Genomic DNA, 55,578 nt, shown 5'->3' with positions numbered 1-55,578 from the left:
CGGGGATGCTGCCCGCCTTCTTTCCCCCGCTGCCCGTAAACGGGACGGAATTGGCGCTCTGGGCAATGTCCTGCTGCACCTGTGCTTCTACATCAACCGTATCCGCGTTGTCAATATATCGCGCCGTGCCGTCCTCATCGATAACTGCCATGTCCTTTTCATATGCCTGCTGCATTTCCACGGACATGATTCCCCACTTGCCGATCAGCTGCCGGATCAGTGTCTTTTTTGCCATTGCGTCAAAGTCTGTCGTCCATTTACTGTTTTTATAACCTTTATCAAGGTCGGTGCGGTATGCCTGCGAATATTTGCGCGCGTGCGATTCAACCGCCTCCTTCGGGCTGAATAACTCCTTGCGGAAACCGTTCATCAATTCAAACATCGCATAATAGCCAACGGTTGACGCTCCCTCGCGTTTTGCAGGATCCATGATAGGGAAAAGCTCCATTTCCTCTGTAATAGGATTGTATTTACATTCTCCCTCTTTGATCTCCGATACTACGATTTTGCGGTACTGCCCGGAGCGGATTGCCAGCTGGATATAGCCCTTGTACCCAATCTGGAATTGTGCTTCTTTCGCGACTACCTGCCATTTTCCATTGACCTTTTCCTTTTTATCGTAAGGCACCATATAAAACTGTCCGAGCTGCGGGCTTGGCGCAAGCTGGAGCGCCTCCCCCTGCAGAGCCGCAGACAGGATACTGCCATTTGTGCAGGCCGCCAGTGCCGGATTGATCTGCACTGCCGATACCACACTGGAAATAAATCTGGTTACATTTTTTTCACCGATCACACCAGCGATGTTTGCACGGACCGCATCACTGCCAAGATAAGTAGCAATGCCTACTTTGGGCTGCCCATTTGATAATGCTGTATTGCCTGTTGTTGCTACTGCTGTATTTACTGCCATGTTTCTTCCTCCTTGAGTCTTTCTTTTATTTCATCAATGCACCTTTGACCAATATTTCTGACGGAACGCAACTCCTCATCGCTCATTTTCCGAAGCTCCTCGACCGTGCGAACTCCATGCCGCCTCAAACAGTTATATGTCCGTACTGACAAATCCAGATCATCAAGCATTCTTCCGTTTGGAAACTCCTCCATCAGAGTACAATCGCTCCTCCGATAACTCATATCCAGCGGGTTTCCGGTAATCTCATTATGTTCTTCCGGGATATCACAGCATATCGACGTATCGCTCATCACTCACGCCACCTCCTCAATCTTCAGTTCCAGATCATCCGTCCTGCAAAGTACGATCAGCTGGCTCTCGCTCTCTGGGATCCGCCAGGAATCAATGCTCTCCCCGTAGTCCAGGAATACCGGGCAGCAGATGCCGGAAGCCCGCTGCGCCGCCATCGCAATATCAAGTCTTGCAAGGATCTCCAGACCGGTATTGGTATCGTCGCCATAGTCTTTATTCTCGATAACAGGCCTGCAGTAATCCTTTTTATAGGAACCGTTCTTTGCCCGGCTGAACAGATCCCATCTAACAAACTGGAAATGCGCATTGATCTTATCAACCAGAAAAGTATTTTTCCGCTCATCCAGCTGGTTCAGCAGATCCATCACCTTTTCGCAGTCTGCTTTCTTCTGCTCCAGCGTCAGACGGCTGGCTTCCAGGTCAGCGATGCGCTGCTCAAATTCTGCATTTTTTATGACTGCCTGCAGTTTGTCTTTCACCTCATCCAGTTCATGCTGCGCGGTTTCCAGCTGCCCGCGGAGCGCCATCCGGTAATCAGCGCCAGTATTCTCAGCCTTCAGAGCCGCTTCCTTCGTCCGGATCTCCAGGCAGAGTGCCTCATACTCCTGGTTGCCAGACATATCCGGCGTAACCGGCAGGTCATCGAGCCGTTTCATCGCAGCAGATTTTTCGGAGTTGTATCTGATCTTGTCAGACTTTGCCTGTTCGATGGTTGACTGCAATTCTGCAATCTTTTCCGTATTGGCTCTGATCTCTCCTACCAGTTTCTTTCCTGCTTCATTTATAGCTGTCTTGGAATCCTCCTTGTCTCTGTAAAATTTTTCCCTGTCGACTTCTTTTTTTCTGTAAAATTCCTCTCTGTCGGCTTTACTTCTTGCAATTTTCTCAGCCTTCAGATTTTCCGGCAGTGGCTGCCCACAGGTCGGGCATAGCAGATCGGCCTCCGTAATACCGATAAACTCATCCTGTTCCCCAGGGAATGTCTTTCTGGCCTCTTCCTTCCATCGTTCAGCCAGCTTCCCTTTCTGTTCCTCTTTCTGCCGGTTTTCCTGCTCCAGTGCGGCAATCCGGCGCTCTGCATCCCCGTGGATCCTTACTGCTTCCTGGAAGCCATTTTCCGCCGCATCTATCTCGCCCTGGATCTGCGACCTTGCGGCCAGCAGCTTGTCCGCTTCCAGGCGTTCCATATCTGATTTCTTAAACTGCAGCTCCATGATGCCATCCGATTTTTTCTGCCACTCGGTCCTCGCTTTTTCGGAATCGTCAAGCTGTTCCCTAATGGAGCGAATCTGTTCCTGGAGGGCATTCTTCTGCAGCTCCAGCTCTGCCGTGTCCACATCCACCAGATAACGTTTGTTTTCGGCAATCGCCATCGGAATGCCGTTCTGCTCTTTAGTGATCCTGGTAATGCTGGCTTTATTCATTGCCGTCAGCTCTTCAACAGTATATTTTTCCAGCAATGGTACAAGCTCCGCCAGTTCCCCGAATTTCCGGGCAACATCCAGATCTGAAACATCTTCCACCAAGCCAAACAGAAATTCCCGCATCTCCTTCGGTTTCTGCGCCAGGAACGCGTTGACGTTGGAGCACAACTTGAATACATCCATGTCAAACCCGAAATACTCGTTAAAATCGCGCAGTGTCTTGGGCGCGTCGTTGATAAAATATGTATTATCATCCGTGAAAGAACCGTCTTTTTTAAATGTCCGTTTCTGCTGCTTTCTGGCGGTCACCTCAGTTCCGTCAATATCCAGCGTCCCCTCCACTGTCACCAGCACATCATTGACCGGCTGGCGATTGATCTTCCGGCGTACATTCGGATTGCTGGACAGGTTATAGTCAATGTTCCAGAGCAGCCACATGTATGCCGCTGCAAGTGTGGATTTTCCCAGTCCGTTAGCTCCGGATACCCTGGTATGATCAAAGAAGTTAAATTCTGCTTCCTTAAATCCCTTAAAATTCTCCATCCTCAGTTTTTTCAGTTTAATCTTCCTCATTATGCACACCTCCTGATAAGATCTCTTCTTTCACCGCTTCTCCGATTTCCCCGGCAATCATCGCAGCTTCCGCTGCTTTTCCGTCAGCGAGCGTGAGTGCTGTATATTCAAGCAGGTTTGCAATTCCGTTAAAGATACTCCTGGCATTTCCAGTAACCAAAAAGTTTATTCCAGGATCCCCCGCCTCATGCGCTATACTCACCCGGAATGTCTCGAGGTCTTCCGCACTGATGAGGAAATTTTCATGCTCTCTGCCAGCAGAAGCTTTTTCATCTGCAGCGAAGTTTCTCTGTTCCGCCGGCTTGTCCCCGTTTTCCCTGCCGGAACCGGATGCATTTTCCCTGTCCTCATTTTTTCCGCTAGAACCGGATGCGTTCTCTGCTCCCGCGCCTTCTCCTACTCCAGACATTTCCTTGATGATCTTATCCGCGCATTCCTCTGCCACTTTCTCCGGGTCGGCGCCCTCACAAATCTTTACTACTCCCATTGAAATTTCTTCAAAAATACTTTTCATGACTGTCCTTTCCGTGCTATAATGCACTTGTAATATTTTGTTTTCTGCCCTGGTGATTCTCCTAAAACCCCGGGGCATTTTCCATGTTCCTGCCACCATGGGATGCTCTTCCGGCAATTCCAATGTTCTCCCCGCCGTCAGACGGCCTTTTAACAATCTGACCTGTCTGCTTGTCAATGATATGTACTTCCCGCTGTTCAAGTACGCCCTTGTCAATGATGTGCAGGTATCCATTGTCCTCATACCGCACCATCCACTTTTCCGGATCCAGACCGGCGTCCGCAATAAGCTTTTTCTGTGCCAGTGTTGGTTTCTTCGGCTGCTTCACGCTCTCACCTCCTCTGTTAATGGTTCCTTTCCGATGCGGATTTCTTCCGGCAGGAGATTGTATATACTCTCATCATCATCCGTATATATATATTCCTCTTCTCCATCGCTGTACGTCCAGTGATGGTAGCTGTGCATCCTGTCTGTAATACATGCAAAGCTGGTGCCTTCTCCTCCTGCATTTATGCTTATATGGATCCCTCTCGCCTGCGCTTCCCGACTTACAGCAAGCTCCATGTTCCGCAACCATACGGCAAAATCTCTGTCTGTCATGTTTCCTGTCCTCCTTATTTTTCTTACAGTGTAAATATCTGTAACTTTCTTTCCGGCTTTTCCCGGTGTTTTCTTATACGCACGCTCCCGAAGCGTTCTTCCGTCAACGCCATAAATCCCGATGCAGTGACGGAGAATGCCAGTACCCCTACAAACAGCAGGGAGCAGATCTCCATGCCGGAACAGATGCCGAGCAGAAATGATGTCCCGCCACCCAGAAGCAGCCCGGTCGTGATCGCAGCATAGCTGCGTAAATACTGTATGTATTTCATCGTGTTCCATCCTCCCACAGATCCAGATCCTCAAGAATCTGCTTAATCATCGTCCCGAAAATATATGTCATTGCATTCTCCCGGAGCTTTACAGCGCGCTCTCTGACGCTGCGTACCCTTTTGGCTTCTACCAGCATCACCTCTGTCGGACCGAATCCGGCACCGTCTGTTGCGTCAAGCCCCGCATACATTCTTTTCTGCATTAGCTCGTTCTCCTTTCACCATCTTTAGGCGTTTTTTTCTTTTGAAATGCGTGCAGCCTCAAACCCAATCGTTGATGCAGCTCTCTTTATTACCTTCTCAACAATATCCATTACAATTTCCGGCGGTATATCTTTCTGATCCACCCATTCGCCATTGATCTTTATGTAACTGACTATATTAGGCTTACGCATATTACCGCCCCCTTCCTTACATGGTATTCGCAAATACTTGTACCTGTTTCTTTGGAATACCCGGTCTTTAACCTGTCTCATAGTTCTAATTTTCCAGATTTTATTCACTTGACAATTAAACATACGGCAAGTGAAAGTATTCCTACAATCGCCCATGCAGCAAGCCATTCCAGCAGACATCCTTCAAGCGCCATTCCGATAGTTGATGCAGCGAACGCTATCGTAAGAATCAGAATGCCCACCGCTTTCTGTATCCTGCGCTTTCTGCGTAATGCCTTTCCGTACCTCTCCCTTTCTTCTCTTGCTCTCACGAACTCCTCATAATGTTTATCCATTGATTCATGCTCCTATCTAATTACATCGGCAGTTTCATCTGCTCATAATCCGGAATCTTTACGAAGTCATCCGGCAACCGAATCCCAAACTGCTCCGATACCATTTTGAAGGCTTCACATATCTTCCACGGTGCCGAACCCTGTTTCTCCATACGCCTGTCCATTTCCTTATTGAAGGAAGCGACCTCACCGAGGGATGTGGCTTTGGTTTCGTATATTTTCTGCTGCTCGGTGTGTTCCATCTCATAGAAACGCTTCACATACCTCGCCGTAAACAGAACACCCTTTTCACCAGTAGACTTATTAGCAAGGAAATCGCAACCAAGCTTTGTGACTGCGTAGCATTTGTTTTCTTTTCCGCTGGCGTCTTTGTAGGTTGATGGGATGAAGTAATCACTCACGGACATTTGTCCTTCAGTCATTATCTGGATATAACCCTTTCTGTCTTTACGCCCCTCCAGTTTCTTTAATAAATCACTGTGAGGAACTTCCATCATCTCTGCCACCTCCAATGTGGTAATTGTTGTTTTTCTTAAATCATTCAATTTACATCATCCTTTCTTTGTGGTAAAATTTTCATAAAAACAAAGGAGTATTTTATGATACACAGCGCATATAAATTGCTAAAATCTTTAATAAGCCTCGTCGAAACCGATGAAGACGAGATATGGATTGATTACGAAAACAAACGGTTTGAACGCGTACATGATGATACTAAGCCGGATTTTGGCTGTTCTTTTCCGCCGAAGGAACCTTCCGTAAAAGGTCTCCTTGATTATCTTCAAGAAAATGGCTACATCATTATGGAGGGTTATAATGAATACTGCACCCTTACATATAAAGCTCTGTATTATAAGCAAATAGTTCGCAATGAAAGATTGCGCTATTTCCTGTGCTCAGTTTTTGTACCGATTATTTTGTCTGTAATTACCAGCATCTTGACTACAACATTTTTGCCAGAATTATTATCAAGTTTGTTACAAAAGCTGCAATGACACTCACTACTGCTGGAACTATATATTCAGAAGTGCTTCCTTCTCTTACTGCTCTGTATTCTTCGTGTATCGGTTTCGACTCTTTATGAATTTTAAATTCCGGCTTTTTATCTGCTGCATAATCTATCTCCTTCGTGCAATGACAGTTTCCACCATTCTTGTAGCACGCCTTCGAATCCTTACACTCTTCCTTTTTACCGTTACAGTAAAATTTTCCAGACATCTCTCTCACCTCGCTTTCTTATTTGTCCGCAAAATCCATTGACTTTTCCTCGGTGTTCTCCTATCCTTTAGATACGGGCCCTACCAAGCCGAGTACGAAAGAAAGGAGAAAGCCAAGATGAAACTAAATCCAGACTGCATCCGCGGTATTCTTCTCACAGTCGAAGATAAATGTGATTTTGATACGCCGTGGGAATACGAAAAGGACAACTTTGAATCAGAATTTCTTGCAGAATATACTCATAAAGAAATTCTTTATCACATCAAACAGGCTGATGAATCCGGTCTTATTCAAAACGTCCATTATTATGAAGGCGGTGACGATGTTTTAATTTGTGATCTTACTCCAGCTGGTCACGAATTTCTTGCTAATATCAGGAATGACTCTGTATGGAAAAAAGTCATTTCTAAAGCATCCGGCGCATCTCTCCCTATTCTTCTGGAAGTTGCAAAAGATGCGGCTTTGAAGCATTTTCTTAGCTAGCCGGGTATTCAACCAACAGTTTTATTGAGAGTTCTGCCTTATTTCCATATGGTGAACTCTCTATTTTGTAACTCTCCACATGGTGTAGTTTCTTATCATCTAGCCAAATTTCGTATCCCCCAGATTGCGTTGGTTCTATTCTCAGTTTCATAGGTTTTTTAATTGCCATCACTCACACTCCTTTCTCTTCCGGCAACCTGGGTTCAAGAAACGTTCTTTCATTTGACTTTACACGTGACGCTCTTACTCCATGCGTAAAATTGCTATCCTGCGCTCTCTTCTCTCATTGCTTTCTCGATCTCACATCTGCTTTTCAAAATGTCTAAATTCGCCTTTGCAATCACTAGGCTTTGCGGATCGTGCTTCGCCAGCAACTCCGCAGTTTCTACCATTTCGGCAATTTCATTTTTTTCTTTTTCTGACATTGTCTCACTCCCTTTCTGGTGGTATAATTAAGAAAATTTGGAGGGTTTGTCATGGATAAAATCGATAGTAATTCCATCAAAATACTTGCATTTCTGTATGATGCTGATTCAAAAACCGTACGCGAAATAATGAATAAATTTCAGTTACACGCGGAATCGAAACGAGATTACATATACACTTTGCTTGAATATTTTGTGGACGAAGGATATCTCGGTATTATTACCGACCAAAACCGTTATGTTTTAAGACATAATGTGCGTTCCTATGCCCATGAATGCGCCTTGAATAACCGCGAATCGATTCTTCCGACATACTCCGTGTATCTCCTTCCTGCTGGTAGGGCTATCGTGGAAAACAACAGAAGAAATAAATGGTATTTTCTTGCCCCATTGGCAATATCAATTATTTCAGCCGTAATATCTGTCGGTTCCCTGCTGTATCAAGTTTTTGATAATGCTCCTATTTTAGTAGAGCTAATGTCCCGATAAGTATCGGCGTATAAATCACAATTGTTACACAGACAATCTTTGCCTTACACAAAAATGCTTCCCGCGCCAGATTTACCTTTACTATTGACCTTTCTCTGTTTTCTTCAATCACATCCGCTTCCTGTATAAAATGTCTTCTGCAGCTCTGGTATATATTGTTTTTCCAAGAGATTTTTCCATTTCCCATTTCGAAAACGGTCTGTCCTTCATACCAGACAGGGTCTCGAAGCGCCCCTGTCTGGAAAGTCGGCTGATAAGCATCAATGCTATTTTCTTCATTCATTTTTTCACCTCCTCTCCTCTTTCGTCTGCGTATCTTTCTTTTCTGCGGCTTTGCTTTCAGCTACTCCCAGAAAATATCCTTTATCAAATTCGGACATCTTTTAATTTCTACATTTTTTTGCCTCGCTCTTGCCTTTTGCTATTCTCCGTCTTATACTGTAGTTACCAGACTGCCATCTGGAATACTGTAGAAAGGAAAATATCGCAATGGACAAAGAAAAGATTCTTCATGACCTTTCTATCGCATACTTGCTGTACCAAAACATTACTACTGATGCCATGCCATTAACGCTCGAACAGTTTTATCAAGAATATGATAAATTGACATTCGAATTTAAACCGATTATTGACCACTACAATCAGTAGGAAATTTGAAAACAGTAAAGGGTTTGTGATGCTCAAATCTTTTGCTGTTTTCCTTTATGGAATGTTCTAACATTTTAGGAAGCATTTCAGCCTCTCCCTGCGTAAATTCTCGCTCTTCCATTCCATTAAGAATCTCCTGAATATACTGGTTTACTCTCGTCATTCTCTCACCTCTTCTCTTCCCACGTTTGCCCTTATCCCCTTTGCGAAATTCTATACTTTGCATTAATTTTCTTAAAAGAGTCTAGATATTGTGATTCTTGCAATATTTTTATTGATTTTCTAAATCAATTTCTTTATACTGTTTATTATCATTTAGCTCGCAGAAAGGAGACTATCATGAACAAAAATCTATTAAAGCTTCTAATTGATTGCACTGACAAAAACGGTAATCTTGACATATCCAGAGTTAAAGCTTCATATCATGGAGACCTTGCTTCCGGATTGAGAGAACTCAGTCACGAAGGATATATCACACTTCTGGATTCCGACGACGCAATCGGTGAAATCGAAATAGAACAAAAGAGTTACCGCTTATTTAAATAGCTAATGATTCCATACAGCATCATACATATTGCGGTAAAAACTGCGGCTGTTATCACGACAATGACAGCCGCCTCTCTTATCTCTTCCAAGATGTCTATTTCAGCCCATCTGATTTGATTTGAAACCGCCTTATGCCAAAATCTCTGACTATCCGAGAAATATTTGTTCTCAACTGTTCTCTTTTTCCATCCATCAGATGGGTCTGCAAATATCCCCGTCACTAGTTTTACTGCTTTTTCACTTGCCTTTTGCTTGCCCACACTCTCTCACACTCCTTTCACTTCTGGCACGCATGATTTTGGCTTGAAAAAGTCAAGCGGTAAGTCCAAGGATTCGCATATTCTCATATACTCATTTGCCTCAATTTTTCTTTTGTTATTCAAAATAAGGTTGAGCACGCTTGTCGGAATCCCTGATTTCTCTGCCAGAAAATTCTGCTTAATTCCCTTTTCTTCCAAATATGCCTTTATATCACTTCCCTGCATTTCTGTTTTCCCCTCCTTCCAAAACAGATTTTCTGTATATTTAGACTATAAAACAGAGTTTCTGTTTTGTCAATATAAAATTCAAAATTCCTGTATTTTTTATTGCGTTTTCAAAATTTCTGTGCTATTCTGTATGCAAGAATGGAGGTGCAGAATGAACGAAGAATCTATTAAAAAGACTATTTCTACAAATATAACCAGATACAGGGAACTTTCTGGAATGACGCAGAAAGAACTTGCTCAAAAACTCAACGTAACCCCCTCACGTATTTCCAACTGGGAGCAAGGTGCCAATTGCCCAACCATTGATATTCTATTTAAGGTATGCGAAGTTCTTGGAGTTTCTATTAACGATATTTACGGTGTGTATCCCGAAGCAAAAATACGAATGTCTTATGACGAAATTGAACACATAAAAAAATACCGTGTCCTCGACCAACACGGCAAAGAAATGGTAGATTTTACTTTACAAAAAGAATGGGAGCGTTCTACGAAAATTGTTTCATTTGAGACACCGGTATTAAACGCTGCGAGTGAACGCCCGGACGCTACCATCGAAGATAAATTACAAACAAACAGTATCATGCAAGATGATTCAGAGTGGGAGTGATTTCATTGACCTACGAAGATCTACTTTTGGAAGCCGATTCCGAGAAGCTGATTGTCCGTGAGAAAAACATTCCCGGATACAACGGAAGAATATATAAAAACAGAATTGCGATTAATAAAGATATCAAAACCTCAACCGAAAAAGCCTGTGTCCTCGCAGAGGAGCTGGGACACTATTATACTACTGCCGGTGATATTCTTGACCAGTCGGATGCCGGTAACCGCAAACAGGAATTCCGCGCAAGGCTACATGGTTATAACAGAATGGTAGGTTTAATGGGAATCATCAGATCGTATGAGCATGGCTGCCGAAATCTCTATGAGACAGCAGAATATTTGGAGGTGACAGAAGCATTCCTGCAAGAAGCCCTGTCAGCATACCGAAGCAAATACGGCATATATAAAGAGCTGGACAACTATGTTATTTTCTTCGAGCCACAGCTTGCCGTGCTGAAGAAGTTTGAGGATTGAATTGGTCTGGCTGCTTTATATCAAAAGAAAAGAGGGAAGTTATGAATACACGAATTGTTTATTGTGATGAAACTGGTGATGATGGTCTTAATACCAATTCCAGTAATGCATTTATTTTAACCAGCATGAGCATGCCGACAGAATCCTGGCAAACGAATTATGAACTGTTCAAAAAATTTCGTAAACAGTTAAAATCTGAATACGGTTTTCATGTAAGTGAAGAAATGCATACAAAACAATTTTTAACAGATAAAAATCCTTATCGTTCCTATTGCTGGACGCGGGAACAGAAAATTGAAATCTTGAAAAAGTTTACATTAGCAATTTCTACCTTGGATATTTCCGTAATTAACGTTATCATTGACAAAACTAAAATCAAAGTTGGCGAATACTCCATATTAGAAAACGCACTTACATACAATATTCAACGCATAGAAAACGACAGTAACGGCGACTGGAATTTCATAATTATTACAGACAAAGGTCGCATCAGCCCTATGAGAAAAACTGCAAGAGCTATTAGAGCATACAATCCGATACAGTCTCAATTTGGCGGATATATTAATAAACCGATTAAATATCTTATCGAAGATATTATGGAAAAAGATTCAAAAGAATCATACTTCATTCAAATATGTGACTTTATCTCTTTTTTCGTACACCTTTACTACAAGACACGATATCAAAATGAAGCACTCCCAAATCGTGTTGGCAAGTTAATTGATAATAAATTTGTCGGAAATGTAATGGCTACTTTCTCTGCCAATGGCATTTTAAATCTTAAAGCCAGCTCGCAAAAATATGGCTTAGTTATATATCCAAAATAGAAAACACCACCTACGACGCATCCGCGCTTTCAGTGGTTCATATATATTATCGCACGCAAATGCGTGTTTGTCAATATTAACCCAGCAAAAACCGCCCGGTATTGGCGTACCGAACGGCTTTACATAGATTCTATACGGGCTGCCAGAGCCATTGTGTATATCATCCCTCAACAAGAAGATTATACCACAATCCTCCGGCACCTGTACAGGTGTATTTTTTGTACTCTTTTTTCATATTTTTTACAGGAGGATGATTTTATGTTGAACAAAAAGACATCCGGTTTGGTTTATGCTGCCTGTTATATACGCGTCTCTACGGGCAAACAGGAAGAATTGTCGCCCGATGCGCAGCGCCGGCTACTACTGGACTACGCCAAATCTCATAATATGTTTGTTTCTCCGGAATATATTTTCACGGAAAATGGCATATCCGGACGCAAAGCAGATAAGCGTCCCGAATTTCAGCGCATGATCGGGTTGGCCAAATCGGAGGAGCACCCGTTTTCTGCTATTCTCGTCTGGAAATTCAGCCGTTTTGCGCGTAATCAGGAAGAATCTATCGTTTACAAATCAATGCTGAAAAAACAGCATAATATTGACGTCATAAGCATTACCGAGCCGTTGATCGAAGGACCCTTCGGCAGTCTGATCGAGCGTATTATTGAGTGGATGGATGAGTACTACTCTATCAATCTGTCCGGGGAAGTTGTACGCGGCATGACGGAAAAAGCAATGCGCGGCGGCTACCAGTCGACTCCCTGCCTTGGATATCGTTCCCCTGGCTACGGACTTCCATTCGAGATTGTCCCGGACGAAGCGCAGATTGTTTCATACATCTTCGACCAGTATGTCAACCATCACCGTGACACGACTTCTATTGCCCGCAGCCTAAATGAACACGGGCAGCTCACAAAGCGCGGCTCATCTTTTGAGAAACGAAATGTCACCTATATTCTGAGGAATCGCTTTTACATAGGCAAACTTATCTGGAAAGATATCGAGCGCGACGGAGTGCATGAAACATTTATCGCCAACGATATTTTCCAGAAAGCAAATGAACGTCTTGACGCCGAATTCTCTCCTCTGAGACGCCGTAATGTGTCCACCTGCCGTCATTGGCTTTCCGGTCTGGTAAAATGCTCCACATGCGGATCTTCGCTCGGCTATAACCATGCGAAATATCCCTTTTTTCAGTGCTGGAAATACGCAAAAGGAATCCATTCCGACAGCTCCGGCATCTCTGAGAAACTATTGGTTTCCGGAGTACTGGAATATTTTGAAAAGCTGTTGAACGGCGCGGAGTTTCAATTCGCCCGATATGCCCCAGCCCCTTCGGAATTTGACGACAGCGTGCTATACCGCAAGGAACTGGAAAAACTGACAGTCCGGGAGCAGCGTGTAAAAGAAGCCTATGAAGCAGGCATTGATTCTTTGGAGGAATACAAAGAAAACAGACAGCGCCTCGCTGCTGAGCGCAAACGGCTGACTGCCCTTCTGGAGCCTGTCCCAGCGCCAGATCACGATACCGATCATGACCGCCAGACCATGCTGGAACGCATACAGACCGTTTATGATATTCTCCGAAATGAGGATGTTGATTATGAAACAAAGGGTGTTTTTATCCGCTCCGTAGTTGAAAAAATTGTCTGGGATAAGAAAAATAATACTTTATCATTCCATCTCTATATGCCTTAAAGCCGCATAAATACAAGCTTTTTCTGGTGTCTATATGTTACTGCAATATGGTCCTCCATACTGGCTCATGATAAACTGCGCCAGCTTTGCATTCGGTGTGGTAATATTAACCGGATACTGCAATCTTTTTTCATAATTCCACATTTAACGGCATCCCCCTTTCGTCATCGGCTCCCATGGCCACGGCTGCATTACCCATTCCCACCGGCAGCTCTCGGTGTCGTTCGTGCAGTCGATCGTCAGCGGTGCAAAGCGTCTCGCATAAACAGCCATCGCCTCCCTGCGTGTTGCGATCATCTCGCGGCTGTATGCGAGCGCTGCGCAGTCGTCCGGGTGCGTATCCAGATAAAGCAGGATATCGTCCACTGCGAAGCTTACCTCATTGATACAGTTTAAAAGCTGCATCTGGCTCATCGTCTCAAAGGGCATCCGACGGCTCTCCATCCGGTAATCCCTGGGGCTGCCTGCCGCCTGGCGATTCTCCGGTGACGACGGGCATGATATCCGGCATCCTTCTCCTGCCTGCCGCGGCATCGGCATCGGCTGCTGGCATTCCCGCGTACAGCTTCGCTGCACCGGCGATGGATTATTGCGCATCATATAGTTGCTCATCAGCGTCCACCTCTCCTTCCGCAGAATGGTTTACACAGCTCCGGGAAAATGGTGCCGGTCTGCAGCGCCCTGCAGAGCGGAAACGTATCACAAAACGCCGGCTGCCACGGCACGTACGCCATCGCGAGCGGCATACCCGCAAGCGCGTCTTTGCAGCGCGGCATATTGGATGATTCGCGTGTTTGACAATTCATATAGACTCCTAATAGCTTCATTCTCTATTAGTTTATGTGATGCGTCAAAAAACGTGTGCCCTCCGCTTGCAGGCGCACGGATTTTATGATATTCTTTTTTTAGATATCAGGAAAAAGCCGGGCTTTTCGCTGTGCCTGCACATCAGCGTACGAAATCCCGATGTAAAAAACAGACAAAGGAGCATACCCATGGATACTCTTGAAAAACGCGTCCAAACCGCCCTGTTTGGGATGCAGGATTTGGAATACAAGGCTTTTCAAAGCCGTCTGATGCCGACCATCGATCCCGACCGGATTATCGGCATCCGCACCCCGCAGCTTCGCAAATTTGCAAAGGAATTTATAAAAACCGGGGATGCGGCGGCATTTCTGGAAATTCTGCCGCACACCTACTACGAGGAAAACAACCTGCACGGCTTTCTGATCGAGAGCATGAAGGATTTCGACCAGACGATCACTGCGCTGGATGCCTTTCTTCCCTATGTAGATAACTGGGCAACCTGCGACCTCATAGCCCCGAAAATATTTAAAAAATATCCGCAGGAGCTTTTTGAAAAAATCAAACAGTGGATCGCCTCCGGTCAGACATACACTATCCGTTTCGGTATCGGGACGCTGATGCGCTTTTATCTGGACGAACAGTTTCAGTCCGAATACCCTGCTCTGGTTGCAGCCGTCCGCTCCGAAGAATATTACGTAAACATGATGATCGCCTGGTACTTCGCCACGGCACTCGCCAAGCAGTACGACGCAATCCTTCCCTATTTTCAGCAGCGGATGCTGGATCCCTGGACGCACAATAAAGCGATCCAGAAAGCGATCGAGAGCTACCGCATCACAGAAGAGCAGAAGGTGTACCTGCGAACACTGAAAGTCAAAAGCCACGCAGGAATAAAATAACCATACAAAGGAGGAACACCCCATGATTTTTTCATCCATCTACACAGCAACCGAGAGTCTCTGCTACCCGAAGGGCATTCAGAAGGCGCTGGATTTTCTGAAGGACCATGATTTCACCGCAATGGAGCCGGGGCGCTTTGAAATCCAGGGCGACGACATTTTCGCTACCCTCATGGACGCAACCACAAAGCCGAAGGAAGAGGTCCGTCCCGAATCCCATAAGGAGTACATTGACGTGCAATATGTCGTTTCCGGTACCGAAAAACTTGGCTTTGTAAATGACACCGGAAAATATCAGCCAATCGAGCACCCGGAAGGCTCTGACGTCTACTTCTACGGCGAGGTAAATAAAGAAAGCTTTGTCATCTCTACACCCGGATGCTTCAGCATCTTCTTCCCGGAAGATATCCACCGCCCCTGTGTCTGTGAGGGACAACCGGAGGAAATCCGCAAGGTTGTTGTAAAAATCCGCGTTACCGCGCTGTAAATTCATCCCATTCTCACATAATGCCCGTTTTCCCTGTCCAGGACAGCGGGCATTTCCTTTATCAGGCTGCTCAAAAAAAGAAATCCGGCTCTCACCGGATCTCTTTTTATGAATTACGGAATCTGCTTAAAAATTCTCTCGTCCTTTCGCTTGTCGGATTCTCAAAGATCTCCGTCGGTGTTCCCTGCTCCTCGATCACACCGTCGGTCATAAAGATCACATTCTTCGACACATCCTTTGCGAACGCCATCTCATGTGTGACGATGATCATCGTCAAGCCCTCTTTTACAAGCTGGCGCATTACCTGCAGCACCTCTCCGACCATCTGCGGATCGAGTGCCGACGTCGGCTCGTCAAACAAAAGCACCTCCGGCTCCATCGCAAGCGCTCTCGCGATCGCCACACGCTGCTTCTGCCCTCCGGAGAGCTGGCGTGGCTTCGCGTTGATATACTCCGCCATTCCCACCTTCTCCAGGTAAAAGATCGCCTTCCGGCGCGCCTCCTCCTTACTCTTTTTCAGGACACGCGTCTGTCCGACCATGCAGTTTCCGAGCACCGTCTTATTGTTGAACAAATTAAAATTCTGGAACACCATGCCGACCTTCGCGCGGTACGCTTCTACATTTACCCCGCGGTCAGTGATATCCTTCCCGTGGTAAAGGATAGCGCCCGTACTGGGGATCTCCAGCATATTAATGCAGCGCAGCAGCGTTGATTTTCCCGAACCGGACGGTCCGATAATGCTGGTAACGTCCTGCGGATGCACGGAAAAATCAATGTCGCGCAGAACCGAGTGGCTGCCAAATTCCTTACCAAGGTGATTTACCTGTATAATCGCTTCACTCATCGCCTGTCCCCCTCTTTTTAAAAGGATACATACCGCTCGTCTGAGTGAGCGTATCCAGATTTGCAAGGTCATAATTGTCCGGTCCGTCCATCTTGTGCTCCGCCCAGCGCAGAATGCGTGAGCAGGTAAACGTCAGCACAAAATAAATGACCATCGCAATCGTGAATGCCTCAAAATAAGTATAGAAGGTTCCCGCAACGCCCTTCGCCGCAAAAAACAGCTCCACCGTGCCAATGATCGAAAGCACGCAGGTATCCTTGATATTGATGATCAGGTTGTTGCCGATCTGCGGCATGATATTGCGCAGCGCCTGCGGCAGGATCACGCTTGTCATCGTCTGAAAATGCGTCATGCCAATCGCCTTCGCGCCCTCCGTCTGCCCCGGATCGATCGAGAGAATACCGCCGCGGACAGTCTCCGCCATATATGCGCCCGTATTGATTGAAACAATAAAGTAAGCGGCAAACCACATCGACATATTGATATGAAAGAGCGACTGCGAGCCATAGTAAATGAACATCGCCTGCACCATCATCGGGGTGCCGCGGAAAATTTCCACGTAGGCGCTCAAAATCACTTTAACAGCCTTCAGAAAAATTCTTTTGGGAAGCGCATCCCGCTTCGTAATCGGAATCGTCTGTACAACGCCCACCGCAAAGCCGATGATACAGCCGATGAACGTGCCGACAAGCGCGATCGCCATCGTCACCCCGGCGCCCCTCAGGAAAGAACCGCCGTAACGCTCCAGTAAAAACAGGATTCTGCCAAAAAAGTCAGCAGGTAAACTGGTCATAATTATCTCCTATCTGTCTTACTGCGCAAGCGGCTGCACCGCGATCGCTTCATCCATCATCTCTGTGAAATCATCCGCCGTCATCTCGCTCAGCACGCTGTCGATCGCTTCCTTCAGCTCCGTGTTGCCCTTCTGCATGGAAATACCGATGTTGATCTCTTCATCGGATACCTCAAAGTCATCGTCCGTGCCCGCAAAATCCAGCATCGTGAAATCCGGATATGCCACGCACGCCGCCATGCCGGTCGGCTGGTCAGTTACTACAATATCACATGCTCCGCTGTTCAGTGCAACCAGCATCTGCGGAACAGATTCGTGCGCCGGAAGGATGTTTGCCTCCTCGATCTGCGGCAGGCACAGGTCATACCAGATCGTATTGATCTGAGAGGTGCAGGTAGCGCCCTTTAAATCCGCAACGCCCTTCGCCTGCGCGTAAGCGTTATCACTCCTTACCAGTGTGACGATCGTCGCAAAATAATACGGCTCGGAAAAATCTACCGACTGCAGACGCTCGGAGGTGATCGACTGTCCCGCGATCACACAGTCAACCGTGCCTGCCTGCACTGCCGGTACCAGGGAATCCCAGTCCAGCTTTACGATCTCCAGATCGTAACCAAGCTCCTCGCAGATATGCTTTGCCATCATAACATCATAGCCATAAGCGTAGTCCGGGCTGCCGGAAATCGGCACCGCGCCGTTGGAATCATCGGACTGCGTCCAGTTGTACGGAGCATAACCGCACTCCATCGCAACCTTGAGCACCTTTTTCTCCTCCGCACCTGCTCCCGTCATCATTCCAAGCGCCAGCGACAGGGACATCGCTGCGCCAAACAGTGTTCTGCATACATTTTTCATCTTCATAATCATCCGCCTCTCTCTTTCCATTTTGTCAAGGAAAAGCGCCAACCGGCACGCCCTCGTGCTTTTTCGCGCTTTATGATTGCTATTATACAAATATCGCCTGGAAAAATCAATGTGCAATCGCCCTTTGCTTAACAGAAAAAAATGGAGTTTATGATGTAAAATCCAAATTATCCGAAGCGCAAAGGGCGTCCTGCCCTGCAATGTTTAGGCGACAGATAAGCACCCTCCTTCAGCGAATATCCCGGTAAAAGCTTCATCACCTACAGGACCTGTCACCGGCAGCTCCCTTCGGGTGCATGGCAGCCGCAAACAAAACGCTATGCATCCGGCAAACCTTCTGCATAGCGTTTTGTTTATAGATATTTGTTTTTGAGGCTTTTTGATGCCCGCGCTTATTTGTTGTAGTTTACGATCTTGCCGAAATCCGGTTTCAGCGCAGCGCCGCCTACCAGACCGCCGTCGATATCCGGCTGTGCAAACAGCTCCGGAGCGGTTGCCGCATTTACAGATCCGCCGTACTGGATGCGGATCGCTTCTGCGGTTGCCTCATCGTAAATTTCAGCGATGCAGTCGCGGATGCCCTTGCAGACTTCCTGAGCCTGCTCGGTAGTTGCAGTCTTACCGGTTCCGATCGCCCAGATCGGCTCGTAAGCGATAACGGCTGTCTTAGCCTGCTCTGCGGTTACGTTTAAGAAGCCAACCTTCACCTGCTGACGGATCCAGTCCATCGTGATGCCCTGCTCTCTCTGCTCCAGAGACTCGCCGCAGCACATGATCGGCGTGATGCCATGCTCGAATGCTTTCAGCATTTTCTTGTTTACAGTCTCGGAGGTCTCTGCGAAATACTCACGTCTCTCAGAGTGACCAAGAACAACGTATTTTACGCCGACATCTGTCAGCATGTTCGGGGAAATCTCGCCCGTATAAGCGCCTTTTTCCTCGAAATACATATTCTCCGCGCCAACCTGGATGTTGGAACCCTTTGCAGCTTCCATAACCGGGATGATGTCGATTGCCGGAACACAGAAAACAACGTCAACCTCGTCGTTTGCTACCAGCGGCTTTAAGGTATTTACAAGTGCTACTGCTTCGCTCGGAGTCATGTTCATTTTCCAGTTTCCGGCGATGATTTTCTTTCTTGCCATGATCGTATTCTCTCCTTAGATAAAATATTCTATATGCCAGACGGGTATGTTCCCTGCAGAAGTTCTGTTCGCTAAATTCGTCTTTCGCCTGCGGCTCAGACTCATTAATCTCACAGAACCGCCTCGCACTAAGTTCAAACTTCGCTTACAGCTCGTTTTCACTAAGTTGCTTTCGGCGTCGTTAAGGTTCGGGAACGGCCTCGCGCTAAGCTGCTTTCGGCCTACTTATCGTCTGCTGCTGCTACGCCCGGAAGCTCTTTTCCTTCGAGGAATTCGAGGGAAGCGCCGCCGCCTGTGGAAATGTGGCTCATCTTGTCGCCGAAGCCAAGCTGGTTGACTGCCGCTGCGGAATCTCCGCCGCCGATGATGGTGGTTGCGTCTGTCTCAGCAAGGGATTTTGCAACTGCGATGGTTCCTTTTGCAAGGATCGGGTTCTCGAATACGCCCATCGGTCCGTTCCATACAACGGTCTTTGCGGATTTTACAGCGTCTGCATAAAGCTCTGCTGTCTTTGTTCCGATATCAAGTCCCATCATATCAGCCGGGATTGCATTGGAGTCTACAACGGATACCTCGATCTCTGCATCGATCGGGTTCGGGAATTCTTTTGCAATGGTGGTATCAACCGGAAGAAGCAGCTTCTTGCCGAGCTTCTCTGCCTTTTCCATCATTTCCCTGCAGTAGTCAAGCTTCTCGTCGTCTACCAGAGAGGTTCCAACCTCGTATCCTTTTGCTTTGAGGAAGGTGTAAGCCATGCCGCCGCCGATGATGAGGGTGTCGCATTTTTCAAGCAGGTTGGAGATAACGTTCAGCTTGTCTGCAACCTTTGCGCCGCCGAGGATCGCTACGAACGGTCTTACCGGGTTTTCTACTGCGTTTCCAAGGAAGTTGATCTCCTTCTGCATCAGATAGCCGACAACATTCTCGCCGCCCTTTTCGGTGATGAATTTGGTTACGCCTGCAACAGAAGCGTGTGCTCTGTGGGAAGAGCCGAATGCGTCGCATACGTAAAGGTCTGCCAGGTCAGCCAGCTCCTTGCTGAATTCCTCGCCGTTCTTTGTCTCTTCTTTTCCGCGGAAACGGGTATTCTGCAGAAGAACCACATCGCCGTCCTTCATCTCGGAAACTGCCTTTGTTGCAGCCTCGCCGGTTACGTTGTAATCAGAAACAAATACAACCTCTTTGCCAAGCTTCTCGGAAAGTCTCTTTGCCACCGGAGCCAGGGATTCTCCCTCATTCGGACCGTTCTTTACCTTGCCAAGGTGAGAGCAGAGGATAACCTTGCCGCCGTCGTTGATCAGCTTCTGGATAGTAGGCAGCGCCGCAACAATACGTGTTTCGTCTGTGATCTCGCCATTTTTCAGCGGTACGTTGAAATCGCATCTAACCAGGACGCGTTTGCCCTTTGCGTTGATATCATCAACAGATTTCTTATTTAATCCCATGATTTAAAAACCTCCATTATTATAGAAACCATTTTTGTTTCATTATGAAACGAGGTCCGGTCCTAAGACCGGACCTCTGATAGGTCTTGATAAAATGCTCTTATGCCAGCTCGCTGAAGTATTTGATCGTGCGAACCATCTGGCTTACGTAAGAGTTCTCGTTGTCATACCAGGAAACAACCTGTACCTGGGATGTGCCGTCTGCCAGATTTACTACCATAGTCTGGGTAGCATCGAACAGAGAACCGAATCTCATACCAACGATATCGCTGGATACGATCTCATCTGTGTTGTAACCGAAGGACTCGGTAGCTGCTGCCTTCATAGCTGCGTTGATACCCTCAACGGTAGCCTGTCCCTTAACAACTGCGTTCAGGATCGTGGTGGAACCTGTCGGGGTCGGAACACGCTGAGCAGCGCCGATGAGCTTGCCATTCAGTTCCGGAATAACCAGACCGATAGCCTTTGCAGCGCCTGTGCTGTTCGGAACGATATTTACCGCACCTGCACGGCTTCTTCTGAGGTCGCCTTTTCTCTGCGGACCATCCAGGATCATCTGGTCGCCTGTGTAAGCGTGGATTGTGCACATGATACCGGATTCGATCGGCATATAGTCATTCAGAGCCTTTGCCATCGGAGCCAGGCAGTTTGTTGTGCAGGAAGCTGCGGAGATAACAGTATCTTCCGCTTTCAGTGTCTCGTGGTTTACATTGTAAACGATAGTCGGAAGGTCGTTTCCAGCCGGAGCAGAAATAACAACCTTGCGAGCGCCAGCTTTGATGTGAGCTTCAGCTTTTGCCTTGGAGGTATAGAAGCCTGTGCACTCCAGAACAACGTCTACTCCAAGCTCGCCCCACGGAAGCTGGGATGCGTCAGCCATAGCGTAGATTTTGATTTCTGTGCCATCAACTGTGATGGAATCTTCACCAGCAGAAACCTTGTCAGCCAGTTCATATTTACCCTGAGAAGAATCATACTTCAGAAGGTGAGCCAGCATCTTCGGGCTTGTCAAATCGTTGATAGCCACTACTTCATAACCTTCAGCACCAAACATCTGTCTGAATGCCAGACGACCGATACGGCCAAAACCATTGATTGCTACTTTTACTGCCATAATCGCAATTCCTCCTAAAAATATAAATGTAATATTTTTGCCTGCGCATACGCACAGAATGTTACCGTTTCCAATGTTTGTTAAAGAAACGTCAACCTTATTAACATTCTACCCAATTTGTCCCAAAAATTCAAGACATATTTTTCATAAACTTAAAAACATATTTTTCATAAACTTAAAAAATATGGTTTTCTTTCGCGGAAAACGGCGTAATAACGGAAGCCGCACTCCAGGAGCAGTTCGCGCACGCGCCCAAACTCCCCGGTGATCCATTCCGGAGCATGCGCGTCCGAGCCGATGGTAACGATCTCGCCGCCCAGCCGCCGGTACGCCTTTACGATATCCATACATGGATTCGGTGCGCACAGTCCTTGCTTATACCCGGCAGAATTGATCTCCAGCCCGACGCCGTGCTCAATAAGCGCTTTTAGTGCTGCATCCAGCACATCCCGGTATTTCTCATAAGAATATTCGCGGTTTTTGTTCGGGCCATAACGCACCACATAATCGAGGTGCCCATACGTATCTACATTGGAGAACGCCGCCAGATTTTTGGGAATCGTCTCGAAATATGTCCGGTATGCCTCTTCCTCCGTGCGCCCCTCATAAAAATCAGCAAAATACGGGTCCTTACCCTCTACCGTGTGGGAGGATCCGATGATAAAATCGAAATCCCAGGCATGAGAATATTCATTCAAAAAATCCGCATACTGCGCCTCCAGCCCCAGCTCGATGCCGAACAGAAGCTCGATCTTTCCGCGGTATTTTTCCTTCAGCTTTAGGAAGCCCTCCCGGTATGCGGCGGTATCCACTTCAAAGGAAACGCCGTTATCCAGCATTCCGTGATCCATATGCTCCGTAAAGCACATCGCGGTCAGCCCAAGCTGCAGCCCTTTTTCTATCATGCTCTCCATCGGCGCTTCCGAATCCGCCGAAAAGCTGCTGTGCAGATGACAATCTGTCAAAATACTCATAAGATGGTTCCCCCTCCAAGCACATTTTCTCCGTCGTAAAAAACAACTGCCTGCCCCGGCGTCGCCGCCCGCTGCGGTTCGTCAAACACGCATTCGATCGTGTCCGCGCCCGTCATGCGGATGACTGCGGGAGCGCCCTTATGATTGTAGCGGATCTTCGCCGTCACGCGCCGCTCCCCGTCGATGCCCGGAACCGCCATAAAATTCAGCCTGTTGGCAGTCAGATGCCGCTTAAACAGCTCCTCATTTTCGCCGACCACCACCTCGTTCGTGTCCGGACGGATTTCCGTCACGAACACGCGGTGCCCCATCGGAAGCTGCAGGCCGCGCCGTTGTCCGATCGTATAATGTGTGATGCCGCGGTGCTGTCCGAGCACCCTGCCGTCCGCCGTCACAAAATTTCCGGCGGGCAGCTTCCTGCCGGTATAATCCTCGATAAAAGCGGCGTAATCGTCGTCCGGCACAAAACAGATTTCCTGGCTGTCCGGCTTGTTTGCCACGCGCAGCCCGATCCTTTCCGCGATCGCACGGATTTCTTCTTTTGTGTACTCTCCTACCGGCATCAGGGTATGCGTAAGCTGCTCCTGCGTGAGATTATAAAGCGCGTAGGTCTGATCCTTCGCGGCGGTTGCCGAACGGCAGATGGTGTACCTTCCGTTCGGAAGCTGCCGGATGCGCGCGTAATGTCCGGTCGCGATGTAGTCCGCACCGATCGACAGACTTCTCTGCAGAAGCGCCTCCCACTTCACATAACGGTTGCAGGCGATGCAGGGATTCGGTGTCCGACCGCACAGATATTCCTCTGCGAAGTAATCCATCACCTTTTCCTTAAATTCTGCCTTGAAATTCATCACATAGTAGGGAATTTCCAGCGTCTGCGCCACGCGCCGCGCATCTTCCACGGCGCTTAGCCCGCAGCAGCCGCCATTCTCCTCCTGCGTCTGCTCTTCCTCATCCTGCCAGATCTGCATTGTCACGCCAACCACGTCGTAGCCCTGCTCCTTCAAAAGCCACGCTGCCACCGACGAATCGACGCCGCCCGACATTCCCACAACCACCTTTTTCTTCATATATAATATCCTGCCTGTCCAATTTTTTTCCGCGGGATACCTGTGGTTCCTGCTGTCTTAATACTCTTCCGCCTCGTCCTCTTCACCCTCGTGGATATCGGATTTCGGCTTCTGCAGACCTTCGATCTTAATGCCATGCTTTTCCGCGTAATCCCAGAGTGCCGCGTGGATCGCTTCCTCGGCGAGCAGAGAACAGTGTACCTTCACAGGCGGAAGCCCGTCCAGCGCCTCCATAACCGCTTTATTCGTTACCTGCAGCGCCTCCTGGATATTTTTGCCCTTTACCAGCTCGGTTGCCATGCTGCTGGTTGCCACAGCAGCGCCGCATCCGAACGTTTTAAATTTTACATCCTGGATAATGCCGTTGTCATCGATATCCAGGTACATGCGCATGATATCGCCGCATTTTGCATTGCCCACGGTTCCCACGCCGCTGGCGTTCTCAATCTCACCCATATTTCTCGGGTTCTGGAAATGATCCATTACTTTTTCACTGTACATTTTTCTTCCTCCTTCATCCGGAACAGGTCTATTTCGCCGCCTGTTTTTTCACAAAATCTTCATATAACGGAGACATGCCGCGCAGTCTCTCGACAATCTTTTTGATCGTATCTACCGTAAAATCAATATCCTCCAGCGTGGTCTCCTCGCTTAACGTCAGACGCAGAGAGCCGTGTGCGATCTCGTGCGGAAGTCCGATCGCAAGCAGCACATGCGACGGATCGAGGCTTCCCGATGTGCACGCAGAGCCGCTGGAGCCACAGATGCCCTCCATATCCAGCATGATCAGCATAGATTCACCCTCGATAAACTGAAAGCTGAAGTTTGCGTTGTTCGGGAGACGATCGTTTCGGTCGCCGTTCAGACGTGTGTAGGGGATTTCCTTCAGCACGCGGTCGATCAGATGGTCGCGCAGCTCGATCTCTTTCGCGGTGCGCTCCGGCATGGAATCCGCTGCGCGCTTTGCCGCTACCCCAAGTCCCACGATACCCGGAATATTCTCCGTACCCGCGCGGCGCTTACGCTCCTGCGCTCCGCCGTGGATAAACGAACGGATCTTCACGCCCTTGCGGATGTAGAGAAAACCGATCCCCTTCGGTCCGTTCAGCTTGTGCCCGCTGGCGCTCAGCATATCAATATGGCACTCATCTACATTGATCGGAAGCTGTCCGAACGCCTGCACCGCGTCCGTATGGAACAGGATGCCATGCTCATGCGCGATCTCGCCGATCTCCTTGATCGGCTGGATGGTTCCGATCTCGTTGTTTGCAAACATCACGGAAATCAGGATGGTAGTCGGACGGATCGCTTTTTTCAACTGGTCTAACTTAATCTTTCCGTTCTCATCCACATCCACATACGTGACTTCAAATCCGTTTTTCTCCAGATACTCGCAGGTATGCAGGATCGCATGATGCTCGATCCTGGAGGTAATGATATGGTTGCCTTTTGCGCGGTACGCCTCCGCCGTTGCCTTCAGCGCCCAGTTATCGGATTCCGAGCCGCCCGCCGTGAAATAAATTTCATTTTCCTGCGCGCCCAGAATATGCGCGATCGTCTCCCGCGCTTCATTCATTGCCTTTTTGCTGTTTCCGCCAAGCTCATAGATGGTAGACGCGTTTCCATAAAACTCTGTGAAATACGGAAGCATCGCCTCCACAACCTCCGGCGCCGTCTTTGTGGTCGCCGCATTATCCAGATAAATTACTTTTTTCATATTCTCCACCTCAATTCTCACATTGTGCGGCAACATAGCCGCTTTTGCACTGTGCCTTTCTGCTCTCACGGACCAGTTGGTCCAGCATTATTTCATCCACAGCCTCTGTTATACTGTCATTGATCCTCTGCCACACATACTTTGTCACGCAGAAGTCTGCGCCCTCGCATCCGGCATCTTCCTTCAGCCCCGGACACTCCACGGCGTCCAGATTGCCCTCCAGCGCCCGCAGGATATCGCCCACGGAAATCTCCTCCGCCGGTTTTGCCAGCCGGTAACCGCCCTGCGCGCCGCGCTCGCTGACGATCAGTCCCGCCTTTCGCAGCTTTCCGAAAAGCTGCTCCAGATAGCTCTCTGATATCTTCTGCCGCGCCGCCACGCTGCTGATGGGAACCGCCTCCTGTTCGCAGTGCAGAGCCAGATCGATTAACGCGCGCAGCCCATATCTGCCCTTTGTGGAAAGTTTCACGCTGCCACCTTCAATCCTTTTATTTTTTAAACCCGACTAAATCACTCGGATTTCTTCAAAAAAGAATATAGCACCCATTTCCGGTTCTGTCAAGGTACTTCTTGACATATATTGCAAAAAAAGATTACTCTTCACCGTCGCTCCGGGTGAGTGCACATGTTCCTGGAAAACGCTGAAGAATAATTGCAGGGGATGATACTCACATGCCTCAAAAACATACCGTCTTAAAGGGAGCCGCCCTTTTAACCGCCGCCGGGCTTATCGGGCGCATTATCGGCTTTTTTTATAGAATATTCCTCTCGCGCGCGATCGGTGCAGAGGGGCTGGGAATTTACCAGCTTATTTTTCCGCTTTATGCGCTGTCCTTTTCGCTCACCGTGTCCGGCATCCAGACCACGATCTCGCGGTTTGTCTCCGCCAAAACCGCCTCCGGCGACCGCGGCGGGGCGCGCAGAATCTTCCACATCGGCATGGCGCTCTCCCTCGCCCTGTCCCTGTGCGTGTCCTTCCTGCTGCTGCATTTCCACGGCTTTCTCGCGGAAAATTTTGTCAAAGAGCCGCGCAGCTCAGAGCTTCTGCGCCTGCTCGCCTACGCGGTTCCCTTCGGTTCCCTTCACGCATGCATCAACGGCTATTATTATGGGCTGAAACAGGCAAAAATACCCGCGATTTCCGAGATACTGGAGCATCTGGTGCGCCTTGGCAGCGTCGTGCTGCTCTGCCGCATCTGGACGGAGAAGGGGATCGCTGTCACGCCCGCCATCGCTGTCTACAGCATCATACTGGAGGAATTTTTTGCCGCGCTTTTTTCCGCTACGGCTCTGACGATCCATTTCGCCGCGCAGCCGCCGCTCCCGAAACCAGTGCACTCCACCGCGCACTACGCAGGCGAGCTCCTTATGATCTCGGTGCCGCTCACCTTAAACCGCGTGCTTGTCAATGTCCTGCAAAGCATCGAGGCGCTGCTTATCCCGCTGCAGCTGCGGCTCTCCGGGCTTACCGCCTCTTCCGCCCTGAGCGTCTACGGCGTGCTCACCGGCATGGCGCTGCCGCTGATCCTGTTCCCGTCGGCGCTGACCTCCTCGCTCTGCACCATGCTGCTGCCGGTCATCTCGGAGGCACAGGCCTGCGGAAAGCTGTCCGCCATTACCGCCGCCATCCGCAAGCTCTGCCTGTCCTGCCTCGCGCTCGGACTTGTGTGTTTTCTCGGCTTCTTTTTCCTCGGCGATTTTGCCGGAAACCTGCTCTTTAACAATGAGCTTGCCGGCTCCTTCATCCGCGCGCTCGCCTGGATCTGCCCGCTGATGTACTTAAATCCGGCTCTCTTTGCGATCCTGAACGGGCTTGGCAAAACCTCGCAGGTACTGGTACACAACCTCACCGGCGTCGCCATCCGCATCGCCTTCATTGTCTTTGCGATCCCGGTATTTGGCATCAGCGGCTTCTTCGCCGGTATGCTCATCAATCAGCTTGTCACATTTCTGCTTGCAGTGCGCAGTATCCGCAAAAGTCTGGCAGAAGCAGTATGACAGCGCCCGCAAAAATTTCCCAAATATCATAATCCACGCAAAAAAGCAGGCAGGAAAACCTTTAAGCTTTCCTGCCCACTGTCAATCTTCATTTCCGTTGATCCATCCGTCCGTTTTTGTCCACATGACGCGAACCCACCCAGGTATTTTGGGCCATATAGCCGCTGCTATAGAAATAGTACCAGTAATATTTCCCCTGGCTGTCCTTGATGCACACCCACTTTTTCTGAGCATAGGTGCCGTCCGCCTGCCTGTATTTTGTGCCTTTTTTCGTCTTTTTAAAGCCGTTTTTTACGTCCGCGCGGTAGCCCGCCACAGCACTTCCGTCATCGCCATAATAGGTGCTGCCGTGCCAGCCGTTGGTGAGCATCCTGCCATTGCTCTGCAGATAATGCCCGTTTTTCGTGCGATTTTTCAGCATCCGTCCGCTGTTGTCAAAGTAATACCAGTACCAGACGCCCTTCGCCGCTTTCGTAGTCAGCTTCTTCCAGCCCACCTGCATATAACCGTTTTCATCGAAACAATATGTATACGTTTTTCCATTTTTCTTAATATTTTTAAATACCCAGCGCCTGTACGCCGCCGCTTTATTTGATGTTTTCGTTCCCTTTAAATACTTTGTTTTCGACGTATAGTACCGGTAGTAATAACGGTACGTTCCGTTCTCCTTCACCCTTACCCTGCGAAAGCCCGCGTTTACAGTCATCGCCGGAAGCAGTGCAAGCAGCAAAAACAATGCCAGAAACACCCCTGTTTTTTTCTTCATTTTAGCCACGACCCCCTTTTTTGCAAAGTTTCTTTCCCTATGTACAGTATGACACAGATTTCCGTAATAAGCAAGGGAAACCTGTGTCATATTCCGCCGTTCCCCGTCTTTCAGAAACGGATGTGTCATACTTGCACCTGAATCACGTTCTCACGCCTCAAACCCACCGGACCAACTTCGCGTCGCAGCAGGTATTTAAGGCTGGCGTGAACAGTACCCAGCTCCGGACAGTCGCCCCAGCTTAGCCCATCTGTGTCAGAATGGATTTTACGTGCGCAACCTCTTCTGCGGTCGCCTTTGCCGCCGGAACATAATACTGCTTGCTCCGCGCGATCTGATAGATCTCCTCCTGGGACATCTCGCACTGGTTGCGGATCTGTTTGAGCGTCTGTTTCAGCTCTTTGTTTTCTGTCTGCGGGATCATCTCGCCGTAGCGCACTAATTCGCCGTTGATACCTGCAAGAGTATCGGATACCATTGTTTTCTCGTCCATGTTTGCTTCCCTCCTACTGTAAAAATCCCATAAGCTGCTGCTTAGATTCCATCGCGCTCTGCGCGGATTTCTGGAAAAACTGCTTTACTGCCGGGTCGGTTGCCTGAGAAGCATACGCCGTCATTTTACAGTGTGTGGTGGAAAATCCGCCGATCAGATGGCGCAGGTTCTGCAAATCAAGTTCTGATAATTCTGCCATAAAAAAGCCCTCCTTGTCAACATATCGTTACTTTACCAGTATGTCTCCAAGGAGGGTTTTCTATTCATATTTTATTTTTTACAACCAGTTATACAGCTCCGCGTACTGATCCGCCGATGCCTTCCAGGAAAAGTCCGCCGCCATCGCACGGTCGATCAGCCTGTTCCACTCACGTCTCTTGTCCACATAAACAGAATGGGCATAACGTATGGTGTTGTACATTTCATGCGCATTGTAATTTCGGAAACTAAAGCCGGTGCCGGTGCCCTCGTACTCGTTGTACGGTTCCACAGTATCCTTCAGCCCGCCCGTCTCGCGCACGATCGGGAGCGTGCCGTACCGCAGGCTCATAAGCTGGCTCAGACCGCACGGCTCAAAGAGCGACGGCATAAGGAACGCATCACAGGCCGCATATACCTTGTGAGACATTGCCTCAGAGTAGTAAATATTTGCCGACACCTTGTCCGGATACTTCCACGCAAAATGACGGAACATATTCTCATAGCGCTCCTCGCCGGTGCCGAGCGCCACGATCTGCCAATCCTGCTGGCACATTTCTTCCATCATATAATTGATGAGATCGAAGCCCTTCTGGTCAGTCAGACGGGAAACGATACCAATCATAAACGTTTTTTCGTTCTGCGCAAGTCCCAGCTCCTTCTGCAGAGCAATCTTATTTTTCACCTTTTCCTTGCGGAAATTGCGCGCATTATAATTCGCCGTGATCATTTTGTCTGTTTCCGGATTATATTCCTCATAATCGATCCCATTTACGATGCCGCGCAGATCATGCGCACGCGCCTTCATCAGACCGTCCAGATTTTCCCCGTAGAACGGCGTCTTGATTTCCTCTGCATACGTCGGGCTTACCGTGGTGAGCGCATCGGCATATACCAGACCGCCCTTGAGATAGTTTGCGTCTCCGTATGCCTCCAGCTTGTCCGGCGTGAAGTAATAATCCGGCAGTCCCGTGATGTTTTTCACGGTGTTCATATCCCACACGCCCTGGAATTTCAGGTTGTGTATCGTCATGATCGACTTCATGTTTGCGAAGAACTCGCCCTCACGGAACTTATCCTTTAAAAATACCGGGATCAGTCCGGTCTGCCAGTCGTGGCAGTGCACGATATCCGGCTGGAAGCCGATCACCGGAAGCGCCGACAGCGCCGCCTTCGAGAAAAATGCAAATTTCTCGATATCCTCATAAATATTTCCATACGGCTTCATGCCCGCAAAGTAGTATTCGTTGTCGATAAAATAGAACTGGATGCCGTCGTACACCGTCTCCAGGATTCCCACATACTGGCTTCTCCAGCCAAGATCCATATAAAAATGAGACACATAATTCAGACTCTCTTTTAAATCCTCGCGCATACACAGGTATTTCGGAAGAATCACACGCACGTCAAACTCTTCCTTGCTGAGATATTTCGGCAGAGAACCCACTACATCTGCCAATCCGCCGGTCTTGATAAACGGAACACCCTCCGATGCCACAAAAAGTACCTTCTTCATGAAAACCTCCCGTAAAAATTGTAATAATATATTTAAGTATAACTCCATTCTATAAAAAGAGCAACAAAAAAACGGCGCTATTTACACGCCGTTCGCAAAGTCTACATCTATGATGCAGATTTCTGATTTCGTCCCCACCCGCATGAACGGACCGAACACACCGATGCCGGAGGTGACGATACTGTACATATTGTCTTTTTTCAGATCACCGCAGGAGTTTTCCCACTTAAGGTCTGTAATGATATTTGCCGGGAATACCTGTCCGTCGTGGGTGTGACCGCTAAGGTCAAGATCCACGCCTGCGTCGGCAAGCTCCTGCAGCTCGCGCGGCTCGTGGTCAATCACCAGGATCGGCTTGGATTTGTCCATATCCGCTGTAATCTCCGCAGGCGTTTTGCGCACCTCAATGCCGCGCCCCGGGCGCTCATAGTCCGGTCTGCCGTACACGTAAAACAGATCGTCAATCAGCACGCCCTCATCCCGCAGAAGCTTTATATCCGCCTTTTTAAGCAGCGCATCCATGCGCGGATCGCTCTGCTTTTTCTCCTTCGAGGCAAATGTAAAGCCCGCCAGAATTGGCTCCTCGATATCATGGTTTCCATAGCAGGCGTAAACCCCGTATCTGCTCTGAAGCCCTGAGAGGATCTGCGCCAGCTCTTCGGGATCCTCCAGCGCCTCATACTGATTGTCGAAAATGTCCCCGGCGATCACCACCAGATCGGGATTTTCGGCATTGATTTTTTCCACCATCGTTTTCATGCTGCCGTTGCTGATGTTGTAGCCGAGATGCAGATCCGCCACCAGCGCAATGCGAAGCGGATGCTTTAGTCCCTCACAGGGCTTGTCAACCGTCACCTCATAGCGCGTCATGCGGATCGTGCGCGCGTTTATCATTCCGTAAATGCTCACCGCAATCACAATCACCGCACAGACTGCCCCGGTGATCACCGAACCTCCCCTGGAAAACAGCAGCGCCTTTTTTCCAAAAGAGATCCGGTACAGGATAAAATGCAGAATCAGCGCCACACCGATCGTCATCGTCATATAAAGCAGCACGCCGAGCCAATAATTGCTGATCAGCTTCATCACCCGCTGCAGCCTGGAAGCCGGCAGAAAGAAGGCAACCAGCAGGCTCATTGCAAAAAACATATAAACAAGTACCACAATCGTCCGCGCCGCCACCGTCCGGAAAATCCCGTGGCACGCCTGCATCCAGCGCATGATCCAGACAAGCTGGACAATGTTCCAGAGCATGTACAGCGGCGACAAATAAACTGCTACCATATTTTAAGCTCCATTCTCTTTTGTATGTCTTTTCTAGCGGTTCTTGTACTCCAGGCGCACCTTGTCGGCGATCAGTGCGATAAATTCCGAATTCGTCGGCTTGCCCTTCCCGCCGTTCACCGTGTAGCCGAACAGCTCGTCAATGGTATCCATCTTTCCGCGGCTCCACGCCACCTCGATCGCATGACGGATGGCGCGCTCCACGCGGCTCGGCGTCGTCTGGTGCCTCTTCGCGATCATCGGGTACAGAATCTTGGTGATGGAATTAAGCATCTCCATATCGTTCACCGACATGATGATTGCATCCCGCAGATATTGATAGCCCTTGATGTGCGCCGGAACGCCGATCTCGTGGATGATGTTTGTGACGTCCGTCTCCAGATTGCGTTCCATGTACTCGCTCTTGCTCTCGTAGGCGTTCACCTTGCGCACCTCCGCAAAATTACGCTCGCGTTCCTTGCGGACATGCTTGATCCGGTTCAGCACCATCTCATTGTCAAACGGCTTTAATATGTAATAATCAGCGCCGAGTTCAAAGGCATCCTCAGTAATCTTTTCCTGCCCGATCGCCGTGATCACAATAAACGCCGGGCGCTTCTTGATCCCGTTATCCTGGTTGACTTTCTGCATCACACTCAGTCCATCCACCTTTGGCATAATAATGTCGAGAAGCACAACGTCCGGTTCCTTCTGCCGGATAATATTTACAAGGTCCTCGCCGTTTCCGGCTCTCCCCACTACTTCTAAATCTTTATCGCTGCTGACAATGCTGTCGAGCAGCTGCACCATTCTCTCATTGTCGTCTGCGATTGCAACATGTAATTTTTCCAACAGTCTGTCCTCCAATTATTTCCAATCATTACAGCTATTATAGCTTTATCCGATTCGCATAATCAAGAACATTTCATCGTAAACATTCGACATATTTCGTCACACGTCCACCCTTCAGCCCTTCCTTCCTTACTCCACCACCGGATACAGCTCTCCTGTCTCGGTGTTCATGATATAGCCGGTGATCGTCACATCCTTGGGAATCAGCGGATGCTCGCGCAGCGTCTGCACGGTGTCCTCCACCGACTCCCGGATGGTATTGAAGCCGCACAGCCACTTTTCAAAGTCCACTCCGGCATATTTGAGCATCTCGATCCGCCCCATGGAAATGCCGCGCTGCTGCAGATGTCCGAGGATCAGATCCGCGTCGATATGCTGCACGCCGCAGTCAGTATGTCCGATCACCATAACCTCCTCCACACCAAGCTCGACGATCGCCACCAGAAGACTGCGCACGACGCTCCCGAACGGATGGGTAACTACCGCGCCAGCATTTTTGATAATCTTGGCGTCGCCGTTTTTCAGCCCTAGCGCCGCAGGAAGCAGCTCCGTCAGGCGGGTATCCATGCAGGACAGAATTGCCAGCTTCTTCTCCGGATATTTCCCTGCACGATATTTTTCGTATTCTCTGTTTGCCACAAATTGTTTGTTGTACTCCAAAATTTCCTGTCTCATATTCCTCTTCCTTTCTTTTGAATGTAGAAAATCACCGCTTCCAATGTGCATCGCCAGCGTGGGACGCTTCTGCCCGCTTTTACAAACTTTTTCTGCCAAGGCGGATATCCTCCATCAGCTTCGCCAGATCCTCCGGCAGCTTATCAAACAGCTTCTCTCCGGTACTTTTCTGGCCGCCGAGATAATCCCTGCGTATCTCGGTGCTCGCCGCATCGATCTCTTCTAAAAGCCCTGCCGCCGACATACGGGAAGCCCCCGCGCCCCAGATGATCATCTGCTCCAGCGCGTCCGATGTCGCCACAGTCACATGGTGCTGCGGGTTGATCTTATGCACCGCTTTTTCAATATACTGGTCCGCCGTCTCCGCCTCTCTGGTATACACCACATAAATATTGTGATACTTCTGCACAGAGCCGGTTCCGCCCTCCACCTTGTAGGCGTCAAACACCAGAATAACTGTACTTTTTCGGAAGCCCTGATAATTGCACAAAATATCCATCAGCCTGCCGCGGGCACTCTCGATATTGATGCGCGCAAGCTCACGCAGCTCTTCCCAGGCAAAAATGATATTATAACCGTCCACCAGCAGATACTCTTCTTTTGGCGGCTCCCTGCGCGTCCTTTTTGCATTAACGGAATCCACCGTGCGCGCCGGGGCAAAACGGCTGCGTCCCCAACCGCTGCGGGCCTCTTTTCCGGTGCCGTAGGTTCTGGTGAAAATCTCCTCCAGCTCCTGATCCATCGCCAGAGAGGACTGTAGTTTGCGCCCGGCTGCCGCATAGTCCGTCCCCTCGTTCTGCCGTTCTTCGCTCTCAGGCTGACGCTTCGGCTGATAAGCCCGCTCCAGGTGCATATAGTCCGGCACCTTATCCCACGGCACATAAAAGCCTGCGCCGTGCGCGCAGAACACTGAGCCGCTGGGGTTGTCCGTATCCGCATCGGGATCGTACCCGACAGCAGCGATAACATCCTCCTGGTTATGGCACGGCTCGTAACCCTTTAGACTGCAGAAGAGGCGTCCGCAGCCTTTCGTGTAAGCGACAACCTCCTTCTGGTAATCCTGCATGGCTGCAACCGGCGCGCTTCCGGTCAGCACCGCCACAGCTCCCTGCGTTTCGGGTCCCTCAAACGTCCCATGCATCCGCGTGATATCCGCCATGGCACGTCCCACCGCGTCCGTGGGCACCTCCAGCCGAAACTCATAGACCGGCTCCAAAAGCATGCTTTCTGCGTTCATCAATCCCTGGCGCACCGCCCGGTAGACTGCCTGCCGGAAATCGCCGCCCTCCGTGTGCTTTAAGTGCGCCCGCCCGGATAACAGCGTAATTTTCATATCCGTGATCTCCGCCCCGGTCAAAACGCCCCGATGAGCTTTCTCCTGCAGATTGGTGAGGATCAGACGCTGCCAGTTCCGGTCCAGCGCATCCTCGCTGCAGGCGGTATCAAAGATCATACCGCTCCCGGCTTTCAGCGGCTCCAGCAAAAGATGCACCTCCGCATAATGACGCAGAGGCTCAAAATGACCGATCCCCTCCACCGCATCGCAGATCGTTTCTTTATAGACAATGCTTCCGGCGCCGAACGAAACGTCCAGACCAAAGCGCTCCAAAATCATGCTTTTTAAGATTTCCGTCTGGATTTCGCCCATAACCTTCACATGGATTTCCTGCGCGGACTCGTTCCATAGAATACGTAAGGTCGGCTCTTCCTCCTCCAACTGGCGCATTTTTAAAAGCGCGCCGTGCACATCGCAGCCCTCCGGAAGCAGCACCCTATACTGAAGCACCGGTTCCAGAAATGTCTCGCCGCTGTTTTTCTGACAGCCAAGGCCGTCACCTGGCAGCGTATGGTTCAGTCCGGTGACTGCGCAGACGCTTCCTGCCGCCGCTTCGCTCACTGTCTGGTAGCCTGCGCCGGAATACAGCCGTATCTGATCCACCTTTTCCAGGATCTCCCCGGCTTCATCCTTTCCGGTTACAAGCGGCATTTTCACCTTCAGAGCCCCTCCCGTTATCTTCATATGTGTCAGACGGTTTCCCTGAGCGTCTCTGGAAATTTTAAAAACCTTCGCTCCGAATTCCTCCGGATAGACCGGATAATCGGTATATTCAGAAAGTCCTTCCAGAAATTCCCCCACGCCCTCACCCCGAAGCGCAGAGCCAAAATAGCAGGGAAACACGTTTCTTTCCCGGATCAGTGTACAGATATCCTCCTCATTGATTTCTCTGCCCTCCAGATAGCTCTCCATCAGCGCTTCATCGCAGACCGCCAGATTTTCCCGCAGCTTCTCCCATGCCTCGCCAAAATCCACGCATCGCTCATCCAGACGGCTCTTCAGTTCCTCCATCAAATGATCCCGGTCGGTTCCCGGCTGATCCATTTTGTTGACGAACAAAAAAGCGGGAATCTGATACTGCTTTAAAAGGCGCCACAGCGTCTGCACATGCCCCTGCACACCGTCCGCACCGCTGATCACCAACACCGCGTAGTCCAGCACCTGCAGGGTGCGCTCCATCTCCGCTGAAAAATCGACATGCCCAGGCGTGTCCAGCAACGTCACCTCCTTGTCGCCCAGCGAAAACAGCGCCTGCTTTGCAAAAATCGTAATGCCGCGCGCCCGCTCCAGCTCATAGGTATCAAGAAAAGCGTCGCCGTGATCTACCCTGCCCATGGTGCGGATGCTTCCCTGCCGGTACAGTATGCTCTCCGCCAGGGTGGTCTTGCCCGCGTCCACATGCGCAAGGATGCCAATGCACAGACGCCCGTTTTTTCTGTCTGATTTATTTTCTGAGGGATTTCCCATTGAAAATACCCCTTTCCGTCGTTTATGATAATCTTTTCTTTATCATAACACAGAAAGGGGCGTTCGTCGATACATGAATCTGCTAAAGCCAGTCCCGTCAGGCTCCGATGACCGGAATCCTATGCGTGCACTTCGTCGCTGCTGCCGACTCTTCCGAAAAAGCTCAGAAGATACAGCCCGCTGAGACCGACCAGCACATAGATCAGTCTGGATATCCAGGTCATATCCCCAAAAATCCATCTCACCAGATCCAGCCGGAAAATTCCGATCAGACCCCAGTTGATTGCCCCAATTACGGAAATTACAAGCGCTGTATAATCGAGTCCTCTGTTTGCCATCCTAACACCTCCTGTCTGTTCTATAAAAAGTATTCCTAAAATTTCCGTTTCTATGCATCGCGTTAGTATAGCTTTTCTGAAAAATCTATGGTAAACTGTAAAAGACTTACAATTTTCAAAAAGGAGATTTTTATGGAATTACAGACACACGCTCCGTCTATCGAACTACTCTGCTACTTTATTTTACTTTTCATGGTATTTTCGGTCGCCGGCTGGATCATGGAGGTCACACTGAAATACATACAGTTCCACCGCTTCATTAACCGCGGCTTCCTTATCGGACCTTACTGCCCGATTTACGGTGCAGGCGCAGTACTCGTCACAGCGGCCGTTCATCTCACGGCGGGCAGCGACTGCAGTTACCTTGAAGCGTTCCTCATCAGCTTCTTTTTCTGCAGCGCACTGGAATATTTCGTGAGCTGGTACATGGAAAAGGTTTTCCATGCCCGCTGGTGGGACTACAGCTCGCGCCCGATGAATCTGGAGGGACGCATCTGGATCGGAAACTGCGTGCTGTTTGGCATCGGCGGCGTGCTGATCGTAAAGCTGGTCGCTCCGGCGCTTTTCCGCCTGTTCGCGCGTATTCCAAAAACAGCGCTGTACGCCATCTGCATCTGTTTTCTGATATTGCTGGCAACGGATTATGTGCTCTCCCACATCGTCACCTCTATGGTGCGCCGCGTCGGTGAGGCGAGCACGGGAGACAACACCGAACAGATCAGCCGGGAGATCCGTCAGATCCTCTCCCAGAAATCGATGCTGCACAGACGTATCCTGGACGCTTACCCCTTCATGCAGGCGCGCACAGACGCTATCCAGGCGCGTCTTTCCGAGGAACGTCAGAAGCTCCGCGAACGTATAAAGGAAGAAAGCAAACGGTTCTATAACCGGGACGACCGGGACTGAGGTTTTGAAAAACTTGCAATTTTCTCTGTTTTGAAAAACTTGCAATTTTCTCTTGCAAATAAAAAAAATATGCGCTATACTGTCAGAGTACCGAATCTCTGTGCAGATATAGTTCATTGGTAGAACACCAGCTTCCCAAGCTGGGGAGGCGGGTTCGATTCCCGTTATCTGCTGCAAAAGCCGGAAAACGCTGTATCCGCGTATTTCCGGCTTTTTTGATGCATTATATTCAGATCTTCATAATAAATTCCGCTTTCACAAAGCCGTAATATTTTCCGCCAAGGCGCACATAATACCAGTCCTCGCCGTATTTGTCCTTCTGTGTGTAGTCGATTACCTCCACGATATCGCCCGCATAGAGCTTCGGATAACTCTTAATGTTTTCATAGTCCGTCCCCGCCCAGACGCGCACGTTTACATCGTCCGCCACACATCTGCCGCGGAACAGCTCTTTTCTGTCCGCCGGATCGCTGCCGCCAGACGTCTGACCGCCGCTCTTTACATAACGGCGCACCTCCAGAAGCTGGTAGGTGTGGCGGTACTCGGTCGCCTTTTTTCGCACGGGGCCAATGCCAGCCCCATGTCCCGAAAGCTCGCCGTTTCCCATATAATACTCCACATGACGGGAATCGTAGCGGGACGGCCCCCAGAACACAAGATCCCCCTCCTGCATCTTTACAAGATCCTTTTTCGAAAGGCTCTTCCTGCTGGCGTCTGTATTTTTCAATACCAGTGTTCCTTTGTCGATCTGCTCGCCGGTCCACGTGCCGACGAAGATGCCGAGACCACGCTCATAGCATTTCCACACCAGAGACGAGCAGTCCGAATATCCATCAAAAACATTCTCGCGCAGATAGCTCTGCGTGTAGGAATTTCTCCCCTCACGCGACCGGATCAGCGCGCTGACATCTGCAATGCCTGCCATAGTTTACCTCCAAATACTTAGGTTACCCTATCAGCATATGCAGCATATCCCAGCTTTGGAAACAGATAGCGCCTGCCTTTTGAAACGCAGACTCTTTTCTATTTTAACAAATCATAATCACATGGTCTAATGATCATATTTTTAAAATTAACTATCATGTCATTATCAAGCATCGGTTCTCCAACCACCGCAGGACATCCCAGCTCCAGTGCCAGCGCTACCGTGCTGCACTGTTCATAATATTCCGCCCTTTCTCTTACCAATAACTGATGTTCAAAATCCGGTGACTGCAGTTTTACATTGGAGAGTATTTCCAGATAGGCAATGATACTCTCCAGATATCGGTTTTCATAATGGCACATTTCCTCCAGCATTCTTGAGACAGAGCTGTGCGTAATATAAACATTATCAAATTGCTCTAACGTATCCAGCTTGTCCTCTATCGCAATCATATATAAACCCCACGCATCTATCGCAATGCATCTGTTGACATCAAAATCAAGTTTCTTTTTTATTGCCTGCACCCGCACATGCCAGTTTTCTCTCCTGTAAGTATCCTTTACACTATTAACCCTTGTTTCCAGCATTCCATTCCAGGTCGTCTCTCTGTGCGGAGGGTATTTTCGCTGCCAGATCAAAAACATGGCTCCTTCTCTCGTCAGATACGTACTGCCCTTAGACTGTGCAAGAATGCCGAAAAATGCATTATCTGCATTAAAATGCTCCCATGCTTTTTTCGCATTCAGGTTGCACATATATGCAATCAGCGCCACACGATGATACTCCTGAGGCAGAAGTAACCCCTCCTCAACGAAGGATATCCGTTCCTCCTCAAAACGCTCCGGATGATTAAAGGAATTCGTATACAGCATTAATTCATGCTCCCAGAAGATCCTGATATTTTTATCCTGCATCTCATTTTTATGTACAGAAAAAAATCTCAGTGCTTCCTTTATATCACGCCGATACTGAATGATATAATCAATATATGCTCTGTAGGCATATTCCGGTTCATCCTTCACATATTCCGCATGGTTTTCAAACAGATCCCGAAACATGGCATCCGCTTTCTCCAGCATCCAGTTTCTTTTATAGAATTGAAGAATTTCCAGCCATAATTCCAGAGATGGATTATTTTTCCAGCTTTCCACCACTTTTGCTTCTGCTTCTTCAACCGTATGACTATTTTCAAACAGAAAGTTTTCAAAAGCAGTTATCGCTTTCTCATTCCCTTCCGCTCTGATAAATACCAGATGTCTTTCCATGTCAGCCGTCACGTTCCAGCCAAAGATACGTCTTCCCCATCCATATAGATTCATCAGCATCGCCACAACAGCCATCCGCTCTCTCTGGTCGATTTTCTCTATATTATTCTCGACAGCAGCAATCAGGCGCTGCATATCCCTCTCCAGACATTGCGTTCTTTTAAGCATTGCCGGATTTTTAAACTCAAATGTCCGCATCATTTCATTCATCGCACCCAGGCTGTCAATAAGCACTTTATCCGCTTCCGACAAGGCAGAAAAAACAGATAAGTCTATTTTTCCACCCTGGCATAAAGTTCTTGCATACTTCAGCTCAAGGTCGCGCTGATCGATTTCTCCAAATAACGGTCCATATTTTTTCAGGAGCGGATAAATCGTTATTATCCGATATGTATCCTGCAGGAAAAAGAACGTGTTAAATAACACGCATCCTTCCCTCTTCAATATCGCTGATAAATATAATTCATCCGCTTTTTCCAAAATAATCAGAAAACACTCCCGTGCCTTATATAAGGCAGCACGGTTTATACGCTCCGTATCTACCGTACCATCCTCCCTTGTCGCCTCCTGGATTGCCAGAAAATAGTATGCGCACGCCAGACTTTCCAGCACTGCATAATCGCTCCCGATCCGATAAGCACGGTTCAGGCAGCGAACAGACCTGGTGTATTGTTTATAGCGCTCCCCATATACAAATCCTATCATCTGATAAATTAATGCTTCTTCATCCGGCTCGGTAATCTCCAGTTTCAGATTCTCGTGCTCATCGACCATATGCCCCAGCGTATCTTCCGCCGCGGCATTTTCTTCATACGCTCTTCCGAGATCATAAAACACTTCCGCCAGTATACGTACATTCTCGCTGTCTGTGCCATCTCCCAAAATTTTTTTGGCATATTCCATCGTTTCTTTATAATTCTTTTTTCCAAAATTGTAAGTCAGCCACCGCAGCGGATCATGCCCCTTTAAAAGTCCCCGTTGCCTCATCTCTTCTTCAAGAATATGATATTCATCATCCAGATAACATGCTTCAAAGCAGTAAAGCATATGCTGCATGTGATGTTTTATCATATGCGCGCTGCACTGGTCGAACCGCTCGTCCAGCATCGTTTCCTTTGCAAAAGCTATCGCCTTCTGGAATTTTATATCATCTATGTAAGCACGCACTTTTTCCGTCTGCATGCCAAGCCAGTCGTCGTACATACTCTGTTTTTGCGGAAGCCGGGTTGTCCCATCATATAGAAGCTGCGTTTTCCCACATGCAACGTCCTCTTCCGGAATCCCGATAATCCGGGTTTCAAGCAGTATATTAAAATGGTTTTTCATAATACTTCTTATTATCCCCATTTTTACTGACGACACCCTGCCGCGATACACCGTTTCTCCCTCGCCAGACGATAGCAGTCCCAAAACGCTGAAATTCTCCTCTTCTCCATGCCAGACAGGCGCTCCGAAAAAGCCTTCCAGCTCATAAACTCTGTTGCCCTGATCAAGATATCCATCTTCCGCTCTGAAGGTAAATTCTCTTCTATCCGACAGACTATGAAGAACGGTTCCACGTGTCGTATCCATTATTTCCAGCAGTGGAATTCCCTGCTTTATCCCACCTGGAAAACCCTGTGAAAAAACCTTATCGCCTTTTCTTGCCTCTGCGATCAGATAAGGCGTTGCTTCCAACGGCAATGCGTCATCTTTCTTTAGATAGATGACAGCCGCATCAACAGAATGCTTTTTAATATTTCCTGTTTCTGTTATTTCATCAATCGGAGAATATACAACCTGTTCACGCCCCGCAAAAATACAACACTCCCGATAGTCTTCCTTTTGTCTGTCTATCGGGAGCAAAAAGTGAACCTCAATCGGGTCTGTCAGCGCTTCCAGCACATGTGCGCAGGTAAACACGAAGAACATAGAGCCATTTCCGGAATAGTATAAAACACCGCTGCCGCATGAAGTTCTCCTTGCATCCGTAATAAGTGCAGAATACTCCTGCGTCCTCCATTCCAGATCTTCCAGCAGCCTCATACCGGTGTCTCCCATAAAATCTCTTCCCCCTCCACAAAATGTACCTTATATTTTTGATCTTCCTCTGTTAAAAATCTGCTCCACCAGTTCACAGATCCATAGATATTTATATTCCCATACCATTTGAGCAGTTTTGCAATCGTCTGCTTGTCCGGATGCCGGAGACCTTCCGTGCAGATTATGTAATTTCTGCAATTGACTCTGCCGCTCCACTCCTCGGAAATATTTTTTACCGAGCCATGATGCGGCAGTTTAACCAGGTCATAGTTTCCATCTTTGATGTTTGCCAGCACATCCGCTGACCATGCATCTCCCGTAAATAGCATCCTGCAGTCACGGTAAATAAATTCAAATACAATACTGGCATGATTGTTTACACTTGTATCGCTGTATTTTATCGGGAGAGCCATCAGCTCCCGGAAGCTATATCCATAATCTGATGTCCTGCCAAGCGGTACAGAATCCTGCACATTCTTCTCTCTGTGCAGCGCAGATTCCACCGGCCACAAAATCCGAAACACCGCACCATCTGTTTCAAAAGTATTGCCTGCCACAGCCGGTTTTACAGGTATACCGCATTTTATCAGTCTCGTATATACTTCATCGTTTTGCCGGACAGATAATTCTGTCTGGCCGGAAATCACATCCCCGTGATTCATCCACACTTCTGTAACCGGCAAGTTTTCATTCCTGCGCAGATTACTGAGCAGTCCTCCAATATGGTCGTCATCCACATGCGTCAGTATAAGCGCATCAACACACTCTCCGGCAGCAGACATCTCTGCGCAGATACCGGCAAGCCTGTTTCCAAAGCGCATAACGCCCGTATCTATTATAATATTGCGAAAATTTCCAGATGCGCCGACATATCGCAGGCGCATACAGTCGCCCCTTCCGGCATTGTAATTAAAAATCTGCAGCATAGGTTCTGTTTCTGTCCTTCCCCCTTTACTTCCTTCAGCCTTCTACAAGGCAAATCATGCTAACCAATAATCAACAGCGCACCAGCCTCTTCTACATCTGTCTGGCTCGTTGCTCTCGGGAATAAATAACCTGACATTTCAGCCAGGCTACCCTTTCTTACTTGATGTTATTGAAAAAAGCATTCAGGTAATACGATAGATTTGCTTCAATCATCCTGACATATCCCGGATAGCTGAAAATAACTCCAGGTTCATCCAGTCCCTCTGTATGACCTACACATGAAAAGCCATTTCTGTCTGCTCCGATATAGGTATCTATTGACCTCATCTGCCCATCCTGATTTTTCAGAATGATGTTCATTAACGTCAATCCATCTCCGATATCATATAAATCAACTTTACGTTCAGAAGCTTTGTACTTTATCATTCTTCAGCATCCTTCCCTTACTTTAGCCTCTCCCGCAGAACCTCCACCTTGCACTCATGTCGTTTATCCTCATCATCCTTGTTATAGGCAATCCCCACCGCAAGGATACGTCCCGTGTATTCCGGATTCTCCCCGAACTTTCTACGCTTCGCTTCGGTCGGCGCTAAAACGTGCGCCACTGGCGCACAGCGCCCTTCAAACCGGAGCGCATACTGACGGTCCTTGATTTGCCGGATCGCTTCGTCCGCTGTGTGGTTCACTTTTAACTCAATAATAATACAATCCTCGTTTTTTACGAACGGATAAAAGATAAAGTCAACATAGCCAAGACCCGCTTTGTCCTCGCGTTCAATACGATAGGAATCCAGTGCTTTCAGATATACCCACCGGATAATAGACGCCAGCTCCGCCTCATTGCTGTATGTCTGCAGCGGGCTGTGCGTATTATGCGCGTACTCCATCAGCTCCGTCATGGTTTTTGTATCGCCGGCTTTCGTCGCTGCGAGCATCCGCCCCGATTCTTTTGTCAGCTTATATACATTTCCCAAAGAAGGCTCCCGCTGTACCACCTCCGCAAACTTATCCATCAACTCTTTGTTCGGGATGGAAACGTACCCGTCCTTATAATTCAGAAAACCATACACTACCATCGCTGAGAATATCTCATCTTTTGTTTCCAGCTCCATCGATGTTGCGGCATATTCCTGTACTCTTGCCGGAACCGGATTATCCGCTACCATAGCGGCAATATCATCCTTGACAGCATCCGTATTGGCACCTATATAATAGAATATCTCATCATAAGGGCCCGAGCTCGTCCAGTAGCTTCCCAACTGGTTGTCACTAAGCGCACCGACTACAGACCTGGGGTTATACAACTTTTGCCCGCCTGCCGTCTGATATCCGTCATACCACAGTTCCAATCCCTCACGGGTCACAGCCGGATCTGGCTCTGTCTCCAGATACCTCTGATACAGAGCATCCACTTCCTCATCGGTAAAACCGAAATATTCACTGTATTTTACTCTGGTGGCCATAGAGTATTCAAAAAACATATTCAATTCCGAACCGCTGGAATATTTTGCAATCGGCAAGATACCCGTCATATATGCCATCTCCACATAGGCTTTATCCTTTAAAAGGTTGCTTAAAAATTTCGTGAATCTGGCCTTGTCTTTATCTGCGGCAAAATCCTGATGGTAAATATAATCCCATTCATCCAGCACAAAAATAAACTTCTCCCCATCACAATATTCATGCACCTTCATCAAAGCATCCCATATGGCATCTGTTTCCCTGATTTTCACATTTGGATATGCCATTGTCAAATCGTCTAAAAGCAGCTCCTGTATACGATTAATATACTGACTATAGGAATTATCTTCTTTTGGCATCTCATTAAACATAATATGGATGACATTGTGTTTATTCAGATGTCCTTCATACCAGTCATACTTTGAAACTTTCAAATTTCGAAAAAGCCTGCTGCTGTCTGCGCCTTTTCCGAAATAAGAAGCGATCATGTTAGCCATAACCGTCTTACCAAACCGGCGCGGTCTGGTGATCGCTACATATTTTGGTCCCTTTCCCTGATTAGGACCAGCTTCTTCCATTTCATTCCCTTCCAGTTCCACCAGAGGCACAAGTTCAGCAAGTATATCCGTCTTATCCACAAAATAAGTTGATGCGTATTCTCTGCGGAATAAACTATATGCACTCCGGCTATTTAAATAAATGCCCATTCCATCCACACTCCTTTCCCGTCCAGTCTGACTCTGTCCAGGCAGTTCTGACTTGCCTGATCTCCTCATCCTGAAGCTGTCAGTTCTGCCCAGCCTCGCCCACCTTCCAACAGCGTATAATACCCCTATTGTGTTTATCGTACCATAAAACTTCCCCTGTTACAAGATGGTTTGTGGATAAATTATCTGAATTTTCAGTCACTTTTAATATATGTTCATAAAAGCATGTTCAACTAATCTTCTCTTTCACATTCTCTGGCACATCGATCAATCCAAACCGATAGAACATTCCGTAAATGTAGGTCACACCCCGGATATCGCCGAGAGCCTTGGGACGGTTCACAACAGCACCAACTTCATGTATCCTGCCAAACGCCAGTAAAACGGAACTCCACGTCAGACTTTTACTGCTTTCACGTCTGTCGATGAACAGCTCCTTCGTATACGCTCCGCTTCTCCCCTTCTTCAACTTGTAGGAAAAGGGAAGCCCGGAATATGTTCTGAACTTATAGCCCTGGAATTCAATCACCGCCTCCCATAGAGCTTCTTCACTCAGCTCAGCCAGCAAGTTTTCAAGAACACGTTTCCGTTTCCTCATCCGGCGCACTCGTTCAGCTCCAACACTCAGATTCGCACGATCCGTCTTCTGCGGGAAGTACACGCCTTTTTCATAGGGCAGATACGAAGTAACCGAGGCTTTGGAGAGATTCAGCTCCTTCATAGTTGCGGCAATCGCATCTGTGTGTGACAGACCAGAGGCCTGGTGAAGCAAGAACACCTCCTGCACCTTATCAGCTACAGCAGACTCGTACACACCCGCGGTGATTAAAAGCTTGCGTACTTTGTTGGGGTTAAGATCGAGTTCCTTCGCTATCATTTGCAGAGACGGATGGTCATCAGCGCCGTAGCGAGCTGCAGCAGTGTCCATCTGCTTCTGAAGAGCCATACTCGGATCATAGTCCGGTTTGGATGGTTTACGGCCGCCACCCGTTTTTTTCATAAATGTTCCTGCCAAAGCTATTGGCTCCATATCACTTACCCTTTCCTATCTGTCCTCTTTAATGCTCATCATCTTCGCTGCAAAGTGTACGATATGCTTCTGCTTCTTCCGGCATATCATTCCTTTCATATATCTCGGCAACATATTCGGCTGTCAGCAGAACATCTTCATATGCTCCCAGTTCATTATCTATTTCCATGGAATCCCGGTAGTTTTCCAGTGCTTCATTATCCCTATGGAGTTTATCATACACAAGGCCCAGATTAAAATAACCGATACTGATCTGCCCGTGTATTTCTGGAAGGGTCTCTTTTTTAATTGCCAGCGCCTCACTAAATAGATCCGCCGCATCATTAAGCGCTCCCATTTCATAATAGATCAGGGCAAGATTATTCAAACTGATTGCGTAATCCAAACTCCTCTCCCCATAAATATTTTTGCGTATATTCAAGCCTTCTGTGCATATGCCAATGGCATCTTCGTATCTTTCCATTTCCCGGTATGCAGTTGACAGGTTATCATATACAGTTGCCAGAAATGCCGAATCCTCTGTAGAATTTCCACGGTACTCCCGGATAACTGTTTCAAACAGTGAAATAGCTTCGCTATACTTTTCTTCACTGGCATAGACCTGCGCAATATTATTTTTTGTCGCCAGGACCATCGGGTGATCTGGTGTGTAAATCTCTTCTCTTATACACAGCGCACGTCCATACAAATCTTCTGCTTTCGGATAGTCTCCTTTACTCCGGTATACAAGCCCCAGATTATTATAAATATCTGCTTTAAATGAAGACGGACCTGGCCAGATTTTATCCGCAATTTCTAAAGCCTCATTTAAACAATCCAGTGCTTTATCATATTCTGTAAGTTCATAATAGATCAATCCAATACTTCCATAGGATTGAACAATGTCTGGATGCTCTCTCTTTAATGTTTTTTGTTTTATTTCTAAAGCTTTTTGAAATAGGGAAAGCGCTCCTGAATATTTTCCCATATTATCATAAAGCAACGCATACCCATCATAAAAGGCAGCCATTTCCGGATGAGGCTTGTCCCCATAAATCTGCTTCATCCCCCGTTCCGCTTTCTGATAATAGGATCTTGCCTTGTCGTAATCTCCCGGATATCCACGCTCCCTAAAAAAAGAAGCCATATCGGAGTAATGTGTACTCAACTGTAGAATATCGGTTTCCGGATTCCGTTCAAATTTGTCTGCTGCCCAGAAATATAGTGCTTCAGCGCGATCCGATCGGTTCAGTTTGACATATATTCCTGCCAATAACTTTATAAGCACAACAACTTCAATATCGTCGGACGAATAATATTTTTTACGGATTGCCAGAGCTTTCCTCAAATACGAAAGAGATTTTGAAAATTTATACATATTATAGCTTACGTCTGCAAGATTGTAGTAATCTGAAGAAACGGTAATGGAATTCGGCCCGGACACTCGTTCATCTATTTCTAATGCCCTTTGAAAAAACTGATACGCATTATCATAGTTTCCTATATCATAATAAATATATGCAAGATTTGTCAGGAACTCTGCATCCTGTTCATTGCACAAATGGTTCCATAGCACATCCGAAATGGACCATGAAAACGGAATCAAATAAGACTTTTCTGCACCATGTTCCTGCTCTCCACAATCCATTTCTTTTGTAATGGAATGGATCACATATCTGCATTTTTCATATAAATGCTCCTCATTCTGAAACCGTATGGCAGAAGCGATAACAGAATGCATGATATATGTTGAAACAAGCTTTCCGTCGCTTTTAAGCCAACCAGTCTTTACCAGATATTCCAACTGTGACTTATGTTGAATCTCAATCCAATTTCTCACAGCTTTATATTGGAATGGGATTGCCGGTATCACGGAAAGCTGGCACAGCAAATCCTTATCTTGGATACGACACTTTGAAATCGTAAATAAGATTTTTAATTGTTCTGTTACCCTCTTTTCTGATTGCAATAATGGATGATGCGAACCGACTTCTTCATTGCTCATACGGAATCCTTTTTGAACAAGCAACTCGTAAAACTCCTGCAGAGTTTTTTCTTCCATATTAGCTGTCTTTGCCAGAAGCTCAAGCATTACCGTATGATATTCTATTAATCCCAGGATCTTATCTAAGTAATGATTATCGTGATCTCCCACATAATAATGATAAAAGATATTCCGGCAGTCTTCCTCCGGCAAATGGTCTACGGAACATCTATAAAGCCCGCCTATCTTTTCGGTTCTGCTCGTTACCAGGATCCTGCAGGGCAGATCTATCGTTCTGTCCACATAGAATGAATCAATATCCGTAGGCGGATCAGATATATATTCCGGTTTTTCCTGCTGCTCTTCTCTATTTTCTTTCATAACAACCTGCAGCAATGCCAATACCTGGTCTATTTTTTTATCCTGTTCCCTTTGTAGTTCGCCACTTAGCTGTATGTTATTCATCATAAACATAGGACACAAGATGTCATCTTTTATGATTTGGTCCTGAAAAGTGCGATACCACGCCAGGATATCATTCTGCTTTGCATATGCAGAATAGCGACGCAGTATGTTTGCAATCCGCTCAGGTGTTAAATACCCTTCCCGGCACCACGCATCAAAAATACATTCGCAAATTGCAGCGGATACATCTTCACTAGTCCCTTTGCAAAGATATTCCCCAACACTTTTCTCGATTGCTCCATATAACCTGCATTCAAACGAATCAGGCTTATCGCCTATTCTCTTTTTCAATTCTGTCCAGATTTTGCCGGTACCGATATCGGCAGCTTTCTCCGTCAGATATCCCATTACCGTAAATCCGGCAATCTCTTTTGTTGCTGCTGATATAATGATTGATGCCAGGCCCATATGTATTCCTCCACATTCTCTACTTATGACAGGTTCATCATCAAGTAATTACTTCCGAAGTTGCCCCCTTACCATATTCCCTTTTCATAAATTATCATACAAACAAATCCGTCTTGTCAATAAAGTATGGAAAATATCCCTGATTCTCCTTTACAATTTATAACATTTCTATTTCCCCGGCAAACATCATTTGAACACACCAAAACTCTTTTCACTCTTTCCGGCCGTTTGCGTTCTTAATAATAGCAATGATCGCCAGAACTATTTCCTGGTCGCATCGCTCCAATCCTCTATATAATTCAACCAGATCGTAATATTCTTCCAACGTTTTGCCCATTTCTACTGCACCTACTACATCTCTTTTGACATCTGATGTTCCAAGCAGATAATCCGTTGTCACATTAAAATAAGCTGCCACCTTTTTAAGAGATTCCACTTTGATAGATGCAATGTTCATTTCATATTTACTAAGCTGCTGCTGTGTTATTTCTAATTCTGTCGCCAAAGTTTCCTGTGTTAACCCCCGTTTTTCACGGAGCTGTCTGATACGATTTTCCATAATCAATCTCTCCTCTGCTTATTCATAATATCATGCTAACTCAAACAGCATACTTTGACACAAATAATAGGAGTAACCAGATACTCAATTATCATTTTCTCTTGTATTACCATGACAAAAAACAGCGGTATTATTTCGTAGATGTCTCTCATCTATGAAACAATGCCTTTTCCAGGCTTCAATTTCATTATCCAAATCGATAATAGATAATTACTCATCTATTTTGCAACAGCCCCTTTGAATGGGGAAAAATAATGTGCATCACTATATATTTCCTCCATATATAGTGCAGGAAAGTTTTCAATAGTGATATAAACGGATTTTTAAAATGATTTGTAGGGCAGCTTTTAATTTGCTGAACAACACACCTCACGATGGACACCCCTGCCTTCGGCTATATCCTTCCCGCTACCGGGTGGATTCGGGACTTGCACCCGTTAGAAACGTGCGCCGCCAGGCGCACCAAAGAAAAAAGGCCAATCCACACAAGGCAGATTGACCTTTTGTTCAAACCAATTCAAAGCAATGCCATAAATTCTTCGCCGCTAATGCTTTCTTTCTCTAAAAGCCTTTGGGCAATCCGCTCTAAAGCATCTAAATTTTCCTTCAGAATTTTAACAGCCATATTCTGACAGCGTTCCAAAATCTTGCGTACTTCCTCATCAGCTTCGGCTCCTGTCTGTTCTGAACATGTAGCAATATTTCGTCCATCCAGATATTGATTTTGCGTACTTTGTAACCCCATTGAACCGAATCGTTCGCTCATACCATACTGTGTAACCATCTTTCTTGCCTGCTCTGTGGCCCTCTCAATATCATTGGAGGCTCCTGTCGTTGTTACTCCAAACTGTACAATTTCTGCTGCCCTACCACCGAGCAAAGTTGTAATCTGGGCATATAGTTCGTCCGCAGTTAATAAATACCGTTCTTCCTCCGGTGCGTTCATTGTGTAACCCAAAGCTCCTAATGTCCGTGGAATGATTGTGATTTTCTGTACCGGCTGAGCATTTTTCTGCAAGGCAGATACCAAAGCATGGCCCACTTCATGGTACGCTACCATCTGACGTTCCTTCGAATTTAATACGCGATCCTTTTTCTCCTTACCAGCAATCACCGTTTCCACCGATTCCATCAGATCTTCCTGAACAACTACATTCCGTCCTATACGGACAGCGCGCAGTGCTGCTTCATTGACGATATTCGCAAGGTCGGCACCACTGGCTCCGCTGGTCGCTAAGGCAATCGCATGAAAATCCACATCGGAGGACAGAGAAACCTTTTTACCATGAACACGCAAAATGCTTTCCCGACCCGGAAGATCGGGTTTCTCTACAATAATCCGCCTGTCAAAACGTCCCGGACGCAAGAGTGCCTGATCCAATATCTCCGGACGGTTGGTAGCCGCTAAAACGATAATGCCACCATTTGTCTCAAATCCGTCCATTTCTGCAAGGAGTTGATTCAGCGTTTGTTCCCGTTCATCATTACTGCCTAATTGATTGTCTCTCTTTTTTCCGATTGCATCAATCTCGTCAATAAAGATGATACATGGCGTATTCTTTTTTGCTGTCTGAAACAGGTCTCGAACACGGCTGGCTCCCACACCTACAAACATTTCTACAAATTCCGAACCGGTCAGATGGTAGAAAGGTACACCAGCTTCTCCTGCAACTGCCTTTGCCAAAAGCGTTTTACCTGTTCCCGGAGGACCTACCAGCAATGCGCCTTTGGGCTGCTGTGCACCAATGGCACGATATTTCTCCGGATTTTTCAGATAGTCCACCATTTCCTCCAGACTCTCCTTAGCCTCGTCCTGTCCGGCCACATCCCGGAAAGTCACTCCTGTGCTTTTCTCCACCGTATAGACCTTAGCTTTGGATTTGCCAATGTTGCCGCCCATCTGCTGCATAAAACGTGCAGACGCCCCACACCGAAACTCCCGAAAAAAGCATCACTATAAGAAATCCTTCCAGGCTCTTCTTAGAATGAACCCCAGGGAAATAAAACCTTCCAAATCTTTTTCCAATAAGCGCTGCAAGCCCGTCGCCATACCCCATCGCAAGCATTCCGCAGGCAGCAATCCATGGCATCCCCACACCATATCCTATAAGGCAGAGTAAAAACAGTGATTCCCCATGCCATCAAGAAATTAAGTTTATTAAATATATCGTATATTTTCTCCTTTGACTCCGTAGCTATTGCATTTCCGACACTTGCAATTAACGCATTATGTATAACATCAATTATTCCTCCTAGTGCCGTAATAATATAATAATAGTTTCCATAAATACCAACAGTTGTTAAACCAAGAAACGCAGAAACAACAACGCTGTCTAAAGATGCAACTAAAACATTGCCCACTTTGTGCCCTGCCAACGCCTTTACTTTATTAAATATTACATTTTTCTCTCTATCTGAAATTTCTCCTTTACACTGGTAATTCGGATACATTCGCTTTGCACAAACAGCAGTTAAAATATTATTCACTATTGTACATATTGGTGTGAAAATCAAGTATGCATAATAATTCTTAAATACCATTATCATAATAATTTGTAATATATAGGAAATTGTATATGTTCCCATTCTAATCAAATTTACGATGTCACTTCTTTGATCGGCATTTAATAATGACTGCATATAAGCAAATAAAAAATAACTTGCCACTGTGTCTATTATGTAAATCCAGAATAATATATATATATTTATGTCTGAGGGATAACTCCCTTTTATTAAATACGGAAGAAACGGCGTCATCAAAATTCCCAAAAATAATATCACGCCTCCCAACCTATTATATATTACCTTATAAAGGTTCAAAAGTTGGCAAATTTTCTCTTCATCTTTTTCTACCAATGGTTTATACATACTAAACGTCAAGGCGCTGCCAAAACCTAACTCTGCCATATTCAGTACCTGCAAAATGGAATGAAACAATGTATTCAGTCCAGCATATTGTATTCCCATATAACGTATCATTACTGTTCGTAGAATAAACGGTAATAAAATCGAAATTAATCGAAACCCTAAACCCGAACCAACATTCCTTAGCACCTTATAAGTTCGTCCTTCTTTCATATTGTATCCCTTCTTTCACTCACTTACCAACGTTTCAGTTTCATAAGCACTTTTCTTCTTATCTTGGCTTTGATACCTCCTGCACTAGTATACTTGTTTAAAACGTATTTAAATCCTTTTTTTCTATATTGTTTCCAAAAAGCTTCTTTTTGCACATTCCGCTTCGTTGGGTAATTCAACTGTGGTTGATCAAATTCATTCTCGTTTATAGCAGTTAATTTTAATTCTGCTCTTTCAATCAGGCTTTTCCCTTTCTTAGAATGTACTATCACCATACTAACCGGATTTCCTGTATTAATTTGTCTTTTATACTTATCTGCAATCCCTGTGATATCTGACATTGTTATATCTGCTGGTTTATCCCTAGTTGTAAACATACAATTCTCACACGAATCTCTCAGTGCCAGTCTTGAATAAAATAACTCTGACCACAATTCATCTTTCCGCATTTGTCCATCAGCATATTGAATTGTAGCACATACTGCAGGTGCATACTTACGATTTCTCATATTTATTGATAAGACCGCACTTCCATATTTTTCCTCTTTATAGTCTAAAAAGTCCCGTAATATAAGCGGACTTGGAACTCCGTGACATATCATATCGGCTGTATATAGATTTTCAATTGAACACTTTTTTTTCGCCAAAAAAAGATATAAGCCTTCAACATAACATGATGTTCCTGTAAAAAGCACACGCTTTCCACCTAGTAAATCCTTATACACATTCTCATATGTATCTCCAATTCTACTTTGTACATATTTTGAACCACATGCCTTTTTTAATCCCTCTTTTGAAGTGATTCTGACATGCGTTGCTACACATTTTTCATAAACACACCCATAAACTACCCCACTATCATTCAGTATAGCTTTTCCTAATCCATATCCAACACCACCCGACTGACAATACTGCAATTCTTCTTCATTTTTTAATATAGCGATATAATATTGTGGGCATTCCAGCCTACCTTCCGAAAATCTATTTGTTGAAGAAAGCATACATACTTTCTCACATAAATTACAATTTACACAAAGCGATTTTTGCACAGCAGGATAATAAAAACCCTTTTCATCTGTTTGCCATTGTAACGCCTTTGTTGGGCATATAGCTACACATGCAGAACACCCGACACATCTTATCTTGTCCATCTTTATCATCTGATTTTCCTCAAATTTTCCAATCGTAATGACACTTTATCAAATCAATGTCAATTTGCCACTCAAGTACATAATACATTTTCATTTGCATCACAAATCATTTATATTTTGAGCAATATTGATTAATTGATAACATCATGGCCACTGCTGAAAAATAAAAAAACGTTTCATTTGCATCATAAATTCCATTTCCGGTAAATCCGTATAATATAAACCAAAGCTGCATTAAAATTGAATAAGTATATATGTATGTTACATTATATTTATTTATAGATTGCACTTTTTTCCGTAACCGAAATGATTTGCATAACATATATACAATGAGCGACACATAGATTCCAAACCCAATAATACCGGTTTCTGATAATAAGCCATAATATATGTTATGTGTCAAAAATGCTTGAATTCCCGGAATATTATAATGATTCTCATAATATGTTTGAAACCCTCCAAAACCTATTCCATATAATTTATGTTCATTAAAAATTTCTATTGCTTTTTCCCATAACACATTCCTTCCGCTTGTCATGTTAGTTTCATTTCCTGATAACTCTGTAATTCGTAAAAACAATTCCCGGGCGCTTGGCATCGCTGCATACAGAATTGCTGCTCCAATAATCAGCAATATCAAAGCTCCCCAAAACCGCACTTTGCGATTCTCTCGTTCCGACAATAAATAAATCAACACAAATGCAAAGATTGCTATCAATGAAAACATTCGTTTTCCGCTTATAAATAACCCACTCACAGATAACAATATCCCTACAAGATTTTTCTTTTCGTCCTTATCATTGAAATAATCTATCATGAATAAAATACAGGAAATTGACATCATCATTCCTGCTGCCTGATAATCACCGACCAGTCCTCCGCTTTTGCTTCCCGTAATCCCAATATTAATTAAACCAATTTTCGCATATCCAGTCATCTTTTTTAAAGATGCATCATGAGCTAATAAATGTACCCTTGAAGAAAAAGTAACATTATTACCTATACTTATTAACCAACAATGCGAAACATCAAATGTACAATTATCTCCATACCAAAAATCAGTTCCTACCTTCATACCACGGGATTTCAATTTTTCTAATGGAATTTCTCCACGAATTCTCAATAGGATTTTTTTAATTATTTTTTTCATAGCTATTCTCCTCAACACTAATCAAATATTAAAGGTTACCCCTCATGGATACCAAAAATTTTCCTTTTAATTTTCAATAACTGCATATATATTTTTTTCCCAAATATTTTTTTTATCTGTTTTTGAATTATATCTTTGATTGTCTTTTTTTTCCATGTTCCTGCATAATGATGTACTGAAATAGTCGATGGTTTTATATCAAATTCTTGTAAATCTTGATTATATCCGCAAAAGAAATCTGATGGATATATTGCAATATCATATATTTTTTGATACTTTTGATTTTGTATAAAACCTTTTTTTTCAAGAATTTCTGTTGTAACCTCATTTACTGTCTTATACTTTCTTTTTCCTGACTGAACAAATTCAGACTGTTCATAAACCTTCAATATTTCTTCCAAAAATGGATGATGTGGTATCGATGCAAATACCAAACCCGGAGATACCTTCCCCGCGCTTTCCATTCCTGTAAAAGCAGTATTGTTTAGCACATCTTCAGGAATTCGCCGTAACAGTTCTACATCTGTATCAAAATATATTCCTCCCATACTGTTCAGTACATCAAATCTAACATAATCTGATACAAATGCCCATTTTCCTGCTTTGTACGCCTCTTTGATATAAGCACATTTATTTATATCATAATTATCTTCATTCCATTCAATTATCTCGTATTCCGGCATATATTTTTTCCACGATTTTAAACACTTTGTAACAATATCTGGCTTTGGATTTTTTCCAAACCAGCAATAATGGATTTTTTTAGGAATCATACTTTATCCTCCGTTTATACAAAAGTCATTTACTCAATAATAATCTTTTGCCTTTACATCCGCAAACCAGACCTAAGTTCCGTCCTATATTCCTTAATATCATACCGGCTCCTGGATTCCCATGCTCCTCTCGCCAGTTTTTCATACATTTCCGGCATTCTGTGTATCTTTATAATGGCCTCAGTAAAGCTTTGAACAATATCTGCTTTGGAAACAACAATTCCTTCTTTATCTGCATGAACCACTTCACTATTATAATTGTGTTCTGATACGATCGCAGGTATTCCCGCAATCTTACTTTCCACCAAAATGCCCGGAATCCCTTCGCCAATCCAGGTTGTTGGAAAAAGAAGCAGATCATATTCATTTAGCTTTTGGTATACATCTTCCTTACTCGAATCAAAAATCCCTCGATAAGAAATATTTTTTGTTCGTTTCAAGTCACTCTCAAATTCATTCTTATATTCGGACGCTATCACGCCATAATAATCTAACTGCACGGAAATCCCTG

Annotated in this window: 63 protein-coding genes, 1 tRNA gene and 2 pseudogenes (2 of these 66 only partly in view); 12 read left to right on the top strand and 54 right to left on the bottom strand. The window is 46.5% G+C overall.

Going from position 1 to position 55,578, the window contains the following annotated elements; all coding sequences use genetic code 11:
* The 11 genes from ACLU9Q_RS10160 to ACLU9Q_RS10110 form a co-directional block, all read right to left on the bottom strand.
* Positions 1–910: the 5' portion of a recombinase RecT gene (locus tag ACLU9Q_RS10160; RefSeq protein WP_296839593.1), read on the bottom strand. The gene continues 92 nt to the left of window position 1, outside the view; 910 of the gene's 1,002 nt are visible here — the first part of the coding sequence; its start codon is at positions 908–910; its stop codon lies beyond the left edge, outside the window.
* Positions 901–1,203: a DNA-directed RNA polymerase subunit alpha C-terminal domain-containing protein gene (locus tag ACLU9Q_RS10155; RefSeq protein ID WP_296839639.1), complete on the bottom strand. Its 303-nt coding sequence runs from the start codon at positions 1,201–1,203 to the stop codon at positions 901–903. Before ACLU9Q_RS10155 ends, ACLU9Q_RS10160 begins: the two co-directional genes overlap by 10 nt.
* Before the next feature lie 3 nt (positions 1,204–1,206).
* Entirely contained in the window at positions 1,207–3,201 is a 1,995-nt protein-coding gene (locus ACLU9Q_RS10150) for a hypothetical protein (protein ID WP_296839590.1), read from the bottom strand.
* Positions 3,188–3,715 (bottom strand): hypothetical protein, encoded by a 528-nt coding sequence (locus ACLU9Q_RS10145; protein ID WP_302591363.1) that lies wholly within the window; start codon positions 3,713–3,715, stop codon positions 3,188–3,190. The genes ACLU9Q_RS10150 and ACLU9Q_RS10145 overlap by 14 nt, the downstream gene beginning before the upstream one ends.
* Positions 3,716–3,776: 61 nt before the next feature.
* The gene (locus ACLU9Q_RS10140) at positions 3,777–4,043 is read right to left on the bottom strand and encodes a DUF6906 family protein (RefSeq protein WP_302591361.1); all 267 of its coding nucleotides are present in this window, start codon (positions 4,041–4,043) and stop codon (positions 3,777–3,779) included.
* Positions 4,040–4,315, bottom strand: a complete 276-nt coding sequence (locus ACLU9Q_RS10135; RefSeq protein ID WP_302591360.1) for a hypothetical protein — start codon at positions 4,313–4,315, stop codon at positions 4,040–4,042. Before ACLU9Q_RS10135 ends, ACLU9Q_RS10140 begins: the two co-directional genes overlap by 4 nt.
* A 23-nt stretch (positions 4,316–4,338) precedes the next feature.
* The gene (locus ACLU9Q_RS10130) at positions 4,339–4,587 is read right to left on the bottom strand and encodes a hypothetical protein (RefSeq protein WP_412625171.1); all 249 of its coding nucleotides are present in this window, start codon (positions 4,585–4,587) and stop codon (positions 4,339–4,341) included.
* A complete protein-coding gene (locus ACLU9Q_RS10125) occupies positions 4,584–4,790 on the bottom strand; it encodes a hypothetical protein (RefSeq protein ID WP_302591356.1) in 207 nt (68 codons plus the stop codon). Before ACLU9Q_RS10125 ends, ACLU9Q_RS10130 begins: the two co-directional genes overlap by 4 nt.
* 24 nt (positions 4,791–4,814) lie before the next feature.
* Positions 4,815–5,063, bottom strand: a complete 249-nt coding sequence (locus ACLU9Q_RS10120) for a hypothetical protein (protein WP_412625170.1) — start codon at positions 5,061–5,063, stop codon at positions 4,815–4,817.
* A 23-nt stretch (positions 5,064–5,086) separates the two neighbouring features.
* Positions 5,087–5,317, bottom strand: coding sequence for a hypothetical protein (locus tag ACLU9Q_RS10115; protein ID WP_412625169.1), 231 nt, complete (start codon positions 5,315–5,317; stop codon positions 5,087–5,089).
* Between the two features lie 20 nt (positions 5,318–5,337).
* Positions 5,338–5,862 carry a Rha family transcriptional regulator gene (locus tag ACLU9Q_RS10110; RefSeq protein ID WP_412625168.1) on the bottom strand — a complete coding sequence of 175 codons (525 nt, stop codon included), beginning with the start codon at positions 5,860–5,862 and terminating at the stop codon, positions 5,338–5,340.
* A 54-nt stretch (positions 5,863–5,916) separates the two neighbouring features.
* Between ACLU9Q_RS10110 and ACLU9Q_RS10105 the strand changes: the two genes are divergently transcribed.
* Together ACLU9Q_RS10105 and ACLU9Q_RS10100 are read left to right on the top strand one after the other, a co-directional pair.
* Positions 5,917–6,312 carry a hypothetical protein gene (locus tag ACLU9Q_RS10105; protein WP_412625167.1) on the top strand — a complete coding sequence of 132 codons (396 nt, stop codon included), beginning with the start codon at positions 5,917–5,919 and terminating at the stop codon, positions 6,310–6,312.
* A gap of 340 nt (positions 6,313–6,652) precedes the next feature.
* Positions 6,653–7,018 (top strand): DUF2513 domain-containing protein, encoded by a 366-nt coding sequence (locus ACLU9Q_RS10100; RefSeq protein WP_412625166.1) that lies wholly within the window; start codon positions 6,653–6,655, stop codon positions 7,016–7,018.
* On the opposite strand, the gene ACLU9Q_RS10095 is transcribed toward ACLU9Q_RS10100, so the two are convergent.
* Both ACLU9Q_RS10095 and ACLU9Q_RS10090 read right to left on the bottom strand, forming a co-directional pair.
* Complete coding sequence (locus tag ACLU9Q_RS10095) at positions 7,011–7,187, bottom strand: hypothetical protein (RefSeq protein WP_412625165.1); 177 nt, start codon at positions 7,185–7,187, stop codon at positions 7,011–7,013. The two genes, ACLU9Q_RS10100 and ACLU9Q_RS10095, sit on opposite strands and share 8 nt — an antisense overlap.
* Before the next feature lie 94 nt (positions 7,188–7,281).
* The gene (locus ACLU9Q_RS10090) at positions 7,282–7,443 is read right to left on the bottom strand and encodes a hypothetical protein (RefSeq protein WP_298515579.1); all 162 of its coding nucleotides are present in this window, start codon (positions 7,441–7,443) and stop codon (positions 7,282–7,284) included.
* A gap of 51 nt (positions 7,444–7,494) precedes the next feature.
* On the opposite strand from ACLU9Q_RS10090, the gene ACLU9Q_RS10085 reads away from it, so the two are divergent.
* Positions 7,495–7,932: a hypothetical protein gene (locus ACLU9Q_RS10085; RefSeq protein ID WP_302591350.1), complete on the top strand. Its 438-nt coding sequence runs from the start codon at positions 7,495–7,497 to the stop codon at positions 7,930–7,932.
* On the opposite strand, the gene ACLU9Q_RS10080 is transcribed toward ACLU9Q_RS10085, so the two are convergent.
* The 4 genes from ACLU9Q_RS10080 to ACLU9Q_RS10065 form a co-directional block, all read right to left on the bottom strand.
* On the bottom strand, positions 7,904–8,215 hold the full coding sequence (locus tag ACLU9Q_RS10080) for a hypothetical protein (protein ID WP_302591349.1): 312 nt from the start codon (positions 8,213–8,215) through the stop codon (positions 7,904–7,906). The genes ACLU9Q_RS10085 and ACLU9Q_RS10080 overlap by 29 nt on opposite strands.
* 342 nt (positions 8,216–8,557) lie before the next feature.
* Entirely contained in the window at positions 8,558–8,743 is a 186-nt protein-coding gene (locus ACLU9Q_RS10075) for a hypothetical protein (protein ID WP_298515576.1), read from the bottom strand.
* Positions 8,744–9,107: 364 nt separating this feature from the next.
* The gene (locus ACLU9Q_RS10070; RefSeq protein WP_412625164.1) at positions 9,108–9,386 is read right to left on the bottom strand and encodes a hypothetical protein; all 279 of its coding nucleotides are present in this window, start codon (positions 9,384–9,386) and stop codon (positions 9,108–9,110) included.
* Positions 9,387–9,392: 6 nt separating this feature from the next.
* Positions 9,393–9,611: a helix-turn-helix domain-containing protein gene (locus tag ACLU9Q_RS10065; RefSeq protein WP_412625163.1), complete on the bottom strand. Its 219-nt coding sequence runs from the start codon at positions 9,609–9,611 to the stop codon at positions 9,393–9,395.
* A gap of 154 nt (positions 9,612–9,765) precedes the next feature.
* On the opposite strand from ACLU9Q_RS10065, the gene ACLU9Q_RS10060 reads away from it, so the two are divergent.
* From ACLU9Q_RS10060 to ACLU9Q_RS10045, 4 genes are all read left to right on the top strand, one after another.
* Positions 9,766–10,221: a helix-turn-helix domain-containing protein gene (locus ACLU9Q_RS10060; RefSeq protein WP_412625161.1), complete on the top strand. Its 456-nt coding sequence runs from the start codon at positions 9,766–9,768 to the stop codon at positions 10,219–10,221.
* A 5-nt stretch (positions 10,222–10,226) separates the two neighbouring features.
* Positions 10,227–10,691 (top strand): ImmA/IrrE family metallo-endopeptidase, encoded by a 465-nt coding sequence (locus ACLU9Q_RS10055; RefSeq protein WP_412625160.1) that lies wholly within the window; start codon positions 10,227–10,229, stop codon positions 10,689–10,691.
* A 41-nt stretch (positions 10,692–10,732) separates the two neighbouring features.
* The gene (locus ACLU9Q_RS10050) at positions 10,733–11,518 is read left to right on the top strand and encodes a DUF3800 domain-containing protein (RefSeq protein ID WP_296839487.1); all 786 of its coding nucleotides are present in this window, start codon (positions 10,733–10,735) and stop codon (positions 11,516–11,518) included.
* Positions 11,519–11,776: 258 nt separating this feature from the next.
* On the top strand, positions 11,777–13,213 hold the full coding sequence (locus ACLU9Q_RS10045; RefSeq protein ID WP_296839486.1) for a recombinase family protein: 1,437 nt from the start codon (positions 11,777–11,779) through the stop codon (positions 13,211–13,213).
* A gap of 48 nt (positions 13,214–13,261) precedes the next feature.
* On the opposite strand, the pseudogene ACLU9Q_RS10040 reads toward ACLU9Q_RS10045, so the two are convergent.
* From ACLU9Q_RS10040 to ACLU9Q_RS10030, 3 genes and pseudogenes are all read right to left on the bottom strand, one after another.
* Positions 13,262–13,357, bottom strand: a pseudogene (locus ACLU9Q_RS10040) (manganese catalase family protein); the annotation flags it as partial.
* Positions 13,358–13,825: a spore coat protein CotJB gene (locus ACLU9Q_RS10035; RefSeq protein ID WP_412625159.1), complete on the bottom strand. Its 468-nt coding sequence runs from the start codon at positions 13,823–13,825 to the stop codon at positions 13,358–13,360.
* Entirely contained in the window at positions 13,825–14,019 is a 195-nt protein-coding gene (locus ACLU9Q_RS10030) for a spore coat associated protein CotJA (protein ID WP_412625158.1), read from the bottom strand. Before ACLU9Q_RS10030 ends, ACLU9Q_RS10035 begins: the two co-directional genes overlap by 1 nt.
* A gap of 189 nt (positions 14,020–14,208) precedes the next feature.
* Between ACLU9Q_RS10030 and ACLU9Q_RS10025 the strand changes: the two genes are divergently transcribed.
* A complete protein-coding gene (locus ACLU9Q_RS10025; protein ID WP_412625157.1) occupies positions 14,209–14,919 on the top strand; it encodes a DNA alkylation repair protein in 711 nt (236 codons plus the stop codon).
* Between the two features lie 22 nt (positions 14,920–14,941).
* Entirely contained in the window at positions 14,942–15,406 is a 465-nt protein-coding gene (locus ACLU9Q_RS10020; protein ID WP_412625156.1) for a YhcH/YjgK/YiaL family protein, read from the top strand.
* 106 nt (positions 15,407–15,512) lie between these two features.
* On the opposite strand, the gene ACLU9Q_RS10015 is transcribed toward ACLU9Q_RS10020, so the two are convergent.
* From ACLU9Q_RS10015 to ACLU9Q_RS09965, 11 genes are all read right to left on the bottom strand, one after another.
* Positions 15,513–16,253, bottom strand: a complete 741-nt coding sequence (locus ACLU9Q_RS10015) for an amino acid ABC transporter ATP-binding protein (protein ID WP_296839472.1) — start codon at positions 16,251–16,253, stop codon at positions 15,513–15,515.
* Positions 16,246–17,046: an amino acid ABC transporter permease gene (locus tag ACLU9Q_RS10010; protein WP_296839469.1), complete on the bottom strand. Its 801-nt coding sequence runs from the start codon at positions 17,044–17,046 to the stop codon at positions 16,246–16,248. The genes ACLU9Q_RS10015 and ACLU9Q_RS10010 overlap by 8 nt, the downstream gene beginning before the upstream one ends.
* A gap of 18 nt (positions 17,047–17,064) precedes the next feature.
* Positions 17,065–17,865 (bottom strand): transporter substrate-binding domain-containing protein, encoded by an 801-nt coding sequence (locus ACLU9Q_RS10005; protein ID WP_296839490.1) that lies wholly within the window; start codon positions 17,863–17,865, stop codon positions 17,065–17,067.
* A gap of 437 nt (positions 17,866–18,302) precedes the next feature.
* Positions 18,303–19,055, bottom strand: a complete 753-nt coding sequence (gene tpiA, locus ACLU9Q_RS10000; protein WP_296839466.1) for a triose-phosphate isomerase — start codon at positions 19,053–19,055, stop codon at positions 18,303–18,305.
* Positions 19,056–19,276: 221 nt separating this feature from the next.
* The gene (locus ACLU9Q_RS09995) at positions 19,277–20,500 is read right to left on the bottom strand and encodes a phosphoglycerate kinase (RefSeq protein ID WP_296839463.1); all 1,224 of its coding nucleotides are present in this window, start codon (positions 20,498–20,500) and stop codon (positions 19,277–19,279) included.
* Between the two features lie 100 nt (positions 20,501–20,600).
* Entirely contained in the window at positions 20,601–21,614 is a 1,014-nt protein-coding gene (gene gap, locus ACLU9Q_RS09990; protein ID WP_296839460.1) for a type I glyceraldehyde-3-phosphate dehydrogenase, read from the bottom strand.
* A 167-nt stretch (positions 21,615–21,781) separates the two neighbouring features.
* Positions 21,782–22,588, bottom strand: coding sequence for a histidinol-phosphatase HisJ family protein (locus tag ACLU9Q_RS09985; RefSeq protein ID WP_302592854.1), 807 nt, complete (start codon positions 22,586–22,588; stop codon positions 21,782–21,784).
* A complete protein-coding gene (gene mnmA, locus ACLU9Q_RS09980; protein WP_302592853.1) occupies positions 22,585–23,658 on the bottom strand; it encodes a tRNA 2-thiouridine(34) synthase MnmA in 1,074 nt (357 codons plus the stop codon). Before mnmA ends, ACLU9Q_RS09985 begins: the two co-directional genes overlap by 4 nt.
* A 57-nt stretch (positions 23,659–23,715) precedes the next feature.
* Positions 23,716–24,159, bottom strand: a complete 444-nt coding sequence (gene nifU, locus ACLU9Q_RS09975; RefSeq protein WP_296835892.1) for a Fe-S cluster assembly scaffold protein NifU — start codon at positions 24,157–24,159, stop codon at positions 23,716–23,718.
* 28 nt (positions 24,160–24,187) lie between these two features.
* Positions 24,188–25,375: a cysteine desulfurase NifS gene (gene nifS / locus ACLU9Q_RS09970; protein ID WP_302592852.1), complete on the bottom strand. Its 1,188-nt coding sequence runs from the start codon at positions 25,373–25,375 to the stop codon at positions 24,188–24,190.
* A 10-nt stretch (positions 25,376–25,385) separates the two neighbouring features.
* Positions 25,386–25,844: an RrF2 family transcriptional regulator gene (locus ACLU9Q_RS09965; RefSeq protein WP_302592851.1), complete on the bottom strand. Its 459-nt coding sequence runs from the start codon at positions 25,842–25,844 to the stop codon at positions 25,386–25,388.
* A gap of 203 nt (positions 25,845–26,047) precedes the next feature.
* On the opposite strand from ACLU9Q_RS09965, the gene ACLU9Q_RS09960 reads away from it, so the two are divergent.
* Entirely contained in the window at positions 26,048–27,373 is a 1,326-nt protein-coding gene (locus ACLU9Q_RS09960) for a polysaccharide biosynthesis protein (RefSeq protein ID WP_302592850.1), read from the top strand.
* 88 nt (positions 27,374–27,461) lie between these two features.
* On the opposite strand, the gene ACLU9Q_RS09955 is transcribed toward ACLU9Q_RS09960, so the two are convergent.
* The 9 genes from ACLU9Q_RS09955 to ACLU9Q_RS09915 all read right to left on the bottom strand — a co-directional run bounded on the left by ACLU9Q_RS09955 (position 27,462) and on the right by ACLU9Q_RS09915 (position 36,277).
* Complete coding sequence (locus ACLU9Q_RS09955) at positions 27,462–28,139, bottom strand: hypothetical protein (protein WP_296835904.1); 678 nt, start codon at positions 28,137–28,139, stop codon at positions 27,462–27,464.
* A gap of 241 nt (positions 28,140–28,380) precedes the next feature.
* Complete coding sequence (locus ACLU9Q_RS09950; RefSeq protein WP_296835908.1) at positions 28,381–28,632, bottom strand: spore coat protein; 252 nt, start codon at positions 28,630–28,632, stop codon at positions 28,381–28,383.
* A 13-nt stretch (positions 28,633–28,645) separates the two neighbouring features.
* Positions 28,646–28,831, bottom strand: a complete 186-nt coding sequence (locus tag ACLU9Q_RS09945) for a hypothetical protein (RefSeq protein ID WP_296835911.1) — start codon at positions 28,829–28,831, stop codon at positions 28,646–28,648.
* Between the two features lie 78 nt (positions 28,832–28,909).
* Positions 28,910–30,346, bottom strand: coding sequence for a glycogen synthase GlgA (gene glgA, locus ACLU9Q_RS09940; protein WP_412625155.1), 1,437 nt, complete (start codon positions 30,344–30,346; stop codon positions 28,910–28,912).
* Between the two features lie 81 nt (positions 30,347–30,427).
* Positions 30,428–31,630, bottom strand: coding sequence for a metallophosphoesterase (locus tag ACLU9Q_RS09935; RefSeq protein WP_302592846.1), 1,203 nt, complete (start codon positions 31,628–31,630; stop codon positions 30,428–30,430).
* A 33-nt stretch (positions 31,631–31,663) separates the two neighbouring features.
* Complete coding sequence (gene spo0A, locus ACLU9Q_RS09930; protein WP_302592845.1) at positions 31,664–32,461, bottom strand: sporulation transcription factor Spo0A; 798 nt, start codon at positions 32,459–32,461, stop codon at positions 31,664–31,666.
* A gap of 129 nt (positions 32,462–32,590) precedes the next feature.
* Entirely contained in the window at positions 32,591–33,136 is a 546-nt protein-coding gene (locus ACLU9Q_RS09925; protein WP_302592844.1) for a beta-class carbonic anhydrase, read from the bottom strand.
* A 79-nt stretch (positions 33,137–33,215) separates the two neighbouring features.
* Positions 33,216–35,939: a translation factor GTPase family protein gene (locus ACLU9Q_RS09920; protein WP_302592843.1), complete on the bottom strand. Its 2,724-nt coding sequence runs from the start codon at positions 35,937–35,939 to the stop codon at positions 33,216–33,218.
* Positions 35,940–36,058: 119 nt separating this feature from the next.
* Positions 36,059–36,277 carry a DUF378 domain-containing protein gene (locus ACLU9Q_RS09915; RefSeq protein ID WP_296835928.1) on the bottom strand — a complete coding sequence of 73 codons (219 nt, stop codon included), beginning with the start codon at positions 36,275–36,277 and terminating at the stop codon, positions 36,059–36,061.
* Positions 36,278–36,409: 132 nt separating this feature from the next.
* On the opposite strand from ACLU9Q_RS09915, the gene ACLU9Q_RS09910 reads away from it, so the two are divergent.
* Positions 36,410–37,183 carry a putative ABC transporter permease gene (locus ACLU9Q_RS09910; RefSeq protein WP_302592841.1) on the top strand — a complete coding sequence of 258 codons (774 nt, stop codon included), beginning with the start codon at positions 36,410–36,412 and terminating at the stop codon, positions 37,181–37,183.
* A gap of 102 nt (positions 37,184–37,285) precedes the next feature.
* Positions 37,286–37,356 (top strand) — tRNA-Gly (locus tag ACLU9Q_RS09905).
* A 56-nt stretch (positions 37,357–37,412) separates the two neighbouring features.
* Here the strand turns inward: ACLU9Q_RS09905 and ACLU9Q_RS09900 are convergent.
* The 14 genes and pseudogenes from ACLU9Q_RS09900 to ACLU9Q_RS09835 all read right to left on the bottom strand — a co-directional run.
* Positions 37,413–38,108 carry an NlpC/P60 family protein gene (locus ACLU9Q_RS09900; protein ID WP_296906269.1) on the bottom strand — a complete coding sequence of 232 codons (696 nt, stop codon included), beginning with the start codon at positions 38,106–38,108 and terminating at the stop codon, positions 37,413–37,415.
* Between the two features lie 98 nt (positions 38,109–38,206).
* On the bottom strand, positions 38,207–41,398 hold the full coding sequence (locus tag ACLU9Q_RS09895) for a hypothetical protein (protein WP_412625154.1): 3,192 nt from the start codon (positions 41,396–41,398) through the stop codon (positions 38,207–38,209).
* Positions 41,395–42,321: a ComEC/Rec2 family competence protein gene (locus ACLU9Q_RS09890; protein ID WP_296835941.1), complete on the bottom strand. Its 927-nt coding sequence runs from the start codon at positions 42,319–42,321 to the stop codon at positions 41,395–41,397. The genes ACLU9Q_RS09895 and ACLU9Q_RS09890 overlap by 4 nt, the downstream gene beginning before the upstream one ends.
* A 157-nt stretch (positions 42,322–42,478) precedes the next feature.
* On the bottom strand, positions 42,479–42,748 hold the full coding sequence (locus ACLU9Q_RS09885) for a hypothetical protein (protein WP_006864065.1): 270 nt from the start codon (positions 42,746–42,748) through the stop codon (positions 42,479–42,481).
* Positions 42,749–42,765: 17 nt separating this feature from the next.
* Positions 42,766–44,490 carry an AAA family ATPase gene (locus ACLU9Q_RS09880; protein WP_412625152.1) on the bottom strand — a complete coding sequence of 575 codons (1,725 nt, stop codon included), beginning with the start codon at positions 44,488–44,490 and terminating at the stop codon, positions 42,766–42,768.
* A 229-nt stretch (positions 44,491–44,719) separates the two neighbouring features.
* Positions 44,720–45,490: a hypothetical protein gene (locus ACLU9Q_RS09875; protein ID WP_412625151.1), complete on the bottom strand. Its 771-nt coding sequence runs from the start codon at positions 45,488–45,490 to the stop codon at positions 44,720–44,722.
* Positions 45,491–45,548: 58 nt separating this feature from the next.
* Entirely contained in the window at positions 45,549–48,356 is a 2,808-nt protein-coding gene (locus ACLU9Q_RS09870) for a tetratricopeptide repeat protein (protein WP_412625150.1), read from the bottom strand.
* Positions 48,357–48,567: 211 nt separating this feature from the next.
* Positions 48,568–48,915 (bottom strand): helix-turn-helix domain-containing protein, encoded by a 348-nt coding sequence (locus tag ACLU9Q_RS09865; protein WP_227226480.1) that lies wholly within the window; start codon positions 48,913–48,915, stop codon positions 48,568–48,570.
* 517 nt (positions 48,916–49,432) lie between these two features.
* Positions 49,433–50,824, bottom strand: a pseudogene (ftsH, locus tag ACLU9Q_RS09860) (ATP-dependent zinc metalloprotease FtsH); the annotation flags it as partial.
* A 71-nt stretch (positions 50,825–50,895) separates the two neighbouring features.
* Positions 50,896–51,993, bottom strand: coding sequence for a lipopolysaccharide biosynthesis protein (locus tag ACLU9Q_RS09855; RefSeq protein ID WP_412625149.1), 1,098 nt, complete (start codon positions 51,991–51,993; stop codon positions 50,896–50,898).
* Positions 51,994–52,016: 23 nt separating this feature from the next.
* Positions 52,017–53,153 carry a Coenzyme F420 hydrogenase/dehydrogenase, beta subunit C-terminal domain gene (locus tag ACLU9Q_RS09850; RefSeq protein WP_412625148.1) on the bottom strand — a complete coding sequence of 379 codons (1,137 nt, stop codon included), beginning with the start codon at positions 53,151–53,153 and terminating at the stop codon, positions 52,017–52,019.
* 97 nt (positions 53,154–53,250) lie between these two features.
* The gene (locus ACLU9Q_RS09845; protein WP_412625147.1) at positions 53,251–54,294 is read right to left on the bottom strand and encodes an O-antigen ligase family protein; all 1,044 of its coding nucleotides are present in this window, start codon (positions 54,292–54,294) and stop codon (positions 53,251–53,253) included.
* A 35-nt stretch (positions 54,295–54,329) separates the two neighbouring features.
* Entirely contained in the window at positions 54,330–55,067 is a 738-nt protein-coding gene (locus ACLU9Q_RS09840; RefSeq protein WP_412625146.1) for a glycosyltransferase family 32 protein, read from the bottom strand.
* Between the two features lie 53 nt (positions 55,068–55,120).
* Positions 55,121–55,578: the end of a glycosyltransferase gene (locus ACLU9Q_RS09835; RefSeq protein WP_412625145.1), read on the bottom strand. 574 nt of this gene lie beyond the right edge of the window; 458 of the gene's 1,032 nt are visible here — the last part of the coding sequence; the start codon falls outside the window, past its right edge; it ends in the stop codon at positions 55,121–55,123.

The organism is Marvinbryantia sp. (assembly GCF_047017445.1).
Taxonomy (GTDB): domain Bacteria; phylum Bacillota; class Clostridia; order Lachnospirales; family Lachnospiraceae; genus Marvinbryantia.
The sequence above is the reverse complement of the archived record's forward strand: the minus strand, read 5'-3'. Positions and strand labels throughout refer to the sequence as shown.

What these genes read in the sequence shown, in the direction of transcription:
- ACLU9Q_RS10150 (WP_296839590.1), bottom strand. Translation starts at nt 3,201, where the DNA reads ATGAGGAAGATTAAACTGAAAAAACTGAGGATGGAGAATTTTAAGGGA.
- ACLU9Q_RS10065 (WP_412625163.1), bottom strand. Translation starts at nt 9,611, where the DNA reads ATGCAGGGAAGTGATATAAAGGCATATTTGGAAGAAAAGGGAATTAAG.
- ACLU9Q_RS09870 (WP_412625150.1), bottom strand. Translation starts at nt 48,356, where the DNA reads ATGGGCCTGGCATCAATCATTATATCAGCAGCAACAAAAGAGATTGCC.
- ACLU9Q_RS09950 (WP_296835908.1), bottom strand. Translation starts at nt 28,632, where the DNA reads ATGGACGAGAAAACAATGGTATCCGATACTCTTGCAGGTATCAACGGC.
- ACLU9Q_RS09840 (WP_412625146.1), bottom strand. Translation starts at nt 55,067, where the DNA reads ATGATTCCTAAAAAAATCCATTATTGCTGGTTTGGAAAAAATCCAAAG.
- ACLU9Q_RS10120 (WP_412625170.1), bottom strand. Translation starts at nt 5,063, where the DNA reads ATGAGACAGGTTAAAGACCGGGTATTCCAAAGAAACAGGTACAAGTAT.
- ACLU9Q_RS09880 (WP_412625152.1), bottom strand. Translation starts at nt 44,490, where the DNA reads ATGGGCATTTATTTAAATAGCCGGAGTGCATATAGTTTATTCCGCAGA.
- glgA (WP_412625155.1), bottom strand. Translation starts at nt 30,346, where the DNA reads ATGAAGAAGGTACTTTTTGTGGCATCGGAGGGTGTTCCGTTTATCAAG.
- ACLU9Q_RS09915 (WP_296835928.1), bottom strand. Translation starts at nt 36,277, where the DNA reads ATGGCAAACAGAGGACTCGATTATACAGCGCTTGTAATTTCCGTAATT.
- ACLU9Q_RS10020 (WP_412625156.1), top strand. Translation starts at nt 14,942, where the DNA reads ATGATTTTTTCATCCATCTACACAGCAACCGAGAGTCTCTGCTACCCG.
- ACLU9Q_RS10045 (WP_296839486.1), top strand. Translation starts at nt 11,777, where the DNA reads ATGTTGAACAAAAAGACATCCGGTTTGGTTTATGCTGCCTGTTATATA.
- ACLU9Q_RS09985 (WP_302592854.1), bottom strand. Translation starts at nt 22,588, where the DNA reads ATGAGTATTTTGACAGATTGTCATCTGCACAGCAGCTTTTCGGCGGAT.
- mnmA (WP_302592853.1), bottom strand. Translation starts at nt 23,658, where the DNA reads ATGAAGAAAAAGGTGGTTGTGGGAATGTCGGGCGGCGTCGATTCGTCG.
- ACLU9Q_RS10060 (WP_412625161.1), top strand. Translation starts at nt 9,766, where the DNA reads ATGAACGAAGAATCTATTAAAAAGACTATTTCTACAAATATAACCAGA.
- ACLU9Q_RS09945 (WP_296835911.1), bottom strand. Translation starts at nt 28,831, where the DNA reads ATGGCAGAATTATCAGAACTTGATTTGCAGAACCTGCGCCATCTGATC.
- ACLU9Q_RS10130 (WP_412625171.1), bottom strand. Translation starts at nt 4,587, where the DNA reads ATGAAATACATACAGTATTTACGCAGCTATGCTGCGATCACGACCGGG.
- tpiA (WP_296839466.1), bottom strand. Translation starts at nt 19,055, where the DNA reads ATGGCAAGAAAGAAAATCATCGCCGGAAACTGGAAAATGAACATGACT.
- ACLU9Q_RS09865 (WP_227226480.1), bottom strand. Translation starts at nt 48,915, where the DNA reads ATGGAAAATCGTATCAGACAGCTCCGTGAAAAACGGGGGTTAACACAG.
- ACLU9Q_RS10050 (WP_296839487.1), top strand. Translation starts at nt 10,733, where the DNA reads ATGAATACACGAATTGTTTATTGTGATGAAACTGGTGATGATGGTCTT.
- ACLU9Q_RS10090 (WP_298515579.1), bottom strand. Translation starts at nt 7,443, where the DNA reads ATGTCAGAAAAAGAAAAAAATGAAATTGCCGAAATGGTAGAAACTGCG.
- ACLU9Q_RS09875 (WP_412625151.1), bottom strand. Translation starts at nt 45,490, where the DNA reads ATGAAAAAAACGGGTGGCGGCCGTAAACCATCCAAACCGGACTATGAT.
- ACLU9Q_RS10010 (WP_296839469.1), bottom strand. Translation starts at nt 17,046, where the DNA reads ATGACCAGTTTACCTGCTGACTTTTTTGGCAGAATCCTGTTTTTACTG.
- ACLU9Q_RS09900 (WP_296906269.1), bottom strand. Translation starts at nt 38,108, where the DNA reads ATGGCAGGCATTGCAGATGTCAGCGCGCTGATCCGGTCGCGTGAGGGG.
- ACLU9Q_RS09890 (WP_296835941.1), bottom strand. Translation starts at nt 42,321, where the DNA reads ATGCTGCAGATTTTTAATTACAATGCCGGAAGGGGCGACTGTATGCGC.
- nifS (WP_302592852.1), bottom strand. Translation starts at nt 25,375, where the DNA reads ATGAAAAAAGTAATTTATCTGGATAATGCGGCGACCACAAAGACGGCG.
- ACLU9Q_RS10135 (WP_302591360.1), bottom strand. Translation starts at nt 4,315, where the DNA reads ATGACAGACAGAGATTTTGCCGTATGGTTGCGGAACATGGAGCTTGCT.
- gap (WP_296839460.1), bottom strand. Translation starts at nt 21,614, where the DNA reads ATGGCAGTAAAAGTAGCAATCAATGGTTTTGGCCGTATCGGTCGTCTG.
- ACLU9Q_RS10015 (WP_296839472.1), bottom strand. Translation starts at nt 16,253, where the DNA reads ATGAGTGAAGCGATTATACAGGTAAATCACCTTGGTAAGGAATTTGGC.
- ACLU9Q_RS10005 (WP_296839490.1), bottom strand. Translation starts at nt 17,865, where the DNA reads ATGTCCCTGTCGCTGGCGCTTGGAATGATGACGGGAGCAGGTGCGGAG.
- ACLU9Q_RS09920 (WP_302592843.1), bottom strand. Translation starts at nt 35,939, where the DNA reads ATGGGAAATCCCTCAGAAAATAAATCAGACAGAAAAAACGGGCGTCTG.
- nifU (WP_296835892.1), bottom strand. Translation starts at nt 24,159, where the DNA reads ATGTACAGTGAAAAAGTAATGGATCATTTCCAGAACCCGAGAAATATG.
- ACLU9Q_RS10145 (WP_302591363.1), bottom strand. Translation starts at nt 3,715, where the DNA reads ATGAAAAGTATTTTTGAAGAAATTTCAATGGGAGTAGTAAAGATTTGT.
- ACLU9Q_RS09925 (WP_302592844.1), bottom strand. Translation starts at nt 33,136, where the DNA reads ATGAGACAGGAAATTTTGGAGTACAACAAACAATTTGTGGCAAACAGA.
- ACLU9Q_RS09995 (WP_296839463.1), bottom strand. Translation starts at nt 20,500, where the DNA reads ATGGGATTAAATAAGAAATCTGTTGATGATATCAACGCAAAGGGCAAA.
- ACLU9Q_RS10025 (WP_412625157.1), top strand. Translation starts at nt 14,209, where the DNA reads ATGGATACTCTTGAAAAACGCGTCCAAACCGCCCTGTTTGGGATGCAG.
- ACLU9Q_RS09960 (WP_302592850.1), top strand. Translation starts at nt 26,048, where the DNA reads ATGCCTCAAAAACATACCGTCTTAAAGGGAGCCGCCCTTTTAACCGCC.
- ACLU9Q_RS10115 (WP_412625169.1), bottom strand. Translation starts at nt 5,317, where the DNA reads ATGGATAAACATTATGAGGAGTTCGTGAGAGCAAGAGAAGAAAGGGAG.
- ACLU9Q_RS09955 (WP_296835904.1), bottom strand. Translation starts at nt 28,139, where the DNA reads ATGAAGAAAAAAACAGGGGTGTTTCTGGCATTGTTTTTGCTGCTTGCA.
- ACLU9Q_RS10155 (WP_296839639.1), bottom strand. Translation starts at nt 1,203, where the DNA reads ATGAGCGATACGTCGATATGCTGTGATATCCCGGAAGAACATAATGAG.
- ACLU9Q_RS09910 (WP_302592841.1), top strand. Translation starts at nt 36,410, where the DNA reads ATGGAATTACAGACACACGCTCCGTCTATCGAACTACTCTGCTACTTT.
- ACLU9Q_RS10035 (WP_412625159.1), bottom strand. Translation starts at nt 13,825, where the DNA reads ATGAGCAACTATATGATGCGCAATAATCCATCGCCGGTGCAGCGAAGC.
- ACLU9Q_RS10100 (WP_412625166.1), top strand. Translation starts at nt 6,653, where the DNA reads ATGAAACTAAATCCAGACTGCATCCGCGGTATTCTTCTCACAGTCGAA.
- ACLU9Q_RS09845 (WP_412625147.1), bottom strand. Translation starts at nt 54,294, where the DNA reads ATGAAAAAAATAATTAAAAAAATCCTATTGAGAATTCGTGGAGAAATT.
- ACLU9Q_RS10125 (WP_302591356.1), bottom strand. Translation starts at nt 4,790, where the DNA reads ATGCAGAAAAGAATGTATGCGGGGCTTGACGCAACAGACGGTGCCGGA.
- ACLU9Q_RS09850 (WP_412625148.1), bottom strand. Translation starts at nt 53,153, where the DNA reads ATGATAAAGATGGACAAGATAAGATGTGTCGGGTGTTCTGCATGTGTA.
- ACLU9Q_RS10030 (WP_412625158.1), bottom strand. Translation starts at nt 14,019, where the DNA reads ATGAATTGTCAAACACGCGAATCATCCAATATGCCGCGCTGCAAAGAC.
- ACLU9Q_RS10080 (WP_302591349.1), bottom strand. Translation starts at nt 8,215, where the DNA reads ATGAATGAAGAAAATAGCATTGATGCTTATCAGCCGACTTTCCAGACA.
- ACLU9Q_RS09885 (WP_006864065.1), bottom strand. Translation starts at nt 42,748, where the DNA reads ATGATAAAGTACAAAGCTTCTGAACGTAAAGTTGATTTATATGATATC.
- ACLU9Q_RS09935 (WP_302592846.1), bottom strand. Translation starts at nt 31,630, where the DNA reads ATGGTAGCAGTTTATTTGTCGCCGCTGTACATGCTCTGGAACATTGTC.
- ACLU9Q_RS09895 (WP_412625154.1), bottom strand. Translation starts at nt 41,398, where the DNA reads ATGAGGCTGCTGGAAGATCTGGAATGGAGGACGCAGGAGTATTCTGCA.
- ACLU9Q_RS10085 (WP_302591350.1), top strand. Translation starts at nt 7,495, where the DNA reads ATGGATAAAATCGATAGTAATTCCATCAAAATACTTGCATTTCTGTAT.
- ACLU9Q_RS10095 (WP_412625165.1), bottom strand. Translation starts at nt 7,187, where the DNA reads ATGGCAATTAAAAAACCTATGAAACTGAGAATAGAACCAACGCAATCT.
- ACLU9Q_RS10075 (WP_298515576.1), bottom strand. Translation starts at nt 8,743, where the DNA reads ATGACGAGAGTAAACCAGTATATTCAGGAGATTCTTAATGGAATGGAA.
- ACLU9Q_RS10105 (WP_412625167.1), top strand. Translation starts at nt 5,917, where the DNA reads ATGATACACAGCGCATATAAATTGCTAAAATCTTTAATAAGCCTCGTC.
- ACLU9Q_RS09855 (WP_412625149.1), bottom strand. Translation starts at nt 51,993, where the DNA reads ATGAAAGAAGGACGAACTTATAAGGTGCTAAGGAATGTTGGTTCGGGT.